The sequence below is a fragment of the Asticcacaulis sp. EMRT-3 genome (assembly GCF_030027245.1).
GTDB lineage: Bacteria > Pseudomonadota > Alphaproteobacteria > Caulobacterales > Caulobacteraceae > Asticcacaulis.
The window spans coordinates 56,584-111,004 of record NZ_JASERT010000001.1; the positions used below are offsets into that span (position 1 = coordinate 56,584).

Consider the following 54,421-nt stretch of genomic DNA (forward strand, 5'->3'; position numbering starts at 1 on the left):
CACATGAAATGGCCTTCAGAACCACCGCTGAGCTTGCTGGCCAGATCGTGGCCGACCGCCCCCACCCAGAACTGGCCATCGGTGGCCACCGTAATGGCCACGAACCACGGGCCGCATATCAGCAGCACCAGAATCAGTCCCCAGCCCCAGTTGAGGCTGCCCGCCCACCTTATCTTGCGGTCCCAGCCCCACAGGGTGAAGATCGTCGTGGCCAGGATCATCGGCCCGATCGGCCCCTTGATCAGGATGGTGCCCGCCAGGGCCAGCCAGAAAAACAGCTTCGTCCAGAACATTTTCGGTCTGGGCTCGCCGCGCGCCAGATCGCGGTTACGCAGATAGACCTGCGCCAGACAGGCCATCATCAGGGTGGTCAGACCGCATAAAACGGCGTCGGTCTTGGCGATGAAGGCTTCGGTGGACAGCATGAAACTGACGGCGAACAACAGCCCGGCCTTGGTGCCGGCGCGGGTGCCGAAGGCGCGCGAAGCCCCCCAGGCGCAGGCAAAGGCTGCCAGCGCCGCGCCCAGCATGGACGGCCAGCGATAGGGGAAGATCTGGCGTTTTTCGACCTTGGAGGTCAGCTTGACGGCCAGAACCTGCAACCAGTGGATACCCACGGGCTTCTTGTAGCGCGGCACCTGCTGCACATTGATATCGATATAGTCGTGCGATTCCAGCATCTGCGACGAGGCCTGCACGAAGCGCGATTCGTCGCGGTCGAGCGGCGGCACCATCAGGGCGCAGGGCAGGGCCACGATCACGGCCAGCAGGGCGGCAATCAGCGGGCCGCGACGGCCACGCCCCACCAGTTGCGGCAAAAAAGCCTGAAATTTGCGGAGCATGTCGGCGGTGGTCGTCGCGGTCATGTGGCCTCTTGATAGCCTGCCGAGCCCTTAAGCGGGGCCTGCGGGTGATAATGATTTACGCCTGATGGCAAAGAAGGTAAGAGGCTGAAACCTAATATGACCAAGCACTTAAGAGCGTGATCTTAAAGGCAGGGTCTTCGATACGCTTCGTGAGCCTGATATGTCCCAGTCTGATAGCCTGCCCCAAAGCCCGGTCGTCTCCGCTATTGTGCCCGTCTATAACGAAGAAGGCGCGTGCGTTCAAGTCGCGCAGGAGATCGCTCAGGCATTTTCCGAAGCCTTCGGCGCGGGCGGATTTGAGATCATCATGGTCGATGATTGCAGTCGTGACGCCACGCTCGAACGCCTGAAGCAAGCCTTGCCCGACGTGGCGAATTTGCGCGTGTTGCACCACGAAAAGAATGTCGGCAAGAGCGGTGCCATGCGCACCGGCATTTTTGCGGCGCGTAGCCCCCTGGTGGTGACGCTCGATGGCGACGGGCAGAATCCGGCGGTCGATGCGGCGCGCCTGGCGCAAAGCCTCGCCGCTGCCGGGCCGGAGATCGGCATGGTGGCCGGTCAGCGCCGCAACCGCCAGGATAAGGCCTCGAAAAAGTGGGCCTCGCGCATGGCCAATTCGATCCGCAAATCCCTGCTGAAAGACGGCTCCGACGATACGGGCTGCGGTCTGAAAGCCTTGCGCCGCGAGGTTTTCCTGCGCCTGCCCTATTTCGATCAGATGCACCGTTACCTGCCGTCACTGGTGACGCGCGAAGGCTTCGGCATCCTGTTTGAAAGCGTCGATGATCGCCTGCGTACCACAGGTCAGTCGAAATATACCAATATCGGGCGTTTAGCCGTAGCGCTGACCGACCTGCCGGGTGTAATATGGTTAAACAGCCGTTTGCGGCAGCCGGGGCGCATCAGCGAACTGGGTTGAAGCATGAGGGAGAGGCTATGGCGGTCGATCGTGATCTGATTGCGAAAGAAGCGGCGATAGGGCTTTTAGACCCGCAGGCGCCGGTCGATAACAGGAGGGGGTCTTTCTTGATTACAGCGTTTCCTTTGCTGCTGATTCCGGTAGCCATCTATAATCTGCTGGCCATCATCGCCATGCTGGGCGGCTCTGATGCAGGCGCGGCCTATAACGCCACCACCCAGGTTCTGTTTCACCTGCCCATGCCGTCACCCGGCACCAGATGGGAGGTCAGTATCGGCGACATCATTCTGTTCGGCTCGCTGATCTGCCTGTTTTTCGAACTGCTCAAATCGACCAAGTCGGACAAGGTGGCCATCGTCAACCATTCGCTGTCGATGGTGTTGTTCATCGTCTGTCTGGTCGAATTCCTGCTGCTGCGTCCGTTTGCCACCTCCACCTTCTTTCTGGTGACCAGCATGACGCTGATGGATGTGCTGGCGGGCTTTATCGTTACGGCGATCTCGGCGCGCAAGGACATCGACTTCGGTCATTAGCCTCATCCTGACGCGAATTTCCGGATTATCCGAAGACCGCGAAGATCAGAGTCACCATCAGCGTATCGAGGGCGAAGGTCATCAGGCGGCGCGAATTAAGCGAACGGTTTGGGGAAGAACGGGACAACAGCGCCATGAAAAGCTCCTTGCAAGAGGTGCTTTAAGCCTTGCAAGGATTGTGCCGCCATGCGGCGCTTTAAATATCCGTGCGGGTAACGCGGCCCGGCCTGGGGCGGCGGTCATTGGGGCCGGAATATTCTGCTTTCAGATAGGTTGTTTTTGCCCGGCCAAGCGTTTCGCTGCCGCCCTTGAGGCCGCGCTTTTCGCCACCGCTCAGCAATTGCGCCGCATAGGTGATGTCATCCGGGGGCACATTAACCTTTTTGCCGCGCCCGCCCGGCTTGCCGCCGACACGATCCGAGCGTCCGTGATCGATCACGGGGCCTGCGGGCACGGGCAGTTGCGGGGATTTATCGCTCATGGAGCTATAGTCCCCGCCGCCGTGAAAGAGTCAATATCGCTCTTGAGCGTTAACCCTTTTTCGCCAGAAGGTCGATCTGCGCCTTCATGGCTTCCATCTGCTGGCGCAGTTCGCGCACCTGATCGGTTTCTCCGCTGGCGGGTGCTGGTTCGGGCGCAGCCGCAGGGGCGGCAGGCGCGGCCGTCTGCGCCGCATTGGCGAAGGAAAAGGGCGAGAACATGCGCATGGCGCGGTCGAACATGGCCAGATTCTGCGCCACCTGCTCATCGAACATGCCAAGCCCCGGCTTGCCACCGAAGGCCTGCGGGAACTGGGTGCGGAAGCGCTCCTGCTGCTTGGAAAAGCCGTCGAGCGACATTTCGAGATAGGTCGGCAGCAGGTTTTGCATCGAGTCGCCGTAAAAACCGATCAACTGGCGCAAAAACTGGATCGGCAGCAGATTATGGCCGCGGCCTTCTTCTTCGAAAATGATCTGCGCCAGAACCGAGCGGGTGATGTCATCGCCGGTCTTGGCGTCGAAAACCACGAAATCTATGCCTTCGCGCACCATGTCGGACAGGTTGTCGAGCGTGACGTAAGAACTTGTGGCGGTGTTGTAGAGGCGGCGGTTGGCGTATTTCTTGATGATGACGCGCTCACCTTCGCCGCGTTTAGCTCGTGTTTTTGTTTCGCTCATGCCTGTATGTCCTAGATCTCAAGTCCGGTTGGCGGCTGCTTTCAACGCTTATTTCGCGCTGCAACCGAGAGTCAGACTAAACCCTTTTGTGCTTGTGCGTAAAGAGGGAAGGTGATCAGGTGAAATGGTTTGTAAAATCAATTGACTATGCAAATTCGCGCTTGCGATCACATCAAATGTGATATTGCGCAGCATAATTGCACAATAAATAAGGGCGCGGCACAGGCCCTGTATGGGGTTTGCGCAAACGAGCCCGCAAAAAACATCGCCGACAGGGCCTGTCTATCAAGCTTATGTCATCGGCTTGATTTAAAAGAGCAGGTGCCTTAACCCGAAAACCGGATTATCTCAATTTTGCTCTCGCTTTGAAGAGTGAACCCAGCGCGAACTTAAGCCGAATTAAAGGAAGCCTGCCCATGTCCACTGACGTCGTTATCGTTTCCGCCGCCCGCACCCCGGTGGGCTCCTTTCTGGGCGCGCTGGCCAGCCTGCCCGGTCATGATCTGGGTGCCCATGCCATCAAGGCGGCGGTGATGCGCGCTGGATTGCAGCCTTCTGATGTTAACGAAGTCATTCTCGGCCAGGTGCTGCAAGCGGCGCAGGGCCAAGGCCCGGCCCGACAGGCCTCGGTGAAGGCCGGCATTCCGTATGACGCCCCGGCCTGGTCGATCAACCAGATCTGCGGTTCGGGCCTGCGCGCCGTGGCGCTGGGTGCGCAGCAGGTGGCGCTGGGCGAAAGCGCAATCGTCGTGGCGGGCGGTCAGGAAAGCATGTCGCTGGCCACGCACGCCGCCTATATCCGCACCGGCCAGAAGATGGGCGACCTGTCGCTGGTCGATACCATGATCAAGGACGGCCTGTGGGACGCCTTCAACAATTATCACATGGGCACCACGGCGGAAAACATCGCCACCAAATGGAATATCTCGCGCCAGGAACAGGACGAATTCGCCACCGCTTCGCAAAATAAGGCCGAAGCGGCGCAAAAGGCGGGCAAGTTCGATGACGAAATCGCCCCCGTCACCATCAAGGGCCGCAAGGGCGATACGGTGGTCGATAAGGACGAATTCATCCGCCACGGCGTGACGGTCGAAGCTCTTGCCAGCTTGCGTCCAGCCTTCTCGAAGGACGGCACGGTGACAGCGGGCAATGCGTCGGGCCTCAATGACGGCGCGGCGGCTCTGGTGCTGATGTCGAAGGCCGAGGCCGACAAGCGCGGCCTGACGCCGCTGGCGCGCATCGTATCGGGCGGTATTGCCGGGGTCGATCCGGCCATCATGGGCACCGGCCCGATTCAGGCGACGCAAAAGGCGCTCAAAAAAGCGGGCTGGAGCATCGGCGATCTCGACCTGATCGAAGCCAATGAAGCCTTCGCCGCTCAGGCCATCAGCGTCAACCGCGAACTGGGCTGGGATCTGGCCAAGGTCAATGTCAATGGCGGCGCCATCTCTATCGGCCACCCGATCGGCGCGTCCGGCGCGCGCATCCTGACCACGCTTCTGTTTGAGCTGAAGCGTCGCGGCGGCGGCAAGGGGCTGGCGACTTTGTGCATCGGTGGTGGCATGGGCGTTGCTCTCTGCGTCGAGGCTTAACGCGCCGCCCTGATGGGCTGCAAATCATCATCTCTTTGCGCGCCCTGGCTCGTGTACCCAATGTACACGTCGCGGCGGGTGCTCAAGAGCTAATCATTTTCGCCTCATCATGACGACGCTTCTGTCGTGGGTGAGAAGACAAAAAAGGGAGTGGATTTATGGGTAGAGTAGCACTGGTCACCGGCGGCACGCGCGGTATCGGCAAGGCCATCGTCAAGCGTTTGAAAGAAGCCGGGCTGACGGTCGCCGCCGGTTATGCCGGTAACGAAGAAAACGCCAAAAAGGTCGCCGAGGAACTGGACGTTTTTATCGTCAAGGGCAGCGTCGATAACTTCTATGACTGCAAGCGCGCCGTGCATGAGGTCGAGGCGGCGCTGGGCCCCATCGAGGTGCTGGTCAATAATGCCGGTATCACGCGCGACGGCTTCTTCCATAAGATGTCGCTCGAACAGTGGCAGGACGTGATCCACACCAATATGGACAGCGTCTTCAACATGACCCGTCAGGTGATCGAAGGGATGCGCGAACGCAATTATGGCCGCATCATCAACATCTCCTCGATCAACGGCCAGAAGGGTCAGGCGGGCCAGAGCAACTATTCGGCGGCCAAGGCGGGCATGATCGGCTTCACCAAGGCCCTGGCGCTCGAATCGGCTTCCAAGGGCATCACGGTCAACTGCGTGGCCCCCGGCTATACCGGCACCGAAATGGTGTCGGCCATCGCCCCGGCGGTGCTGGAAAAGATCGTGGCGGGCATTCCGGTCGGGCGTCTCGGCACACCCGAAGAAGTGGCCGAAATCTGCGCCTTCCTGGCCTCCGACATGGCCTCGTTCATTACGGGTGCGACCATCGCCGTCAATGGCGGCCAACACATGCTTTAAGGGTTCTAAGCGCGTCCGGCTGGCCTGCAAAGCCACGTCTTTCAAGCTTCCGCTGCTCACGTACCCAATGTACGCTGCGCTGCGGGTCTTGAAAGCCATGCCTTTTCGCCTCAGCCGGACGGCTTATAACACCTTAAAGTCATGAATCCCACACGCCTCAGACGTTCGGGGCAAGAGCGCGGAACTTTCGGGTTCCGCGCTTTTTCATGGTGAAATGCCACCTTTGAACTGGCCTTAAAGCGCCTTGGAAATACCTTAACATCGTCCGGGCTTGTCTTAAATCCGCCCAAGTCAGACCCTACCACTCAAGGCGTGATGACCAAGAAGCTGGTACATAGTCTGATAAGAATGGCGGGCGTCCTGCTGCTGGTCGCCTGCGCCGTCGAATCCGGCGTGGCGCAGGCCCAGATCGTCAATTCCCTGCGTGAGGCCATGTTCGGCAGCAAGGGAGCCGATTCGCAAAAGCAGACCCTGCCCAAGGTCGGTCATTTCGTCTCGGAAGACGGCGACGCCTTCGTCTTCGATCAGTCGCATTCTCAGGCCCTGATCCGCTTCGATGGCGACGATGAGACCTGGACGCTCACCCCTACGCCCGGCCCCAAGGGCGACATCATCTATAAAAACGATATTGGCGAACCGGTGCTGAAGGCCACGCGCTGGGGCGGCATGATCCTGTTTACCGATTCGCGCCCGATGGGTGATCCGGTATCCGTCACCGGCAAGGCCGATGCTTTTACGCCCGGCCACATATCGCCGGGCCTGCTGTTTCAAACGCTTGTTCATGCCAGCCACCGCGTCAGCCTGGCCCTGGGCCGCAATTTCGGCTTCGATGCGCCCGATGTGACCCCCGGTGCCGATTATCTCTATGCCGACGCCGCGCAGGTGACTGCCGATGCGCTGGTGCGCGTGGCCCTTCAGGCGCGTGGCCGCAAGGCGCTCGATCCCGTCCATTCGGTGCAGTTTATCGAAGGCCGTCCCCCCAGCGCCACGCTCGATGACGGCGTGCTCGTACTTAAGCTCGATATAGCGCGTGGCCTGTGGGGCGGCCATGTCTCGTCAAAACGCATCAGCCATGTGGTGATGGCCAGCTACAGTCTGGATGATGCGCACGCTGACAGGCGCTAGAGCAACGAGCGTTTAATTTGACTTACAAATTGAATGCGAGATGCGGAAAAACGTAAAATGGAGAGCGGGTTGCATTCCTTTGACCGATTCAATCAGAATGCAGACCGCTCTAAAAACGATCCTTGGCGCGGCGGAGTTCGCCGAATTTCGCCGCCTGCGCCGCGAAACCGTCTTCCCGCAACGGATAAACCAGAAACGGATTGGTGGCTTTTTCCTCGGCCACGCTCGAAGGCACGGTCGGTTCGCCGCGCGCCCGCAGGCCCCGCATCCGCATCGCCCGCGCCACCAGTTCGGGAAAATCCCCCAAACTTTCGGCAAATTTCAGATTGGCCAGCGTATATTCATGGGCGCTGTACAGCACTGTCTCTTCGGGTAGGGCGCATAGCCGCGCAAGGCTGGCCCACATCTGTTCAGGCGTGCCCTCGAACAGGCGTCCGCAGCCGAGTGGAAACAGGGTATCGGCCACGAAGGCCACGCCGTCGCCTTGCGCATAATAGCCGATATGGCCAAGCGTGTGGCCGCCGAGATCGAGGACATCGAGCCGGGTTTCGCCCAGCATGACATGCTCACCCGGCTTCAGTTCGTGATCGAGCGGGGCTAAGCGCCGTACCTCAGGCGGCCCGTAAATCTGACAACCGGTGCGCGCCTGTACCAGCGCATTGCCGCCGGCATGATCGGGATGCCAGTGGGTATTGAGGATAAAATTAAGCCTGCGTCCGCCCAGTTGGCGCAAAATGGCCGCCGGTTCCGGCGCGTCGATGGCCGCTGTCAGGCCGGTAGCTTCGTCCGTGATCAGAAAGCCGTAATTGTCCTGAAGGCAGGGGAAGATGTCGATTTTTAGCGGCATATACAGATTCCACCCTGATAGTTTTACGAAATGCCCCTATATCCTTATAGGATGCTCCACCTGCGAAAGACAGCCCTTGCGCCGCACCGTTGAAGATCTCAATCGTTTTTACGCCTCGCCGGAAGGGGCGATTGTCAAGCGCCTGATCGGCAACAAGCTGGCCGAAGCCTGGCCCGATGTGCGCGGCCTCGACCTGCTCGGTATCGGTTACTGCACCCCCTATCTGGAATCCTGCGTCGAGGCGCGCCGCGTTCTCTCGGCCATGCCGGGCGGGCAGGGCGCGGAAATCTGGCCGACGGGGCTGAAGGTGCGCACCACCCTGGTGGAAGAAGAGGCCCTGCCGTTTCCTTCGGCACTGTTTGATCGCATCGTCATGATGCATGTGCTGGAAGAATCGGCGACGCCGCAGGGGCTTTTGCTTGAGGCTTCAAGGCTTTTATCGCCCAGTGGCAAGCTGATCATCGGCGTGGCGGCGCGCGGCGGTTTCTGGGCCCATGCCGAACAGACGCCGTTTGGCTACGGCCAGCCCTATAGCCGGATGCAGCTCGAAGCCGCCCTGCGCGACGCCGAACTGGAACCTCTGGCCTGGTCCTATGCCCTGTATGCCCCGCCGTGGCGCATCACCCGGCGCTGGGCGGGGCCGCTCGAAACCATCCTGCCTGCCATCTGGCCGATGAGCGGCGGCCTGATCCTGATGGAGGCCGGGCGCAGGCCCTTCGTGGCCCAGAAGCGGGCGGCGCAAAAATCGTTGCTGCGTGAGTTGCGCGGCGCCCTGACTCCGGCTTCCGCACCTGTGCCCACCCCCAGTTCACGTGAGCTTGAAAACGCATAAAGTCTTTGCCCGCATGGCGATTCTGCGCCATAGGTCAGGATGATAAGAAACGATTACGCCCCGCAGGGAAGATTATGAAACAGCTCATTCTCATGCGCCATGCCCAGGCAGAAAAGAAGGCGAAAAGCGGCGAGGATTTCGACCGCAACCTGTCGGCGCATGGCCGCGAGGAAGCCGCCAGCGTAGCGCGCGCTCTGAAGGCTTACGGCGTGAAGCCCGATTTCGCGCTTGTTTCTGCTGCGCAGCGTACGCAAGACACTTTCCGCGAGATCGAGGCCGTGCTCGGTGAAATTCCGGCCCTGATCTCGAAGGATTTCTACAATGCCGGGGCGGAATCCTTGCGCCGGGCCATTGAGCGCCACGAAAGCGATGGCCAGTGCCTGCTGGTGGTGGCGCATAATCCCGGCGTGCAATATCTGGTGGCCGACTATCTGTTTGAAGGGGCGGCGGGGCCGGAAATCGTCGGGCGCGTGCAGGGCAATTACCCGACCGCCACGGCGACGGTGTTCGAGGTCGATGTGGCCGGACGGCCTGTCTATGACGGCATCTACCTTGCCAAAGACGTGGCGGGGGCCTGATGTACAGGCTGGCGACCCGCGCCCTGCATAGTCTGGCGGCCGAAGATGCCCACAGCCTGACCATCGGACTGCTCAAGGCGGGGCTGGGGCCGGTATCAGGTCTGCACACCCCGCAACTGGCCGTCGATGTACCCTATGCGGGCGGAAGCCTGCACTTTCCCAACTGCGTCGGGTTGGCCGCCGGTTTTGACAAAAACGCCGATGTGCCGCTGGCCATGATCCGCGCCGGTTTCGGCTTTGCTGAATGCGGCACGGTGACGCCCCTGCCGCAGGAGGGCAATCCGAAGCCGCGCCTGTTCCGGCTGACCGAGGATCGCGCGGTCATCAACCGCATGGGCTTTAACAATAAGGGGCTGGAGGTTTTTCAGCGCCATCTCGAACATATCAATGCCCACAAAAAAGGCGCGGTGATCGGGCTGAATATCGGTGCCAATAAGGACGCCGCCGACCGCATGAACGACTACCTCACCGGCCTGAAGCGCTTGTGGGGGATGGGCAGCTATTTCACCATCAATATTTCCTCACCCAATACGCCGGGCCTGCGCGCTTTGCAGGGCAAATCACATCTCGATGACCTGCTGGGCCAGATTGCCGAAACGCGCGCGGCGCTGGTGCGGGTATCAGGTCAGAATTGCCCGATCTTCCTCAAGATTGCGCCTGACCTTGATGATGGCGAGATCGGGGATACGGTAGAGGCCACCCTGACGCATCAGCTTGACGGGCTGATCGTGTCCAACACCACCCTGTCACGCGAGGGCCTGACATCAAGGCTGGCGCGCGAAAGCGGCGGCATGTCGGGGGCACCTTTGTTCGCCAAATCGACGCAGGCCCTGCGCGTGGCGCGCGCGGCGAGCGGCGGCAGGCTTGTGCTGATCGGGGCGGGCGGCGTGGCGTCGGGGGCTGACGCCTATGCCAAGATTCGCGCCGGGGCGTCGCTGGTGCAGCTCTATTCGGCGATAGTCTATGAAGGGCCGGGACTGGCCGATGCCATCCGCCGTGATCTGGTGGCGCGCCTGAAGGCCGATGGCTTCCGCTCGGTCAGCGAAGCGGTGGGGACGTAAGTTTAAATCCACAGATGAACACAGATATTCAGAGCTATCCCACGCTACCGCTATCGGTATAGTCAGAGGTCTTGCTCACAGATAAGGCGATGGTGGTTGTCGTCTGCCCCTATTTTACCTAATGCCGCGAAGCGGCGACCTGTGTACAATCGGCTTCGTTCGGTAGCGGTAGCGTGAAGCCGTTACGAATATCTGTGTTCATCTGTGGATTCAAAACCTTACTCTTCCACCGCATTGGCGGTCAGCCGCGCCAGGGCGCAGACAAACAAGGCCCAGATCAGCGAATTCTGCGACAGGATAAAGCTTTCCGACAGGATCAGGAAGCTGAACAGAAGCAGGATCAGCACCGAAAAGAAGCCATCCCTGACGCGCGCAAAGCGGAACAGGGCGCAAAAATAGCCGATGGCGAGCACCGCGCCAAACAGGATGACGCCGATCCAGCCCACCTGAATCAGCAGGTCAAGCCAGCCATTATGCGCCGAGGGCACATCCCAGTGGGTTTCCTGTCGCACCACGGCGGCGGGGATGGAGGTCGGCGTCCAGAAGGCTTTGTAGCCATAGCCGAGCCACGGATGCTTGTCGGACAGGCGCATCAGCGAGGCCCAGATTTCGGTGCGGCCGGTAAGCGTTGGGTCTTTGCCCAGCGCCTTGAAGATCAGGTCGGGCGCAGCATAAAAGAGCGTGCCGCCCAGAAGCGCCATCGTGGCCGCCAGCCAGACGAAGATGATCGACAACACGCCGCCACGTTGCAGGGCCAGCAGCACCGGATAGGCCACAGCCGCGACGAGGCAGCATAGAAGCGAGGTTTTCGAGCGCGACATCACCACCAGAATGAAGATGGCGACGGCCAGCCCGATCCAGTATCTGCGGCGCTCGGGTGCGACATAGGCCGAGGCGCAAGCTGCGATGAAGCCCAGCACCATCATGGCCGCCATCTGGTTTTTCTCGTACCACAAGCCCTTCCAGTCACCGGCATTGATGTCGTGATGGATGCCGAGCGAAGGGACGCAGATGCAGACGAAATAGGTACCGAAAGCCAGGATGGCAAAGGCCAGGCCGATGATCTGGACAAGATCGCGGCCTTGCCAGCGCGCCGCCAGATACAGGCCGAACAGGGTGGTCATGGCCACGGCAATGGTGCGCCTTGTGGTGGTGGCCGGGTCGATCGACCAGAAGCTGGAGGCATAGCACAGCCCGATCAGCAGGCCGGTCATGAAGACGGCGGGCAGGATGCGCAAAAAACGATTGAGGCGCAAACCGACCAGCGCCAGAGTCGCGGCATAGACCGGCAGCCACATCAGGCGCAGCACCGCTGAATCGCTTTCGGCGGCGGCCAGATCGGTGGTTTGCGGGGCGAATAGCGGCCCGATCAGGGCGTTGGAAAAGAGCAGGAGGCAAAACAGGGACAGCGCCACCTCGGCGCGGACAATCCAGCGCGTCCGTCCGGAGGGCGCGCTGGATGAGTCCGGGATGGCAGGAGCGGCGGCGGGCATGGCGGCGGGTGCGGACGCCCATTCCGGGCAGGATGGGTGCAAGTTATGCGAGAATTCTCAAAATATGGTTAGAACGGCGAGAATTTTTCCATCAGGGCCTGCGAGGCAGGCGGCTTTTGCATATTGGTGATGTCGCCGCGTCCGCCATAGGAGATGCGCGCCTCGGCCAGTTGCGAGGAGTTGATGGTGTTGGTTGAGGTAATATCTTCCGGCCGGGCTATGCCCGAAACGGTCAGGACGCGCACTTCGCGGTCGGTGCGTACCTCCTGCGTGCCCTGGATGATCAGATTGCCATTGGGCAGGACGCCGCTGACGACGGCAGACATCGTGATCGAAATCTTCTCGGCGCGCTTGATCGTGCCGTCGCCCGCATCGCTGGCCGATGAGGTGTTGCCGAGCGCACTGGCGGGATTATAGCCGCTGGGCAGAATTTTCCCCAGGCTCGATTCCAGCCCGAAAAAGGTCGGTGTGGCGGCATTATAGCTGTTGGAACGTGAACGGGCCGTCGAATTGCTGGTCTGGGCGCTGTCATTGATCTCGACCATCACCGTCAGGATGTCGCCGACCGAACGGGCGCGCTGGTCGTTGAAGAAGGTGCGCGCGCCGACGCGCCACAGTGAATTGGCAGAGGCCGGCGTCGGTGCCGCTGTCGGGGTGAGCAGGGCCTGCTGCTGCGGCACCAGCGCTGCCGGATAGCCCATCGGCGACAATTCCGGCCCGTTGATTGCCTCATGCACCGAGGCGCAGCCGCCGAGGGCGGAAAATGCGGTGAGGGCGGTCAGGCCGATAAGGGCGGGCAGCGAAATGGGGCGGAACATGAACAACCTTCCTTAACGCGAAGACAGAAGCATATGCGAACGGAGCGTATCGGCGGCCGGTCCCGCCACGGCTGTGCCGGGGCCGGTGATGACGGCGTCGATGGATTTTTTGGAGCTGGTATTCTGGATCTGGATCAGGTCACCGACGGCACCGTCTTTTTCGGCCTGACCGCTCATGGTCAGGCTGAGGCCGTTGGCGCTCCAGGTGACGGCCACGCTGTCGTCGCGCTTGACGACCACGGGGCCGGAAGCCGGACCATAGGCGGCGGATGCGGTTTGCGGCCAGCCGCTGGGGGAAGACGCAGCGGCTGAAGCCCCGATATTGGCGCTTTGCGGCAGGGCCTGTCCGGCACCGCCGTCCGGGCCTGCCGTCACGATGATGCGGCGCAGGCCGCGCGGATTATCCCAGTAAACCCCGGCGCGCGCCGCCATAGCCTGCACGATACCGGCGTCGAGCACGGCGGTCGGGCCGCTGCGCGTGCCGACCTGCACATTGCTGGCAGCGCCGGCATTGGCGAACAGGTCGCCGAGCGTGATACGGCCATCGCCGTCGCTGGTGGTGCCGCGCAAAACCAGCAGGCCGGCGGCGTTTGCCGTCGCAGCGGCGGACACCGGTGCCAGTAGCGCCGCACCAAGCATCAGGGCGAGCAGGGCTTTCATGACCTAGCCCCTCGCCAGTTGGCTGGTGGTTTGCAGCATGGAATCGGCGGTGGTGATGACCTTGGAATTCATCTCATAGGCCCGCTGCGCCACGATCAGGGCGGTGATTTCCGACACGGCGTCCACGTTCGACGATTCGGTATAGTGCTGCAAAAGCGTGCCATAACCGACATCGCCGGGGGTCGAGACATTGGGTGCGCCCGAAGCGGCGCTTTCCATGAACAGGTTGTCGCCCTGGGCGTCGAGCCCCGCTTCATTGGCGAAGGTGGCGATCTGGAGCTGGCCGACCGTGGTGGTGGCGGTCGAGCCCTGCGTCGTGACCTGCACCTGGCCGTCCTTGGAAATGGTCGTGCTGGTGGTGCCCTGCGGGATGGTGATGCTGGGCTGAACCAGATAGCCGTCCTGCGTCACCAGCCGACCCTGATCGTCGAGCGAAAAATTGCCGGCGCGGGTATAGGCGGTTTCACCCGAAGGCAACTGGATCTGGAAATAGCCCTTGCCCTCGATGGCGATGTCGTAATCATTGCCGGTCTGGGTGTCTGAACCCTGTTCCATGATGCGGTACACGCTGCCGGTCTTGACGCCGGAACCGATCTGGATGCCGGTGGGCACCACGGTGCCGGAATCGGAGGATTGCGCCCCCATGCGTTCGACATTCTGATACAGCAGATCCTGGAATTCGGCGCGCTGTTTCTTGAAGCCGATGGTGTTCATGTTGGCGATGTTGTTCGAGATGACCTCGACATTCATCTGCTGCGCTTCCATGCCGGTCGTGGCAGTGTGCAAAGCTCTCATGGTCTTTTACTCCCTACGCTACCTTGCCGAGCCGCTCGATAGCGGATTTCGACAGGGAGGCATTTTGTTCGATGATATTGGCCAGACTCTCGTAAGCGCGGTTGATCTGCACCAGATGGGTGATTTCCTTCATCGGATTGACATTGGAGGCTTCCAGATAGCCCTGTTCCACATTGGCGTCGGTGGCGGGCAGGGCCTGGGCATTGCTGACCAGACTGTAGGTGCTGTCGCCGTTTTTCGACAGGTCGCTCATATTGGCGATGCGCACGATATTGAGCTTGCCGACACGTTCGGCCTGGCCCTGATACATCTGGGTGATGATGCCGTCCTTGGAGATGGTCGGCTCGCCTTTTTTCGGATCGAGCACGATCGGGCCGCCATCGCCCTGCACCGGATAGCCGTCCTGTGTCACCAGGGTGCCGGTCGAATCGAGGCTGAAGGCCCCGTCGCGCGTATAGGCGTTGCCCTTGGGGCCGCCGACCACGAAGAAGGTGCCTTCACCGCTTAAGGCCAGATCGAGAGGCGCGCCGGTCTGGTTGAGCGCGCCTTGTGAAAAGTCGCGGCCGACGCCGCTGTCATAGGCAAAATTGGCCGGGGTGCGGATCGGCGAATCATAGGCGGGCGCACCGGCCTGGGTATTGACCAGCAGTTCCTCGAACTTGTAGCCGGTCGTGTTCATATTGGCCAGGTTGTTGGCGCTGATGTCCAGTTCCCGTTGCAGGGTCATCTGACGCGACAGGGCGATGTAGCTGGTATTGTCCATGTCGGCTCCTCTGGTTTGGGTGCGGGTCAGGGCCGAAACTTGGCCGTTAACCATGATTATTTGGGTATGCAAGCGCCGTGCCAGACAGGGTTAAGGACGGCAAGGGGCTGATACACAAGGAAAAGATGGTCACGCTGCGCGAATCTGCCCATGAAGAGCAGGGGCAAAAATTGCCGCCTTATCGCCGCCATCCCAACGGATCGTTAACCATGTTGGGCGAAGATCAGCGATATGCGCGCTAAAGGCGCGCGGCTTAAGGTTTGTTGAAGTTTTGGGTTCAGGCTGACGCCTGGATGTATTTGCAGGATTTTTCCTACAGGGGCGTGGGCGTATTGGCCAAGAAAGAGAAAAAACCAAAGGACGCCGAAGCGCCGCCCGTTGATGGCGAAGACGGCGAGGGCGCGCAGGCGCCAGCCAAAAAGAAATTCCCGCTGCTGATCGTCATCATCGCGGCGGCGGTCTTGCTGCTGGGTGGTGGCGGGGCGGCAGCCTATTTTCTGTTTCTGGCACCCAAGCACCCGCCGGCAGCGGCAGGTGCCAAGGACGCGCACGGCGACAAGAAGGCGGAAAAAAAGAAAGACGACAAGAAGGGTGGTCATGGCGCCAAGGACGGGGCGGCGGCCAAGGTCGATCCGGCCACCCAGCCCGTACGCTCGGACGGCCCCAATGGCACCGTCTATTACACCTTGCCCGACACGGTGGCCAATATTCAGTCGCCGGACGGTACGGCCTCCTATCTGAAGCTCAAGCTGACCTTTGAATGCGCCGATGACAGCGTGGCCGATGCGCTTGACGCCGATCTGCCGCGCATCAATGACGTGCTGCAAGGCTTCATGCGCGAGCTGCGCCCGGAAGATTTGAGCGGTTCGCAAGGCAATTATCAGCTCCGGCTCGAAATTCTGCGCCGCGTCAATCTCGTCCTGGCACCGCAAAAGATCAATGCCGTGCTGATCGAACAGATGCTGGTGACCTGATGAGTGATGAGGTCGATCAGGAAGCCATGATGGCCGCCTGGGAGGCGGAACTCGCCGCTGAGGCGGGGGCTGCTACAGGTGGTGGAGGTGGTGGCGGTGGCGGCGTAGTTGACGGCGGCGATCTGGCCGCCGAATGGGAGGCGATGGTCGGTGGCGCAGGCGGTGGCAGCGACCATTTCAATGTGCCCGCCGGTGCCGAACGCATCCTCAATCAGGATGAAATCGACAGCCTGCTCGGCTTTGACCTGTCGGAAGACGACTATAATGAGCGCTCCGGTATCCGGGCGATCATCAATTCGGCGATGGTGTCGTATGAACGCCTGCCGATGCTCGAAATCGTCTTCGACCGGCTGGTGCGCCTGATGACGACCAGTTTGCGTAATTTCACCTCTGACAATGTGGAAGTGTCGCTCGACAATATCTCGTCGATCCGGTTTGGCGACTATCTCAACTCGATCCCCTTGCCCGCCATTCTGGCCGTGTTCCGCGCCGAGGAACTGGACAATTACGGCCTGCTGACGGTCGATTCCAACCTGATCTATTCGATTGTCGATGTGCTGCTGGGCGGGCGGCGCGGCACGGCGGCCCTGCGCATCGAAGGCCGTCCCTATACCACGATCGAGCGCGTTCTGGTGCAGCGCATGGTGGAAGTGATCCTCAATGACGCCAAGGCGGCCTTTGAGCCGCTGACGCCGGTGACGTTCAATCTCGACCGGCTGGAAACCAATCCGCGCTTCGCCGCCATTGCGCGTCCGGCCAATGCGGCGATTCTGGTCAAGCTGCGCATCGACATGGAAGACCGTGGCGGACGGGTTGAGCTTCTACTGCCCTATGCCACGCTGGAGCCGATCCGCAAGATGCTGTTGCAGCAGTTCATGGGTGAAAAATTCGGCCGTGACAATATCTGGGAAAGCCATCTGGCCACTGAATTATGGACAACGCAGATGGAGGTGCGCGCCGTGCTCGATGAGCAGCAGATGCCCCTGTCGCAGGTCTTGAATTTCAAGGTTGGAGAGACGATCATCCTCAATGCGAACGCCGATTCTCCGGTGCAGTTGCGCTGCGGGGCCATTCCCCTGACCACCGGGCGCATGGGGCGCAAGGGACACAATATTGCCGTTCGTGTCGATACGCCGCTGGCCTCGTCGGCCAAGCGACGGCTGATGCAGTTCAAGAAGAAGTAAGGCGAGAAGAAGTAAGGAATGTGTTGAGTTTATCAGGGTGCTTTCAGGCATGAGTCTGACCAACGCCATTATGGATCTGATCCTCATGGGGCTGCTTGTGGCGGCCCTGTGGTTTGGCGTGCGCCTCGATAAACGCCTGAAAGCCCTGCGCGCCGCCCATGAAGGCTTTGCCCGCGCCGTTGGTGAGCTGGATGACGCCGCCATCCGCGCCCATAACAGCCTGAAAGAACTGCGTGCCCATGCCGATGAGTCGCAGGATCTGTTGCATGGCCGGGTGCTGGCGGCGCGCGAGGTGCTGAACAAGCTCGATGCGCAGGTGAGTCGCGCCGAGCGGGCGCAGCGCGATCTCGACAAGGGCATGGTCAGTTACGAGGCGATGGCCGCCGTGCGCATGGCGCCTGTCAGCGCCCCGCAGGATAAAAGACCCGACATACGCCTTACCCCCGAAACCTCTCGTCAGCCCGTGGCCGACCCGGTCGTGCGCGACCTGGCAAGGCCCTTTGCGCGTGATGCGGTCAGGCCTGCCGCCGCCGCGCCGCGTCGCTCGCTTCTGCCCGAACAGACGCCGCCGGATGAGCGCGAAGTGCTCGACAAGGTGCAGATGTCGGAACTGGTGGTGGCCAATCTCAACGAGATGATACGTTCGCTGAACATGCCCAGACGCCAGCCGGAATCGGTCGAGGACGACCTGTTCGGCAAGACTTCAAAGAGATAATGTAAATGGCGAATATGCCGCGACTTCTCCCCCTCCTTTTCGTTGCCGTGGGCGGGGTGCTGGCCATGAAGGCCATCACCAGCCTCGATCTGGTGCCCGGAGCGTTTCATGCTGCGGAGGCCTTCGCTGCCGATGCGAAAAAGGCCCCGGCCAAACCTGCGCGCGCCAAGGCCCCGGCCAGGGCGGAGGGGGCGGGCGATGCGGCGGATGATCCGACCGAAAGCTATGCCGTCAATCCAGCCCTGATGGCCGCCGACGCCAATTCCAGCGCGTCCGATGCTGCCGCCAGCGCGCCGATGGCACCGATCTGCGCCACCTCGGTCGATGATCTGGCCAAGCAGGCGGGCATTTCGCCCAATGAGCTGCAAATCCTGCAAAATCTCGGTCAGCGCCGGCAGCAGCTTGACCAGCGCGAGCAATCACTTAACTCACGTCAGGCGCTGATCGATGTCGCCGACAGCAAACTCGACACGCGCATCCAGCAGCTTTCCAATCTGAAAACCCAGATTCAGGCCCTGCTCGATCAGGCCAACAAGACGCAGGATGACGACACCAATCGACTGGTGGCCGTCTATTCGGCGATGAAGCCCAAGGACGCCGCAGCGGTTCTCAGCACCATGAAGGACGATGTGCGCCTGCCCATCGCCGCCAAGATGAAGGATCGCAATCTGGCGGCTATTCTGGGCGCTATGGATCCATCGGCGGCGCGGGATCTGACCGAAAAGCTGGCCACGCGGATGCAGGACGCCAACGGGCTGCAACAGCAGCTTGACAAGGCCGCAACGGGCGGAACGGCAGCGGCACCCGTCAAGCCTGCCGCCAAACCCGCTCCGGTCAAAAAGAGCTAATTGGCCAGGCTTTGGGCCGGGGTGCGATCCTGACGATAAGCGGCGGCCTCGGCAGGATTCGTGGCCTGTGCCTGCACCGGATAGGGATCAATCGATACGGGCGCGGTGGGGGCCAGATCGATACCTTCCGGGCCATTATCCAAAGCGAGAACCTGCAAGGCGCCAATCCGGGCCGGGGGCGGGGTGGTCTGGACGAGCCTCGGCTGGAACAGGCTGTCTGTATCCGGCAGGTGCGCCAGATGGTCGCCGATCACCGTCCCGCTGACGCACAGGGTCATGACGGCGGCGACGAGGCTGAGAAAAAGGATGTCGGGCCCACGCCGATCGTCGGGGCGAGGCGCATTCCAGGCGAGGGAATAGTCTTGCGGTTCCGCGCTTATCTCGTTCATCTGCCAAAGTCTCCTGAACAGAAGGCCAATGTAGAAAAACGACTGCAAATTCGCAGCAGGGGAGACGGGGTGCGGGTATAAGCGCGCCATAGCGCGCAAACAGGCGCGTACAGACATTATTAAGCTGTTTGCTACACTTCATTAACCTCGATTAAACGCCCGACAGGCGAAATAAACAGGCAATGATTCGTGTTCCGCAGCCTTCGTCCGACGAGGCGCCCGGTCCGGCCGACAAGGCTGCGCGGGAGAGCGAGGCCGCGCCCGCAGCGACAGAGCCAAAAACCGATCCGCGCCTCGTCCGGGCGCGCCTGCACCTGAAAGCTCCGCCCGCCGCGCCACGTTCGCGCAACGCGCTGCGCACCACGGCCTTCGTCGTCGCCACGGTGGGCTTAGGGATGGCGCAGATGGCGCTGGGTGATTCGATGGCCCTGCCGCAGGTGGCATCGCGTTCCGACATCGATATTCGCATCGGTCGCAACCACCAGTCGGGCCGCATCGAAATCTACGGTGCCATCGGCAGCCGCGCTTCGGTGCGCCGCGAACAGGATGAGGTGATCATCCGCCTGCCCGGCCAGCAAAAGCCCGATCTCGGCGACATCCGTTCCAACCCTCCGCTCGGCGTGGCCGGGGTTGATCTGAAATCCGACAGCCGCGCCAGCGAACTGTGGCTGAAGGTCAAGCCCGGTTATGACAGCCATTTCGGGCGCGCCGATGGGGCGGTCTTCGTGCAGATCGATCCGAAAAGCGAAGATGGTGACAGCAACAGCAATGCTAAGGATGGCAAGCCGCTGGCGGTCAATCTTCAGGATCTGCTGCATGGCCAGCCGGCGCAGACGCCCCAGAATGGCGAGCACGTCAATCGCGCCGTCCATGTGCCGGTGGTGGCGCTACAGGTCGATGATGTCGGCGGTGGTCGCCAGATTTCCTTTCCGTTCGACGGCCCGGTGGCGGCGGCGGTCTTCCGGCGCGGCGATTCGGTGTGGGTCGTCTTCGATCAGGAGGTCGATCTGCGCCTGCCGCCCGATCTGAAGGACGGCATGATCATTCAGGACGCCCAGTGGACGCATAATGACGGCTTCACGGCGCTGCGCCTGCGCGCCCCCACGGCGGGCAGTCTGTCGGCGGTCAATGACGGGCTGGTGTGGCGCGTGCGGCTGGGCGGGCAGGGGCTGGACAACCATGCCAGCCAGGTCAGCCTGATCCGCGATGATTCCGCCGGTGTGCCGGGGCTGAACATCAATCTGGCCGGGGCCACGCGCGTGGCGTGGATCCGCGACCCCTCGGTCGGCGACCGCATGGCCGTCATCCCGGCGCGCGGCCCGGTCAAGCTGGTGCCCGTGGCGCGCACCCTGCTGGAAGCCACGATTGGCTCAACGGCGCAGGGCGCGGTGGTCATGCGCATGACGCCGGATGTAAAAGTGAAGGTGGATGGCGATCTGGTCGAGGTGTCGCGTCCCGATGGCCTGACCCTGTCCAATACCGATCCAAACGCCAATGGCAGCGACGCCCGCCTGGACTATAAAAACGCCCTCTATCCCAGCCTGGCCAATGCCGACTGGTCGGCCGTGCCGCCCGAAGGTTTTCTGGCGCGCTATAATGCCCTGCAAGCGGCGGCGGCTGATGAAATTACCGGCGGCCCCACCGGCCCGACCAAGGCGCGGTTGTCGCTGGCGCGTTTTCTGGTCGGTCAGGGCATGACCTATGAGGCGCAGGGCGTGCTCGACCTGCTGACCAAGGAAAGCCCCAATGCGCTCAATGACCCGCAGGTGGTGGGCTTGCGCGTGGTGGCCAAGATGCTGTCGGGCCGCTATGCCGACGCGACGGGCGATCTGGCCTCGCCGGAACTGGCCTCCGATCCGGCGGCACATCTGTGGGCGGGCTATGCCGAAACCAAGGCCGGAAATTATGCCGATGCGGTCAAGGATTTCAAGGCGGGGCTGAAGGCGCTCGACCAGTTTCCGGTGGCGTGGCGCATGAAGATGGGCGCGGCCTATGCCTATGCGGCGCTGCAAACCAAGGACATGACCACGGCTCAGGCCATGATCGGCTATGCCGTGTCGCAGGACGGCACACCGCTCGACAAGCTGGGCGCCTATCTGATTGACGCCCGGATCATCGAGGCAACGGGTGATAAGGCGCGCGCGCTTGCCGTCTATCAGGCGGTCGGCAAGGCATCGGATGATTCTCTGGCCACTCCGGCCCTGATGCACGCCGCCATGCTCAACTACCAGCTTGGCAAGGCCAATGCCGACCAGACCCTGAATGCGCTCGACGCCCTGCGCTTCCGCTGGCGCGGCGACGATACCGAATTGCAGCTCATCAGCGATATGGGCCAGATTTACCTGAGCGAAGGCCGCTACCGCGAGGCGCTGATGGTGCTGAAAAGCGGCGGCCAGTCCTTTATGAACGACCCGCGCTCCAGCCAGATTCAGGCCTCGCTCCATCAGGCATTCCGCGCTCTTTTCTTAGGTGGCATGGCCGATGGTCTGCAACCGGTTGAGGCGCTCGGCCTGTTCAATGATTTCCGCGACCTGACCCCGATTGGCCCCGATGGCGACGAAATGGTGCGCCGCATCGTGCGCCGCCTCGTCGATGTCGATCTGCTCGATCAGGCGGCCAGCCTGTTGCAATATCAGGTCGATAACCGCTTGCACGGCGTCGCCAAATCGTCGGTGGCCGCTGATCTCGCCGCCATCTATCTGATGAACCACGATCCGCAAAACGCGCTGCAAACCTTGTGGAACACGCGCACTACGCTTTTGCCGAAATCGATCATGGCCGAGCGCCAGGTGCTGGAGGCGCGGGCACTCAGCCAGCTTAATGAGCCGGACAAGGCGCTGGACGTGCTGGGCAATACCGTCTCGCCCGATGCTGATGATGTGCGCGCCGATGTCTATTGGCAGCAGCAGGACTGGGCGAAGGCCGCCATCGTGCTGGAGCGCCGCCTTGGCGACCGCTATAAATCGGATACGCCGCTGACCCAGGCCGAAGAGGGCCGCCTGATCCGCGCCGGCATCGCCTATAGTCAGATCAAGGATCAGAAATCGCTGACGCGCCTGTCGAATCGCTTTGGCAAGTTCATCGCCACCGCGTCTTCGCCCGACGCCCTGCGCGTGGCATTGGCCCCGCTCGATGGCGGCACGCTGTCGGCGCGCAATTTCGCCGCCGCCGCCGCCGATACCGACAGCTTCGCGGGCTGGGTGACCGGCATGAAACAGAAGTTCCGGGCGCGGGACGATGCGGCGGCCAAGGCGGCGGGCGCGACGCCGCAGCCAAAAGCCTGAGGGCCTACCCGCCGCCGGTCAGGGCCGGATGGAAGCTCTGCACCAGCGATCCGGCGACCAGATTCCACCCGTCAACCAGCACGAAGAAGATCAGTTTGAACGGCAGACTGACCACCACGGGCGGCAGCATCATCATCCCCATACTCATCAGCACGCTGGCCACCACCAGATCGATGACCAGAAACGGCACGAACAGGAAAAAGCCGATTTCAAACGCCTTTTTCAGTTCGGAAATCATGAAGGCGGGTGTCACCACGCGCACCGGCAGGTCCATCTTGTCCTTCGGCATCTGCATCTTCGACAGATTGACGAACAGGCCTAAGTCCTTGGCGTCCACCTGGGCCAGCATGAAGGCTTTCAGCGGCTGCGAGGCGGCGTCGAAGGCTTGTGGCAGTTCTATTTCCTGATCCATCAGCGGGCGGATACCGTCCTGATAGGCCGCCTGCCAGGTCGGGGCCATGACGACCGCCGACAGAAAAAGCGCCAGCGAGATCAGCACGGCATTGGGCGGGCTTTGTTGCAGGCCCATAGCCGTGCGCAGCAAAGACAAAACCACCACAATGCGCACGAAGGAGGTGGTCATGATGACGATGGACGGCGCCAGAGACAGAACCGTCATCAGGGCGATGAGCTGGATCACGCGGGCGCTTAAGGTGCCGCCCTTGCCGAGATCGAGATTCACCGATTGCGCCATCGCGTGAAACGGCATGATCATCAGGGTGAAGGCGATGATGAAGGTGAAGAGGACGATGAAATTCATCATCTTCGGCCCGATGCGTTTTTTCGCAGCCGTCTTTGGCGCGTCGTCTTCCGGCACTATGGCTTCGGCGGATGCTGTTGACATTCAGAACAACTCTTCGGCGGGGTCGGCACCGGAACCAGTACCGGAGCGTTTGGGGGGGCGGGCAGGGCTATTGAGGGCGTTCAGTTCACGGCCTTCGCCGAGCAGCAGCAGCCTTTCTTCGTCATCGACGCGCACCAGCACCAGCCGACGCGCCGGATCGAGCACCAGAGTCTCGACCACGGACAGCCGCCTTGGCTTGCCGCGCGTGGCCTGCAACTGGGCCATCAGTTGCGGCGCATAGCGGCGCACAAGATAGGCAAGGCCTAAGATCAGCCCCAGCACGATGGCGAGGGCGAACACCGCCTTGAGGGTTTGCGTCCAGTCCATGCGTGTCCTTACACCTACCCCGATCCATAACCGCCCGATGGTTAACGCGGCGTTTACTTAAAGCCTTCATTAACCATTGGGTGGGCATAATTTGCCCCATCACCCGTGCGACGATTCTCCTGATAGGGCGAGTCGCGGCGTGTCGTTAAGCAGAAAGGCGAGCGAATGGAGTCGCAGGGCATATCCTTATTGTCAGCATTGCAATCGCGCATGGGCTGGCTGACCGACCGGCAGAAGGTGGTGGCTGAAAACGTCGCCAATGCCTCGACGCCCGGTTTCAAGCCCAAGGATCTGAAAGCGCAGGATTTCGCCGCCCTGGTGCAGGGGCAGTCACCGCAAACCCAACTGGGCCTGACCCTGACCCATGCGATGGACATTGCCCAGCCTGATCCGCAGGGGCTCAGCCATTCCCAGGCCGTGACCTCGCCCGATTCGGAAACGACGATGGACGGCAACAGCGTCGTTCTGGAGGAGCAGATGATGAAGATGTCGGAAAGCCGCATCCAGTTTCAGGCGGCGGTGTCCTTTTATGAAAAATCGCTCGACATGATCCGCATGGCGTCAAAAGTGCCGGGTAAATAAGGAGCTATTTAGATGGTAGATTCGATCAACAGTGACCAGACAATGGCCCCGCGCTCAAGAAGCGAAGCGGTAGCGCAAAGGAAAATGTGATGGTTGATATGATCAACAGCGACCAGACGATGGCTGTAGCCGCCAGCGCGCTCAAGGCGCAGCAGGCCAGAATGCGCATTATCGCCGAAAACATCGCCAATGCCGATTCGACCGGCAAGACGCCCGGTTCCGATCCCTACCGCCGACAGGTACCGGTTTTCACCTCTGCGCCGATCGATGGGGCCACGGGCGTTGAACTGGCGCGCGTGGCACCCGATACGAGCGCCTTCACGATGGAATATGATCCGTCGCATCCGGCGGCCAATGCCAATGGTTATGTCAAAAAACCCAATGTCAATCCGCTGATCGAAACCATGGATATGCGCGAAGCGCAGCGGGCCTATGAAGCCAATATGAATGTGATCGAAACCAGCCGCGACATGACCGAGAAGGTGCTCGATATTTTGCAGAAATAACGCCTCTGCAAGCCTGACAGCGCTCTAGAGCAACGCGCGTTTAATTTGACTTACAAATTGAATGCGAGATGCGGAAAAACGTAAAATGTAGAGCGGGTTGCATGCCTTTGACCGATTCCATCAGAATGCAAACCGCTCTAAAAGCAAGGACTTAACCGATGACACCACTGGTAGCGGCACGCGCCTATGGCGCCGCCATCAAACAGGCCCAGGGCCTCTCCGGCAGTGATACGCCCGATGGCCTGGACGCGCCCGCCAAGGCCGATTTCGGCCAGATGCTGAAAACCGCCATGACCCAGACGGTGCAATCGACGCAAAACGCAGAGCACCTGATGGTGCAGCAGCAGGCTGGCAAGGCCGAACTGATCGACGCCGTCACCGCCGTCGCCAATGCCCAGACGAGCCTGCAAAGCGTCATCGCCATCCGCGATCAGGTGATCAGTGCTTACCAGCAGGTCATGCAAATGCCCATTTAGAAAATCGCGGTCTTTGGTCATCTGGTGCGTTGGCGTCGCTTGCGGGTACTTTAGTACCCGCGTCGCTCGCCGCCTGCCATAGGACTCAAATCTCACGATTTTCACGCCGGTGAACAGGAAGAAAATTTTCTTAGCCTGCTCTCTCCTCCCCATTTATGGGGAGGGGGACCACAAGCGCAGCGCAGTGGTGGTGGGGTATGGAAAGGGTGGCATTTTCGCAGCCGATGAAGGAAGGGGCCTGTCTTTAATAGCCTCTGCCTCTGCGGTGTTCACATCATTTTCGCAAGATCCAAAAATTCCCCTTACCTGCGGCATAGAATCCCGGCAAAGCTTAATTGGCCATTAACCTAATGCAGGGCAATTTCGACCGGTCGGCATCGGCAATTTCTGCCGGGCCCCTGTCAAAATTAACCTTTAAGAGTCTCATATGAACGGTGCGGATTTCCTGAGTTTCGGACGCGACGCCATCTGGCTGACCCTGCAATTGTGCACGCCGATTCTGCTGGTCGGCCTTGTCATCGGCGTGGCCATCGGCCTGTTTCAGGCCCTGACGCAGATTCAGGAAGCCACCTTGATCTACGCTCCCAAGATCATCGGCATTTTTCTGGCCCTGCTATTGTTTCTGCCGCTGATGGGTGCGCTGCTGGCCGGCTTCATGCACGAAGTCGCGGGCAAGATTGCGGGCATGTAGATGTTTCTGGCGGCGTTACCCCTGCGCAGCGCGCTCGGCGACGCCGCCGATCTCAACACCCAGATCGTTTCGGCCCTGGGCAATTCGCAACAGCTCTGGCATATCGGGCTGATCTTTCTGCGCCTGACCAGTCTGGTCATGCTGGTGCCGGGGCTGGGCGATCAGGCCGTGCCTGCCCGTGTGCGCTTAAGTTTCGCCCTGTTATTGTCGATCGCCATTTCGCCGATGGTAGGGAGCAGTCTGCCGCCCCTGCCGCCGGGGCTGGGCGGCATGACCGGCGATGTGCTGCATGAGGTGCTGATCGGCCTGATGCTCGGCACCTTGATGCGCGTCTTGCTCTATACCCTGACCACCAGTGGTGAAATCATCTCGCTGCACAGCGGCCTGTCCTTCGCCCAGACCGCCAATCCGGCGGAGGCCCAGCCCTCATCGAGCATCGGCACCTTTCTAGCCATGCTGGGCCTTGTGCTGATCTGGTCCACCAACCTGCATCACCTGTTCATCCGCGCCATGGTCGATTCCTACACGGTCTTTCCGGCCACGCGGCCCGTCATGATCAATGACGGGGCCACCCTGATGGTGCGCACGGTCGGCGACAGCTTTGTGCTGGCCATGCAGATGTCGGCACCGATCATCGTCTTTTCGCTCGTCTTCAATATCGCCACGGGCTTTGTGGCGCGCATCATGCCCAACTTCCCGGTCTTTTTCGCCGCCACGCCGCTGAGTCTGCTGCTCAGTATGGCTTTGCTGGCTATGGGGCTGGGCGGCATGGGCATGGCCTTCCTCGACCACTACCAGGACATGCTGGGTATTTTTATCCGGAGCGGTCATGGCTGAGGGCAGCGAAGGCGAAGACAAAACAGAACAGGCCTCCGGCCGGAAGCTCGAACAGGCCAGAGCTTCCGGTGATGTTGCCAAATCCTCCGATGTGCCGAGCGCCCTGTCGCTGATCGGCGTGTGCGGGCTGCTGGCCTTTCAGGGCCCGGCCATCTGTCGCCATCTGCTCAACGATCTTCTGCCGTTTGTGGCCCATCCCGAAGAGTTTCTCGACTCGCTGCAAGGCGATGGCGGCCTGACCATCGCTCATGAGGTGGTCATGGCCATCCTGCCGATCCTGCTGATGATCCTCGGCACGGCCACCTTCTTCGGCGTGGCGGGCAATGTGCTGCAAACCGGGCTGATCTTCGCGCCCGACAAGCTCAAGCCGAAATTCGACAAGCTGAACATTCTGGAATCGTTCAAGCGTATGTTCGGCGTCGATTCGCTCGTGCAGTTCCTGAAAACGGTGCTGAAGCTGATCGCCACGGGGATCGTGGTGTGGATGGTGCTGAAAAACCGCACCGGCGATCTGCTGGCCCTGACCGGTGCCTCGCCCGCCCTGATCATGCCCTATGCCGCGGAGGCGCTGAAGGCGCTGGCTATGGCCGTTTGCATCTTCCTTTTCGTCAGCGCCGCCGCCGACTATATGTGGCAGCGTTTCCGCTTCATGGAACGGATGAAGATGTCGAAGCAGGAGGTCAAGGACGAATACAAGCAGACCGAAGGCGATCCGCACGTCAAGGCCAAGCTGCGTTCGCTGCGCATCCAGAAATCGCGTCAGCGCATGATGGCCAATGTCGCCAAGGCGACCGTGGTGGTCACCAACCCGACCCACTATGCCGTCGCCCTGCATTACGAGATGGGCCATACGATGGCACCGGTCTGCGTGGCCAAGGGGATGGACGATGTGGCCCTGCGCATCCGCGCCGAAGCGGGCAAGCATGATGTGCCGGTGATCGAGGATCCACCGCTGGCACGCGCCCTCTATGCCAGCATGGAGATCGACGACGTGATCCCCGAAGCGCACTTTGCTGCCGTGGCCAAGCTGATCAGCTTCGTGCTGACGCGCAAGCGGCGCGGGTTTTAAGATGTTTTTTTCCCTCTCCCCTTGATGAGGGGAGAGGGAAGATATAGGCGGGCCAAGCGAATATCATCACGTTTTCCATGACAAATACCTGAATCCGAAAAGGTTTTTGAATCGGGACGCCACGACAGCAAATGCGCTACACTCACAGAAGTGATTCGCGCAGCGTACCACGGCTGCGCGCGCCCCTTGCCATGAGGTGTTTTTCGCGTGTCTGCTCCTTCAAGCGCCAGCCCAACCGCCGCACTCGCCGCTCCCCGTCCTGCCGGGAAGGACGGCCTGCTTGGCCGGTTACGCGGAATCGCCAGTCCGTGGAGTTTCGGTCTGGTGGCGATCATCGTTGTCTGCGCCTGCCTGGCCTCATGGCTGGTGGCGGGGCGCGTGCCGCCGGGTGTTCTGCTGGCCGCTATCGTCATGGCCTTTGCGGTGGTGGTGTTCATGGGCATGTTCGCCTTTGCCGGTGACAGCGAAGCGCTGAGCAGCGAAGGTTTCAAGGCCGCAGATATTGTCGGCGCCCTGTCCGAACCGGCGGCCGTGGCGGCCTATGACGGCCATGTGCTGGCGGTCAATACGGCCTGGCGGGATGCCGGTGGTGAGGCGCGCCGGTTGCCGCAGGGCGAGGCCGCGCCGGCCCTGTTCGTGGCCCTGCGTGAAGCGCGGGCGCAAGGGGCTGGCCGGGCTCTGGTGCGGCTGGGCGGCTTTGATTATGAAATGGTGGTGTCGCGGCTTGGCGAAGATCTGGTGCTGGTGCGCGCCGCTTCGCAAGGCGTGCTGGGCACCGGACTGATGCTTAAGCACGAGAGCCGCGATGCGCTGGAGGCCCCGGCCTTTCTCAGCGAACCGGTCGCGGCGGCCGCTGCGTCCCTGCCGGACGCCCATCTCGACGCCTTCGCCGAGGCTGCGCCCTTCGGGGCGGCGCTGGTGCTGGGCGAGGATCTGTTTTCGGCGGCGGTCAGCGATTTCAACACCGTCTTCGCCGCCCTCGTCGAAAAGGTGCCCGACGCCTTGACCGGCATGGCGTTTGGCGATCTGGTCACCGATAATTCGCGCGCCGACCTGAAGGAAAAGCTGGCGGGCCACAACAAGGCCGGGCCGTTCGACATCCATCTCAAGGTCAAGTCCGAACGCGCGCTTCAGGTCTATGTCACCCAGGTGACGGGGGGGTACAGCCTCTATCTGTTCGATGTGTCCGACCAGAAGAAGCTTGAGCAAAATCTGGTGCAGGCGCAAAAGATGCAGGCCATCGGTCAGGTGGCGGGCGGCATGGCGCACGATTTCAACAATCTGCTCACCGGCTTCAAGTTCCGCAATGATCAGTTGCTGCTCAATCACCCGCTTGGCGACCCGTCTTACGACGATCTGAACGGCATCCGCCAGATTATCGCCCGCGCCGAGGATCTGGTGCGCAATCTGCTGGCTTTCGCGCGCAAGCAGACCGTCAAGCGCGTTACCATGAATGTCGGCGAAATGGTGTCGGAGGCCGAGGTTCTGCTGCGCCGTCTGGTGCGCGAAGACGTCAAGCTCGAAACCGAATATGGCCGCAACCTGCCCAATGTCCACGTCGATAAGGGGCAGATGGAAATGGTCATGATGAACCTCGTCGTCAATGCGCGCGACGCCATGCGCGCCCAGGGCGGCGGTAAGGTGTCGATCCGCACCGCCCCTCTGACCCAGGCCGAGGCGAAGGCGCGCGGCTGGGGCGAAGCCCCTGAGCAGGGCGCGGCCCTGATCGAGGTCAGCGATACCGGCCCCGGCATCCCGCCGGAGATCGTGGCCCAGGTGTTCGAGCCGTTTTTCACCACCAAGCCGCTCGGCGAAGGCACGGGCCTTGGCCTGTCCACCGTCCACGGCATTATCAATCAGGCGGGCGGCCATATCGTCATCGATTCCCAGCCGGGGCAGGGCGCTACCTTCCGCATCTTCCTGCCGGTATGGATCGAAACGGAAAAAGAGGCCGAAGCGCCCAAGCCCGTCGCCGCCAAGCCCGTGCCTAAGGATCTGTCGGGCGTGGGCCGCATCCTGTTCGTCGAGGACGAACAGATCGTGCGCGGCATTGCCGCCCAGCTTTTGCGTCAGCGCGGCTACGAGGTGCTGGAAGCCTGCGACGGCGAAGAGGCGCTCGAAATCATCGAAGCCGAAAACGGCAAGTTCGACCTGTTGATCTCAGACGTCATCATGCCTGGGCTCGATGGGCCATCGATGCTGAAAAAGGCGCGGCCCATGCTGGGCGATGTGCCGGTCATGTTCATATCCGGCTATGCCGAATCGGAATTTTCCGACCTGCTCGAAGAAGAAAAGAACATCTCCTTCCTGCCCAAGCCGCTCGACATCAAGACTTTGGCTGAGAAGGTCAAACAACAACTGGCGGCATAAAAAATCGCGGTCTTTGGACTGCTGGTGCGTTGGCGTCGCTTGCAGGTACTTTAGTACCTGCGTCGCTAGCCGCCTGCCATCAGTCTCAAATCTCACGATTTTTCCGTCGCAGCGAAGTACGGAACGCTTCACGAATCAGGCAATAAAAAATCCGGCCCGCATATGCGAGCCGGATTTTTTATGAGGTTCAACTGTCTGCGTTTTACTTCTTGAGGAAGCCGCCGAACTTGTTGTTGAAGCGCGAAACGCGGCCAGCGCGGTCGAGCATCGTGCCGGTGCCGCCGGTCCAGGCCGGGTGGGTGCGCGGATCGATGTCGAGGTTCAGCACAGCGCCTTCCTTGCCATAGGTCGAGCGCGTCTGATAGGTGGTGCCGTCGGTCAGCGTTACCGTGATCCAGTGATAATCGGGGTGGCCGTCTTTTTTCATCGTTTTAGTCCTTGAAACGTCCGGCCAGCATGTTTGCGGACGCCGAAAAGAGGGATGTGCCCAGGCATGTGTCCTGGGCACGCAAAGAACAGAAGCGGCGCTATTACAGGAAGCTTTCTTGCCGTGCAAGCCTCTATTGGCTAAGAGCTTGTCTCAGCATGGCAGATTCTCAACAAAACCGCTCCGAGGCCGCTACAGGCCGCCTTTCCACTGGCCGCCCGTCCACAGGCGCCGAACTGGCCGCCAGCATCCGTCAGGCAGCGGGCGCACGCGGCAAGACGCGCAATATGCGCCCGCTGGCCCGACTATGGCCCTATCTGCTGCGGCAAAAGCGCAATCTGGTGCTGATGGTCGTGTTTCTGGTGCTGTCGTCGGCGGCCACCCTAAGCCTGACCGGCGCGGCGCGTTACCTGATCGACAAGGGGTTCGGCTCTGAGAATGTCTCCGTGCTCGACCTGTGGTTCCTGATCATGGGCGGGGTGGCCTTGCTGCTCGGCGTCGCCACCGCCTTTCGTTATTACTACATTACCCGGCTGGGTGAGCGCGTGGTGGCCGATGTGCGTGAGGATGTGTTCGGTCACATATTGCGCCTCGATCCCGGCTTTTTTCTCAATATCCGCACCGGCGAGGTGATTTCGCGCCTGACCAGCGACATCCAGATCATCGAAACCCTTGTCTCCAGCTCGATTTCGATTGCCCTGCGCAACCTTTTGACCTTTGTGGGCGGCATGGTGCTTTTGATGATCGTCAGCCCCAAGCTGACCCTGATCGTGCTGGCGCTTTTTCCGATCATCCTTGTGCCGCTGATCACCTTTGGCCGCGCCGTCGGCAAGCTGACGCGCCAGACGCAGGACAATTTCGCCCAGGCCGTCGGGTTCGCCACCGAATCGCTGGGAGCGCTCGAAACCGTCCAGGCCTTTGTGCGCGAAGCCTTCACCCGTTTGTGCTTCGATGCGGCGGTGGAGGATGCCTACCATATCTCACTGAAGCGTATCCGGGCGCGCGCCATCATGACGGCTCTGGTCATTTCGCTGGTGTTTGGCGGCATAGCGGTGGTTTTGTGGCTGGGGGCGCAGGATGTCTTCCATCACCGCATGACCACCGGCGCCCTGATTCAGTTCGTCATGCTGTCGGTGCTGACCGCCGGTTCGGTGGCCAATCTCAACGAAACCTGGGGCGATCTGCAAAAAGCGGCGGGTGCCATGATGCGCATTGATGAATTGCTGCGCTCCGAACCGAATATCAAGGCTCCGGCCCATCCGGCGCAAATGCCACCTCCGCGCGGCGAAATTCGCTTCGATGATGTCAGTTTCGCCTATCCGGCCCGCCCGGAAGCGGGCGTTTTGGATGGCTTTTCGCTGCATGTCAGGCCGGGCGAAACCGTAGCTTTGGTCGGGCCTTCGGGGGCGGGCAAATCGACCGTGTTCAAGCTTTTGCTGCGCTATTACGATTTCGATCAGGGCGCGATCCAGATCGACGGCATCGATATTCGCACCGCCGATCCGCAAGATGTGCGCGCGCGGCTATCGCTGGTGGCGCAGGATACGGCGCTGTTTTCAGGCTCGGCGGCCGATAATATCCGCTTTGGCCGCGAAGACGCTTCGGAGGCCGACATCCGGCTGGCGGCGGAAAAAGCGCAGGCGCTTGATTTCATCGAGGCCCTGCCGGAAGGGTTCAATCAGCCCCTGGGCGAGCGCGCCAAATCGCTGTCGGGCGGGCAAAAACAACGGCTCTCCATCGCCCGCGCTCTGGTGCGTGATGCGCCGATCCTGCTGCTGGATGAGGCGACCTCGGCGCTCGACGCCGAAAACGAACAGCTTGTGCAGGCGGCGCTCAATGCCGCCATGCGCGAACGTACTACTTTAGTGATCGCCCACCGTCTCGCCACCGTGCTGAAGGCCGACCGCATCGTGGTGATGGAGGCGGGCCGCGTGGTCGATACCGGCACGCATGACGAGCTGGTATCGCGCGGCGGCCTTTATCGGCGGCTGGCCAGTTTGCAATTTGGGGTGTAAGGAATAGGTGCTTAAACGGAGGTGCCCATGTCCGATGATACTCAGATTTTGACGCCTATCCTGCCCTGCAATGATGTGCAGGTCAGCAAGGCGTTCTACCTGAAGCTCGGCTTCACCGTCCATTGGGAGGACGCGGCCGATCCGCAGGGCTATGTCATCCTCGGTCATCCGAGCGGCGCGGCCCTGCATCTCAACAAGGCGGTGGAGGGCTGGCTGGTGCCGGGCCGCAATCCGTTCGGGCTTTATCTCTATGTCGAGACGGTTGATGAAATCGCGGCCATCGTCGGGTGCGAGGCGAAGAACCGCGAGTGGGGCATGTATGAGGCGGCCTTCTCCGATCCCGACCAGACGCTGGTGCGCGTCGGCTGGCCGATCTCGAAGCGTCAGGCCTAACCGGCGAAAATCCCCATCGGCAGGCCCTTATGGCCGCGGATGCTCGATGACGGAATCTCGAACAGGGTGCCGGCCAGCTTGTCATCGGCATCGACCGGTGGCTGGGCGGCGGTGGTGACGAACAGGCGGTCGAGGTTCGGCCCGGCAAAGCTCAGGCTGGTCGATTGTTTGGCGGGCACCATCACATCGAAATCGAGCACGCCGTCGGGACGGTAGCGGCTGACGCGACCACCGCCATAGTGCGACACCCAAAGCCCGTCATCGGCGTCGGTGGTGCAGCCATCCGGCAGGCCGACACCATCGGGGAATTTGGCGAAGATGCGCTTATGGCTGATGGAGCCATCGGCGGCCAGATCATAGGCATAGACAATGCCGTCATGGGTTTCGTTGTGGTACATGATGCGGCCATCACGCGAAAAAGCCGGGCCATTGGTGCAGATATAGCCGGTGTCCATCTGGTGCACGCTCAGGTCAGGATCGATGCGGTACAGCGCCGCTATACGGTTTTTGAACGCCAGATCCATCGTACCGGTCCATAAACGTCCCGCCGGATCGACCTTGGCGTCATTGAGGCGCACCGTGGTCAGATCGCCGTCGATGCTGAACAACGGCGTCAGGGTGAAGGGATCGAGCGTCAGGGCGTGCACCGTACGCAGGATGGCGACCAGAAAGCCGCCCGACTTGCGCTCAACGATCCACGGGATGATGCCGGGCGTGTCCCAGCTTTGCTGGCTGTTATCCTTGAAATTAAGGCGGTGCAGTTTCTGGCCGCGAATATCGACCCAGTAGAGCGCATTGTCGCGCGCCGACCAGATGGGGCCTTCGCCCAGGATCATGCCGGGCGGGGTGACGGCGCGCGGGGTTTCGTCGGCGAAGCTTGGCGAAGCGGCGAGGGCGCTGGCGGCGAGGCCCGTCAGAAGGGCGGAGCGGCGGGTGATATGACGCATGGGGAATCCTCTCTTTTTTGCGCAACATAAAGCGCCGGGAGAGCCCATGCGTCAAGCCGCCTTTGTCCTACTTCCCTGCCGCATTCGGCAACAGCTTTTCCAGTGCCGCGAGGTAGGCGACAAAGGCTTCGCGCCCGCTGCCGGTCATCGCCACGCGGGTCAGGGGTTTGCGCGCCTGAAACGTCTTGTCGATGGCAATAAAGCCTGCCTCTTCCAGCTTGCGCAGGTGCGTGGACAGATTGCCGTCGCTGGTCTGGAGCTGGGCCTTCAACTGGTTGAAATCAGCCGATCCGGCGGTCGAGAGATAGGCCATGATACCGAGCCGCAACCGGCCATGAATCACTTCGTCGATCTGGTGAATATCAAAATCATCCATCGCGCTGCCCCTTCAGTTACGGGTGCCGCGCATCATGATCAGACCGGGCAGGAAGATGGTGGCGAACAGCCCCGCCCCCATAACGATCAGCAGACTGGCATCGGACATAGCCGCCAATATCAAGGCAAGGGCGAAGGCGCAGAGGCTGACCAGCACCATCCAGCCGCGCCGGGCCAGCGCCCCGCTCACCAGCCAGGCTGCGCCATAAAAGGCGAAGGCGATCATAGGCATCAGACTCAACAGCTCGGGATTGCCCAGCCGGTTACTGGTGATAAAGACGGCGATCAGCATCACGATGGTGCCAAGCCCGCAGGCGGCCCATGCCGATCCAAAGGCGGTCTGGCCGTTGCCGGGTATGGCCTTGCAGTTTTTGCGCAGATTGAAGAACAGGATTAGCCACACCACCAGCCACAGCGCGGTGGCGCCGCCCCACAGTCCGGCGATGCGCGCGCCGGTGGGCTCTGGCAGGTGGCCGGTCTGCATGGCCCATTGCACAAAGCAGGCGGCGCCAAAGATGAGGCCCGCCCCGGTCAGAAACGCGCCGCCCATGATAGGGCCGCGCTGGCCCCGTTCGGCCATCTGGCGCATAAAGGCAATATCGTCGTGTACAGTATGGGTTTGCTCGGTCATGGCGTGAAATCCCTGTTGGAAGACGGCATGATGGCTTTATAGCAGAGTGCACTTTTAAATGCAAAGTACTTTTTCTATCATCTGTGAATTACATGACAGATGGCTTCCGATCCCTGCCCATCCTGCTTAAACTGACGAGTCTGACCCTCTGGAAAATGCCCCATGCCGAACCCTGATCGCCGCAAGATCATCCCGCGCCGCACGCCCGAATCGGCAGCCATGACGGCCAGCGTGCGGCGCGCCATGTTACTGACGGCCCGGCTCAACCGCCTGACCTATGATGATGCCGCCGAGGTGCGGGCGCTGTTTGGCGAACTGACCGGCCGGGCGGTCGATGACAGTTTTTTTCTGATCCCGCCCTTTTATGCGACGGGCGGGGCTGATACGCGCGTCGGGCGCAATGTCTTTATCAACCAGAACTGCACCTTCTATGATCTGGGTGGAATCGATATTGGCGACGATGTGATGATCGGGCCGAATGTCAGCCTGATCACCTCCAGCCACCCGATAACGCCCTCTGAACGCCGCAATGGCGTCATCGCCAGCCCCATCGTGATCGGCCGGAATGTCTGGATCGCCGCGGGCGTCACGGTCATCGGCGGCGTGACGATTGGCGATAATGCGGTCGTGGCGGCGGGGTCTGTCGTCACGCAGGATGTGCCGCCGGACAGTCTTGTCGGCGGCAATCCGGCGCGAGTCATCCGTTCGATTGCGGAATAGGAAAGGCTGGAGCTTTGTGAAAAGCAAGAACCCCCACCACCGCATCTCAGCCGCTACGCGCCCTCGTGCGGTCCCCCTCCCCAGTAAAACTGGGGAGGTATAAGAAAGAGAGCCAAGCTTTACCTCCCCAACTTTGGTTGGGTTTGGCGTCGGCGAAGGCATGTCTTTCGCCAGCCAAGGGACCACAAGCGCAGCGAAGTGGTGGTGGGGGTTCTTACTTAAAAGCCCCCACCGCTTAAGCCTCCACAGCCAGTTCAGCGCGCAGGCGTTTCGCCGCCGCCACCATGCGCTCAAGGGCCGGGCGGGTTTCGTCCCAGCCGCGCGTCTTCAGGCCGCAATCGGGATTAACCCAGAGCTGCCGGGCTTTAAGGCTTTTCAGCGCCGCACGCAGCAGACCGGCCATTTCGGCCTCACTTGGCACCCGTGGGCTATGGATGTCATAGACACCGGGCCCGATCTGGTTGGGATAGGCGAAGCTGACAAAGGCATCGAGCAGCGCCATCTGCGAACGCGAGGTTTCAATCGAAATCACATCGGCATCCATGTCGGCAATGGCCTCGATGATGTCGTTGAACTCCGAATAGCACATGTGGCTGTGTATTTGGGTTTCGTCGGCTGCGCCCGCCGAGGCCAGCCGGAAGCCTTCGACCGCCCAGCGCAGATAATCGGCCGCGTCCTGCGCATCGAGCGGCATACCCTCGCGGAAGGCCGCCTCGTCGATCTGGATAATGCGGATGCCGGCGGCTTCGAGATCGAGCACCTCGTCGCGGATGGCCAAAGCCACCTGACGGCACACGGTTTCGCGCGGGATGTCGTCACGCACAAAGGCCCATTGCAGCATGGTCACCGGCCCGGTCAACATGCCCTTGACCGGCTTATCGGTCAGGGACTGCGCATAGCTGGCCCAGCCGACCGTCATGGCTTTGGGCCGTGACACATCGCCATACAGCACGGGCGGGCGCACATAGCGCGAGCCATAGGACTGCACCCAGCCGTGCTGCGTAAAGGCATAGCCATCAAGCTGTTCGGCGAAATACTGTACCATGTCGTTGCGCTCGAACTCGCCATGCACCAGCACGTCGAGGTCGATCTCTTCCTGCCAGCGGATCGCCTTTTCGGTTTCGGTTTTCAGGAAGGCCTCATAGGCTGTGGCGTCCAGTTCGCCACGGCCATGTTGCAGCCGGGCGCGCCGTACCTCAGCGGTTTGCGGAAACGAGCCGATGGTGGTGGTGGGCAAAAGCGGCAGGTTGAGGCGCGCCGCCTGCTTTTGCTGACGCTCGGTAAACGGGCTTTGCCGCTCCAGCAAGGGCGCGCTGATCGCCGCCACACGCGCCGCTACCTGACGGTTATGGATGCGCGCTGAGGTGCGCCGCGCGGCCAGGGCCGCCGCATTATCGGCCAGCTCAGTGGCCACATGATCGCGGCCCTCGCTTAAGGCGCGTTTGAGGACGTTCAGTTCCACCAGTTTTTGCGCAGCAAAACTGAGCCATTGGCGCAGATCGCCGTCGAGTTTCTCTTCGGCCTCAAGGTCAATCGGCACATGCAGCAGCGAACATGACGGGGCCAGGATCACCTGATCAAGCTGGGCCACCACGGGTTCCAGCCGGTCGAGCAGGGCGGTCAGGTCGGTCTTCCAGATATTGCGGCCATCAATGATGCCGAGCGACAAAAGCTTGCCTTTCGCCAGTTCGGGCAGGCGCGGCAACAGCTCAGGGCGGCTGACCAGATCGACATGGACGCCGGCCACAGGCAGGTCGAAGGCGGCGCGCAAATTCGGCAGGCGGGTGTCGAAATAGCTGGTCAGCATCAGCTTCACGTCGGGCACATCGCGCGCAAAGGTCTTGCAGGCCAGATCGAGCGCCCAGCGCTTGCGACCATCCAGTTCGAGCGCCAGCACCGGCTCGTCGAGCTGCACCCAGTCGGCACCCGCTGCCGCCAGGGCACGCAAGGCCTCGACATAGACGGGCAGCAGTTTCGGCAGCAGGCTCAAGGCATCGAAACCGTCTTCGGTTCTGGCCAGACTGAGCAGGGTGACCGGCCCGACCAGCACCGGGCGGGTATGGAGGCCCAAGGCTTTGGCTTCGATGAAATCGGCCAGCGGCTTGTTATGGCGCAGCGTGAAAACCTGATCAGGGCCGATTTCGGGCAGCAGCACATGATAATTGGTGTTGAACCATTTGGTCATTTCCAGCGCGGTGGTTTCGCCGTGGTCATGGCCGCATTCGCCCCGCTCAGCCCCCTTGCCGCGCGCCATGCGGAAATAGGTGGCCAGATGGGCGTCTTCGCCAAAGCGCGCCGGTATCGCCCCCACCATGAAGGCGGCGTCGAGCAGGTGGTCGTACAGCGAGAAATCACCGGATGGAATCACGTCGATTCCGGCGGTGGCCTGTCTTTGCCAGTTAGCGGCCCGCAAAGCCGAGGCGCTTCTCAGCAGGGCGGCTTCGTCGCTCTTGCCCGACCAGAAGGATTCGAGCGCGGTTTTCAGTTCGCGCCTTTGGCCAATCCTCGGAAAGCCGAGATTGGCGGTTTGGATATGTGTCATGTCAGACCCCAAAAAGTTGGGGGTCAGGTCTTCGAAACGCCTGTCACGCGTTTTCCTGGGAAGTCCCGCCCGTGGAAAATCGGCACGCCCGGAATGGATGTACCGGAACAGGGCAGGTCTCCTGGCTTGCGTATCACGGCCTCAAAGCGCCTTCCCAGGCTGTCACCCAGTGGAGATATGCTTTGCGGCTCCTCGCCTACAGTTGCGGGAACAGCTCCGGCTTCAGACCGGATTCCCTCTTAGCCGACCCATGCGTTGCCGCCGCGCCGGAACCCTTGTTCGACGTGCAGGCTATCATATCGCGCCGACGAGTCAATAAAGATATAAACATATCTTTATATGATTATATGTATGGGGGGGTGTGTAATTCCAATTTGCGATGTGAATCATCGCAAATTGGCAAGGCCGACTGGCCGCCCGAGCGTATGCGAGGAGCCATGCGGCGCTTGAGCTGATAGAGTAGCCTTGCCTTTGCGCCCCAATCCGCGTAGGAACGCCCGCAAGATTATTCCCTCTTTGACAAGTTGTATCTCATGAAAATCAACGCCAACACGATCAAACCCGGCATGGTGCTAGAATATCAGAAGGGCCTTTGGACCGTGGTGAAGACCGAGCACGTCAAGCCCGGCAAGGGCGGCGCCTTCGCTCAGGTCGAAATGAAGAACCTGATCACCGGCACCAAGCTCAATGAGCGCTTGCGCTCCGAAGAAACGGTCGAGCGCGTCGTGCTGGAGCAGCGCGATCACAGCTATCTGTATGAAGATGGCGACATGCTGGTTTTCATGGATCAGGAAAATTACGAGCAGATCAGTCTGAGCAAGGAATGGGTCGGCGAAGATCAGGTGCAGTATCTGCACGACGGCATGGTGGTGATCATCGAATTCCACGACGAGCGCGCCATCGGCATGACCCTGCCCGACACGGTGATTCTGGAAGTGATGGAAACCGAGCCGACCATCAAGGGCCAGACCGCGTCCTCTTCCTACAAGCCCGCCAAGGCATCGAATGGTATGCGCATCATGATCCCGCCCTTCATGGGCACGGGTGAGCGCATCGTCGTCTCCACCGAGACGGGCGAATATATGAAGCGCGCGGATTAACCGGTCTGGCGTCTCCCGCCCACCCCGCTTGCGGGGAGGGGGAACCATCCGCAGGATGGTGGGAGGGGCTCTTTTCAGCCCCCCTTCGTCATCTCGCTAAAGCTCAATGCCACCTCCCCCATGTATGGGGGAGGCGAATTATTTTACAGGACCAGGTTTCATGACCGTTCTTCAATCCTCCCTCATTCAGGTCATGGTCGGCGCGGTGCGCAAGGCCTGCAAGGGCGTGGCCCGCGATTTCGGCGAGATCACCGAACTGCAAGTGTCGAAAAAAGGCCCCGGCGATTTCGTCACCGCCGCCGACAAGCGCGTTGAAGCCGCCCTGTTCGAGGAATTGCTGCGGGTGCGCCCCGGTTATGGCTTCCTGGGCGAAGAGCAGGGCGAGGTGTTCGGCACCGACAAGACCCACCGCTGGATCGTTGATCCGATCGACGGCACCACCAATTTCATGCACGGTATTCCGCACTTCGCCTGTACGGTGGCGCTGGAGCGTGACAATGAAATCGTGGCGGGTGTCACCTATAATCCGGTCACCAGCGATCTGTACTGGGCCGAAAAAGGCAAGGGCGCCTACCATAATGACCGCCGCCTGCGCGTTTCGTCACGCAAGACGCTCGACGATTCGCTGATCGGCACGGGCCTGCCCTTTATCGGCAAGCCCGGTCATGCTCAGGCGCTGAAGGAACTGCACCAGATGATGCAGCGCACAGTGGGCATCCGCCGCAATGGCGCGTGCTCGCTCGATCTGGCCTATGTCGCCGCCGGTCAGTTCGATGGCTATTGGGAACGCGGGCTGAAGGCGTGGGATATGGCGGCGGGTTTGCTGCTGGTCACGGAGGCGGGCGGCAAATATGCCTCGATGGATTCCGACGAAAGCCCGCTGAATACCGGCACGCTGATCTGCGCCAATCAGGAACTGTACGCCGAATTCCACGAAAAGCTGCAACTGGCGAAATAGGCTCTGCCGGATGAAGGGTTTGGCCGGGACGACGCAAGTACCCCTCACCCGGTCGCTTTCGCTACGCTTAAGCTCCCGTCCTCTCCCCACATGTGGGGAGAGGGGAGGACAGCGATGCCCTTCATATCAATCCGCTCTAACCGGCGTTTAGCGCGCCATCCATCGCCGCCTTCAGCGCGTCCACGCCCGCCGCCGCGCCTTGCGGATGATTCCATACGGCAGCGGAGACGGCCAGAAAATCGGCCCCGGCGCGCACCACTTCGGCGGCATTGTCAGCCGTGATGCCGCCAATGGCCACGCACGGCACCTCCATGACTTCCTGCCAGATGCTGAGCGTTTCCAGCTCGGCCATATGCTCGACCGTCTTGGTGGTGGTCGGGTAAAAAGCGCCGAAGGCCACATAATCCGCGCCGTTTTCCGCCGCCTCCATCGCCAGATGGCGGCTGTTGTGGCAGGTGACGCCGATCATGGCATTGGGCCCCAGGATGCGCCGTGCATCGCGCAAAGGCGTGTCGGACTGACCGAGATGGACGCCATCAAGGCCCAGCTCTTTCGCCAGCATGACATGATCATTCATCAGGACGGCCACATGATGGGCGTGGGCGATGGGCATCAGGGCGCGCGCGGCGGCGCGAATCTCGTCGTTGCTGACATCCTTCAGCCGGATTTGCAGGGCGGCCACCAGCGGCCCGCCCGCGTCAAGCGCCGCTTCGAGCGCACGGCCAAAGGCGGGCAGGTGGTCGAGGCGCGGCGGGGTGATCAGATAAAGGTGGCTGGCATGTTCGGTCATGCGCCTGCTTTGCCTCAACTGGCCGCGAACAGCAAGGAAAGCTTACCTATTGAGAATGACTTGCAATATGACCTGGCTTCGTCTATATGAGAAGGGTTCTCATTATCAGGATAAATACCGCGTGTACGTCTGTAACTGTAATGCCATCCGCGAACGTCAGGCTATGGCCGCCATCGAGGCGGGCGCGGGTACGGTCAAGGCCGTTTTCGCGCACTGTCAGGCGCGTCCGCAATGCGCCAAATGTGTCTGTGACATCCGCGAGATGATCGGCGATGCCTGTCAGGCCTTGGCCATAGCGGCGGAATAAGCGATAATTTAACTTTCCACTCCGGCGCGGCGGCTCTAAGCTGGCCGCCTGAAGCCATTTGCGCGGAGAACGACCATGAAGGGCCAGCCCGAAATCCTCAAGCTGCTCAATAAGGTGCTGACCAACGAGCTGACCTCGGTGAACCAGTATTTCCTGCACGCCCGCATGATCGAAAACTGGGGCCTCTATCATCTCGGCCGCATCGTCTATCAGGAATCGATCGAGGAGATGAAGCACGCCGACCTGCTCATCAAACGCATCCTGTTTCTCGACGGCCTGCCCAATCTTCAGGATCTGCACAAGCTGCGCATTGGTGAAACCATCACCGAATGTATGGAATCCGATCTCAAGGTCGAAACCGGCGGCCACGCCACCCTGGTCAGCGGCGTTGCGCTTTGCGAAGACCATAAGGACTATGTCAGCCGCGATCTGCTGGCGAAAATCCTGTCCGACACCGAGCATCATATCGATTTCCTCGAAACACAGCTCAATCTGATCCGGCTGATGGGTGAGGCCAATTATCTGCAAAGCGCCATGAAGGACATCGAAGGCGAGGGATGATTCCCGATTCCCCGAAAAAGTGTGCAAAGCGCTTTGACCTTTTCTGGCACAACGCCTAACCTCGCACGGCTTCCCGCAATGTCCGGGCAGGATTGACCACAGGCAGGGCTACAGGTTTGCAAGGTTTCAGTCGCAGAACGCTTATCGGCCTGATGGGGGCCACGGCCCTGAGCGGGCTGGCCGCCTGTGGTCGTAAACCGGCTGATGCGCCGCCGCCTGATGATGATGGCGATGCGACTGAGGTGGTCGATCCGAAACTGGCCCAGCAGGAAGGCACGCTGCAATGGGCTGTGGCCGGAAACTGGCGCAATGCGGTTGATAAGGCGCGCGACAAATATCAACACCCCATTGAAACCCTGCAATTTTTCGAGATCGAAGCGAAAGACACCGTGGTCGATATGTGGCCGGGGGCGGGCTATATCACCGAGATTCTGGCCCCTTATCTGGCACACGGCAAGGGCGACTATGTGGCCGCCATGTTTGAAAGCGGCGGTGCGGGTGATCAGGCCATCGCTAAGCTGGATGCACAGTTTCATCAGCATTTCGATGCCAACCATAAGCTCTATGGCGACATCACCTACAGCGTTTTCGGCCCGGCCAGTGGCCCGCTTGTGGCGGCGGGCACAGCCGATTGCGTGCTGATGTTGCTGGTGATCCAGGACTGGATGGCGGCGGGCATTGCTGAGAAAGCCTTTGCCGACGCCTATGCCGCCCTGCGTCCCGGCGGCGTGCTGGGCATCGAGCAGCACCGCGCTGACATTGGCAATGTGCAGGATCCGGCAGCCACCAATGGCTATGTGCAGGAACCCTTTGTGCGCCAACTGGCCGCCGAGGCCGGTTTCAGCTTTGTGGCGGAATCGGAGATCAATGCCAATCCGAAGGATGACAAGGATCACCCTTTCGGCGTATGGACATTGCCGCCGCAACGCCTGACCGCGCCGCGCGGCCAGCCGCCCAACCCGGAATTTGACGGCACGCTTTACGAATCAATTGGGGAAAGCGATCGTATGACTCTGAAGTTCAGGAAGCCTTTATGAGCCGCATCGCCGCCTTATCGACCAGCGCCCCGCTGATGTTCACGCCCGAATCGCGGATGCCCGAAGGGGGTGTCGGCGAATGGTTTCGCGGCGCAGGGGGCTTGCGCCTGCGGCTGGGTTACTGGCCGGCGCCACGCGCTGAGCGCGCTTCGCGCGGCACGGTTTTTGTGTCGCCGGGGCGATCAGAACCGATTGAAAAATATTACGAAGTTGTGCGCGACTTACTGGCGCGAGATTTCGACGTGGTGGTGCATGACTGGCGCGGCCAGGGGCTTTCCGCCCGCCTGCTGCCCGACCGGTTGAAATGCCATGCCCGTTCGGCGGATGAATTTCTCGATGATTACCAGCGCCTGCTCGATACGTTTGAGGAGCGCGCGCCTAAGCCCTGGATCATGCTCGGCCATTCGATGGGGGCGGCGCTCAATCTGGCCACCCTCGTCAAGGGCGAGCCGCGCATCAGCGCTGCCTTTCTCGTCAATCCGATGCTGCGCGTCAAAACCGGCAATCATTCGCTGTGGGCGGTCAATTTTCAGGTCAATTGGCAGGTCAATCACGGGCGCGGCAGCGATTATGTACCTGATCTGTTTGAAGACCCGTTTGAAAACACCTTTGAAAACGACGCCCTGACCCACGACCGGGCGCGTTATGAGCGCTGGCGCGAACAATTATTCGCCTGCCCGCATCTGGCCGTCGGCTCGCCCACCTGGGGCTGGTTGCAGTTTGCGCTGCGCATCGGCGAAAAATTGCTGCGCGACAAGGACAAGGCGCTGAAAAAGGTCGGAACGCCGATCACCCTATTATGTTCGGGCGATGATCATGTCGTCAACCGTCAGCCGGTCAGGGCGTTTGCCCGCAAACTGGGCAAGGCGCACTATGCCGAAGTGGCCGGGGCCGAGCATGAAATTCTGATCGAGGCCGATGAATACCGCGATCAGGCGTGGCAGGCATTCGACGCCCTGATGGATTCTGTGGCGTCGGCGGATGGAGTGGCGGAGAGCATGGATGCGCCGGATGCGGATGAGGCGGCATTCGCCGCATGGCCGCAAGCCGAAGCGCGTCTGGCCGCTGCCGCCATGCCCTTGCCGGATGAGGTTTTGCCTGAAACGACGCCCGTGTCCGGCGATCAGGCCTGATCGGCGGCACCGCGTAAGTGGATGAGTGCCTCGTCGAGCAGGGCTTGCGAAGCGGCGGCCACCACCTGACCGGCCTGCGGGCCTATGGCTGCGCCCGTCCAGTCGCTCACCACGCCGCCGGCATTTTCAATCACCGGAATAATGGCTTCGATGTCCCAGGGTTTCAGGCCGGTTTCCAGCGCCAGATCCATCGTGCCCTGCGCCACCATAGCGAAGGCATAGGCATCGCAGCCATAGCGCGCCAGCCGCGCCGCCTGACGCAGGCTGGCATAGGCTTCGGCCTCAAGGCCCTGAAACAGGAAGGGGTCGGTAGTGCCGATCACGGCCTCGGCCAGCTTGGTGTTGGCGCGCACATGCAGCGGCGCTGAACCTGCGGGCGTGACCCGGCGCGAGCCGAGCGGCGAGCCCAAAAAGACTTCCTGCAAAACCGGCTGGGCGATCAGGCCCAGCACGGGGCGGCCTTCGTGGCGCAGGCCGATCAGGGTCGTCCATACGGGCAGGCCGGAAATAAAGGCGCGCGTGCCATCGACCGGATCCAGCACCCAGACATGCTCGGCATTCGCGTTTTCCTCGCCATATTCCTCGCCGATAATGCCGTGATCGGGAAAATGCCGGTTGATCAGGGTACGGATGGCGCGCTCTGCCCCCCTGTCGGCCTCGGTGACGGGATCGAACTGCGCCTGATGGGCCAGCTTATTGTCGGTGTCCAGCCCGCCCAGCCGGAACAGGGGCAGGGCGGCGGCCGCGGCGGCGGCGGCCAGATCGAGCGCGAAGGCTTCAAGGCGGGCATAATCAGGTGTGGACATGCCCCCCGCATAGCCGGATTGGCGATGCGGGTCTAGTGGGGGATTGCGCGCAAAGCTCTGGCCTCTCCAAAGCCCTCAGGCTCAGGCGGCTTGCTCATTATCGCCGTTCAGCGACTTGGCCAGGTCGAGCAGGCGGCGGCGCGGACGCTCCGACAGCCGGTAATAGGCCTGGATCAGGTCGAGCGTTTCCTTGCGCGAAAACACTTCGATGCCTTCGTTGTTGACGGCGGCCACATCGGTCGTGTCGTCGCTCAGGCCGTCATAAAAATAGTTGATCGGCGTTTCCAGCGCCTTGGCGAGCTGGAACAGGCGCGCCGCCGAGATACGGTTGGCGCCGCACTCGTATTTCTGGATTTGCTGGAAGCGGATACCCACGGCCAGCGCCAGTTGCTGCTGCGTCAGGCCGAGCAGGCGGCGGCGGCGACGCAGGCGCTTGCCGAGGTGCAGATCTATGTCGGTGGCCATATGTAAAACCCCTTATTGGCGATTTGTCGCTGTCCCAAACCGGGACGGCTCGCCTTATGGGTTTCAAAGGTCGTGCCACAAGGGAGGCTGTGGAGACTCGCCTCGCCGCAGAGGCGAAACGGCCGCACCTCAGATGCGGCCGCTCACGCAAAACGGAGGTGGTGATCTCAGGCTTCGCTGGCGGCGCCGAAAGCCGTTTGCAGCCTCTGCATCTGGCTCATGACCTGATTGACGCTGACCTCTTCGCTGTCGCCATCGACGAACATGCGGCGATCCATGTGCGAAATGCGCTCATAAAGCCGGTTGGAGCGATCCAGCAGACTAAGCAGGCCGCCGGGCAGGCTGTTGGCCTGATCACCCGCCTCGCCGCGCACCGGGGCCAGACGGTATTTATCGTCGCAGGCGTCCTGCGCTTCCATGTCGCCTTCGCGCACCGCGCGCTGCACCAGAAGCCATGAGGCGATCTGCATCAGGCGCGTGGTCAGGCGCATACTTTCGCCAGCATAGAGCAGCGCATCCTCGCGGGCCAGCAGACGTGAATCGCGCCGTCCGTCGCCATCGAGATAGGCCGCCGTTTCTTCCACCATCGCCATACCTTCCTTGAAGGTGCGGTCAAACAGGTCTGAGGAGGCGAAGTCGCGCACCAGATGGACGCGGGCAACGGGCGAGGAAACGGTACTATCGGACATCAATCGAGCCTTGTGCTAAATCCTGGCGGTCTTGTTTCGACCCGCACCCGATAAAACATATCCGGGCAAAGCGCGTGTCATCATGAAAACCTCTCGCCGGTAACTGCAACGCTTGTGCCAGAGACAGGGTGGCCAGAGACAAAGAGCCGGTGAGGGGCATAAAGACTTAACCTTTAAAAGAGAATAAAGCCTCAGCCGCCGAGCGGCGGTTTTTTTTGCTATCCAGCGCCACGCGCACCCGCGCGATCTCGCCTTCCAGCCGGTCGATGCGCAGGCTCAGTTCCTCGACGCTATAAGGGTCAAGATCCTCGCGTTCCAGACTGGACAAGGCCGAAGCGCCCGCGCCGGAGCGCAGCATGTCCGGTAATTCGTCGTCCCGCATCGCGCTGCCTTTCGTTTCCGGTCTGGACAATGAAGCCCATCCCGGCCCATGCTTGTGTCAGCGATGAAACGCCGTTTACGCGAAAAAATCAAGGAAAACGAATCACCATGAAAGCCATAGCGATCCGTGGCGATGGCCAGAACCCTGACGATCTGTATGTGGCCGACTGTGCCGAACCGGTGCCCGGATCAGGCCAGGTGCTGATCAGAACCCGTTTTGCCGGAGTCAATCGTCCCGATATATTGCAAAGGCGCGGACACTATCCACCGCCGCCCGGCGCCGCACCCGGTCTGGGGCTGGAGGTTTCCGGCCTGTTGGCAAGCGCTGTTCCCGGCTGGTCGGCGGGGGCTGAGGTCTGCGCCCTGGTCAATGGCGGCGGTTATGCCGAATCTGTGGCGGTCGATGCGCGCCATCTGCTGCCTGTGCCTAGGGGCTTAAGCCTCGCCGAAGCGGCCTCCCTGCCGGAAAATATCCTGACCGTCTATGCCAATCTGATGGAGGCGGGCGGCCTGCAAGCGGGCGAAACCGTGCTGGTGCATGGCGGCAATTCGGGCATTGGCGCCATGACGATCCAGATGGGTAAGGCTTTCGGCGCGCAGGTCATCGCTACGGCGCGCGGCGCGGAAAAATGCGCTTTTGCGCGCCGCATGGGGGCCGATCTGGTGATCGATAGTGAGCTTGATGACTATGTGACGGCGGTGAAAGACTTTGGCGGGGCTGATGTGGTGCTCGATATTGTCGGCGGCGATTTCTTCGCGCGCAATCTGGCCTGTCTCAACATGAAGGGCCGGCTGGTGCAGGTCGGTTTCGGCAAGGCCTCGACGGTCGAGCTTGACCTGCGGCGCATCATGCAGAAGCAGGCGATCCTGACCGGTTCGATGCTGCGTCCGCGCTCTGCCGATGAAAAGGCGCGCCTGACAGCCTGCGTGCGCCAGCGGGTGTGGCCGCTGATCGAAGCGGGACAGATCAGGCCGATTCTGGCCCTGACCGTACCGTTTACTGGGGCGGCGAGTGCCCATGCCTGGCTGGAGGCCGGTGATCATTGCGGCAAGGTGGTGCTGGATTTCACAGACGCGCCAGCAGGATGAAATTGCGCAAGGCGTAGGTGCGGCCATCATCGGGCCAGACCAGACCGCGCAGGGTTTCGGCCAGAGCGGGCTGGTCGATATTATCGAGCTGTGCCCCGGCATGGACGCGCCCGTCGGCCATGCTGATCGCCAGCGACAGCCAGTGCATGTCCTGATCGAGCGGGGCCTGACGCACAAAGGCTTCAAGCGCGCCAAACAAAGGATAGGGTACGGGCAGGCGTTCGCCGGAACTGACTTCGCGCATGTACGGCCCGATCAGGGCCAGCCACGGCCCGTCATCGCGTTTCCAGACTTCGCGCACCACCTTGCCCGCATCATGCCGTGCCCAGAAGGTGCTGAGAAAAACCCGCAGCGGCCCTTCGCCGAACATGCGCAGGCCTTCGGACAATGGATAGGTTTCCGCGATGATGCGCCCGTCATAAAGCGACAGCTCGACATGCAGTTGCGTAGCGGTGGCGCGGGCGCGCAAGGCCGGAAAGGCGTCATCATGCACCACCCAGCTTCCGCGCACCTCAGGCGCCAGGCCCTCGGCCTTGAGCAGGGCTGTCAGTGCGTCTTGCAGGGCGTGATCATCGGACATGCTATAAATATGGGGACTTGCGCGCAGGCGGACAAGCGGCTCTTAGCGGCAAACGAGAGCGGGGTCGAATCCGGTCTTTTCTTTCATGTAAAATCGCTCTATAGCTTGTCCGAACCCCCGCGCCCGGCTGCAAAAGCCGGGCGTAGCCATTTCTGGACGGTCGAACCGTCCGCATACGAGGTCCACACCATGTCCATCCTCATGCCCAAAGCCACGGCGGTCTGGCTGGTTGACAACACATCGCTGAGCTTCGAGCAGATCGCCGATTTCTGCGGCCTGCACCTGCTGGAAGTCAAAGGCATTGCCGATGGCGAAGTCGCGCGCGATATTCGCGGCGCCGACCCCATCGCCAACGGCCAGTTGACCCGCACCGAACTCGACAAGGCCGAGGCCAGCAAGACCTATATGATGAAGCCGCTGGTGTCGCGCCATGCCGAGCTGTTAAAGCCGGTGCGCAAGGCCCCGCGCTATACGCCCGTGTCGCGCCGTCAGGATCGCCCCGACGCCATCAAGTGGTTCACCAAGAATCACCCCGAAATCACCGATGCCCAGATTTCCAAGCTGCTCGGCACCACCAAATCGACCATCGAGCAGGTGCGCAACAATACCCACTGGAATTCAGCCAATATCAAGCCGGTCGATCCGGTGACACTGGGCCTGATCGGCCAGATCGAACTCGACGCCGCCGTGCGCAAGGCCGCCGACGCCAAGCGCAAATATGCCGAGAAGATGGGCCTGCCGATCGAGGAAGATCCGGTGCTCAAGCCCGCCCAGACTGTGCAGCCCGCCTTCGACGAGGAAGAAGACAGCCCCTATCGCAAGAGCGATCTGTCGGTCGAGGATGTGTTCGGCGCCAGTTCGCACAACGCCCATGATGACGACGACGAGGATTAAGACGGCTCAATATTCAGATACCCCTCCGTCATCTTCGCCCTGACGGGCTCGTTGCAACTCCATTGCTACGCCAACAAGAAGGGAGATGGCCGGTCGGCGGGAAAGTCAAACACCCACCTCCCCCTTGGGGGAGGTGGAGGCGCAGCCGACGGTGGGGGTCACTTTCTTCAGCAAGGGGCCGAATGTCGATCCGGCCAAAGCCCGGTCTGCATCACGATAAGCCTGCATCACGATAATAAGAAGCCCGTCGGATCAACCGGCGGGCTTTTCAGTTTGGGCAGACAGGGAAGGAAGAGAAAGATCAGGCCTTGATGTCGAGCAGGCTTCCGGTCATCTGATCCGCCGTCTTGACCACGCTCAGACTGGCCTGGAAAGCGGTACGCGACTGAATCTGATCGACGAGGTCGCTGAGAATATCGCCGCCGCCGCTGGAATCGCGAACAGTGTTTTGCGCCGCCTGATCTAAGCGCTGACTGGCCGAGATGGCACCTGCGGAGGCGATGTTGAAAGCGTCCATAGCGCCATGATGCGCGCAGAAGTTTAAAGCCGCGTCTAGAAAACCGGTTAAGCCGGGTTAAGCCTGATTGCGCAAAATCGCGCCCACCTTTTGCGCTGCCGCCACGATTTTGGCGCTTAAGGCCTCGATCTCCGGCTCGGTCAGGGTCTTGTCGGTGGGCGCAATGGTCACTTCCAGCGCCAGCGATACCTGACCTTCGGGCACGCCCGCGCCACTATAGACATCGAACACATGGGCGTCGCCGATCAATGCCTTGTCGGCGCCCCTGATGGCGCGCACCAGATCGCCCGCCGGGGTTCTGGCGTCGATCAGGAAGGCAAAATCGCGCGTCAGCGGCATCAAATTGGAGAGGGGTAGCGCGCCCTTCGATTTGCTTTTGGCCTTACTGGCGGGCAGGGCGTCGAGGCGGATTTCAAAGCCGACATAGGCCCCGTCGAGATCGAGCGCCTTGAGTATCGCCGGATGCAGTTCGCCGAATTCAGTGATGACGGTCTTCGGCCCCAGTTGCAGGCGCGCCGAGCGGCCCGGATGCCAGTGGGCGGCGTTCTGGCCCTGCACCAGTTGCAGCGAGGCGACCGGCGCGCCCATATCTTCGAGCACGGCCATCAGGTCGCTTTTGAGAGCGAACAGCGCGTCTTCGCCCGCCGGTTGCCAGTTGCGTGACTTGTCCGGCGCGCGCACGGCGGCGATCACCGTCGTCTGGTCGGCGGGTTCGAGCCCGGCATAGACCGGCCCGATCTCGAAAAGCTGCGCGCCTGCAAAGCCGCGCGCCACATTGCGCCCGCAGGCCTCCAGCAGATTGGGCAGGGCCGAAGGGCGCATACAGTTCAGCTCAGACGCAATCGGATTGGCCAGAACCAGACTGTCATCGCCGCCGCCGAAAAGTTTGGCGCGGCCCTGCGGCATGAATGACCAGGTGACGGCCTCGGCATAGCCATAGGCGGCCAGGGCGCGACGGGCGATGCGGGCGCGCGCCTGTTTGCCGGTCAGCACGCCGCCCGATTGGGGCGCCACCACGGGCAGGGGCGTGGCGGGGATCGTGTTGAAACCGTGGATGCGCGCCACTTCTTCTACCAGATCGGCGCGGCCTTCGACATCGCACCGCCATGATGGCACCGAGACGGTCCACGGCACATCGCCGCTGACGCCAAAGCCGAGCGCGCTCAGGATGCGGCGCGACTCGTCCGGTGTGATCGTCATGCCGGTCAGCCTGGTCACATAGGCCGGATCGAAGCTGACATCGGCGCGGCGGGCGGGCGGCGCACCGGCGATGACGACCTCGGAGGCCTCACCGCCACACAGATCGAGGATCAGCCGGGTGGCGCGTTCCAGCCCCGGCAGGGTCGATTCGGGATCGACCCCGCGCGCGAAGCGGTATTGCGCATCGGAAGTAATGCCGGTGGCGCGGCCCGTCTGGGCGGTGCGGATCGGATCAAACCACGCCGATTCGAGGAAAACCTCGGTGGTGGTATCAGACACGCCGGTCGATTCACCGCCCATGACGCCGCCTAAACCGATCACGCCGGAGGAGTCGCTGATCGTGCACATTTCCTGCGTTACAGAATAGTTTTTCCCGTCCAGGGCTAAAAATTCTGCTTTTTCTGAAATAATTCCCGCTAAGAGGGAAATTCCGCTCAGCTTCGCCACATCATAGACGTGTAGCGGGCGCGCGCGATCATAGGTCAGGTAGTTGGTAATATCGACGAGGGCCGAAATCGGTTTCAGGCCGATAGCGGTCAGCTTCTGTTGCAGCCAGGCCGGTGACGGGCCGTTTTTGACGCCGCGAATGACCCGGCCTGTGAAATAGGGGCAGGCCTCGCCATCCACCGATACGCTGATCGGGCAGGGGAAGGTGGCTTGCACGACGGGGGCGGGCGCGTCTTCAAACGTCCCCAGCCCGGTGGCGGCCAGATCGCGGGCAATGCCGGTGACGCCCAGCCAGTCGGGGCGGTTGGGGGTGACTTCGAAATCAATCACCGGTTCTGCACCGAACACCTGCGCGGCGGGGGTGCCGACGGCCAGATCATCGGGCAGGTCGAGAATACCGTCGCTGTCACCGGCCAGTTCCAGTTCAGCCGCCGAACACATCATGCCGTTCGACACCACGCCGCGCACCGGCTTTTCGACCAGTGTGACGCCCAGACCCGGCACATAGGCCCCGATGGGGGCATAGATGGTGGTCATGCCCGCCCGCGCATTGGGCGCGCCGCACACAATCTCCTTGCGGCCATCGACCGTATCGACCTGCAAGACCTGCAACTTGTCGGCATTGGGGTGGCGCGCGGCCTCGATGACCTTGGCTACCGTAAAGGGCTTGAGCGCCCTGGCGGGGTCGTGGATGTCCTCGACCTCAAGCCCGGCCAGAGTCATGCTGGCGGCCACCTCATCGATGGTGGCCTCTGTTTTCAGGTGATCTTTAAGCCAGGAGAGGGAGAATTTCATGGTGTCTTTGACTTTGTATTGAGGTCAAGGAGGCTGTGCCTCCTTGTCTTGAATCTTACGACAGGCCGCTGGCCGAATTGGGCGCGGCGAAGCCTGAGAAGCCATAATGGGCCAGCCAGCGCGTATCGGCGGCGAACATGTCGCGCAGGTCGGGCACGCCGTATTTCAGCATGGCCAGACGATCGACGCCCATGCCCCAGGCAAAGCCCTGATATTCATCCGGGTCGATGCCGCAAGCCTTCAGCACATTGGGATGCACCATGCCGCAGCCGAGGATTTCGAGCCACGAACTGCCTTGCCCCACCTTCAGTTCGCCCTTTTCCCACGAGCAGCGCACATCCATTTCGGCGGACGGCTCGGTGAAGGGGAAGTGGTGCGGGCGGAACTGGGTGACCACCTCATCCGTCTCGAAAAAGCGCGAGATGAAGGTTTCCAGCACCCATTTCAGATGACCCATATGGGCGCTTTTGTCGATGACCAGACCTTCGATCTGGTGAAACATCGGCGTGTGGGTCTGGTCGGAATCGCAGCGAAAAACCCGGCCCGGCGCGATCAGCCGAAACGGCGGCTGGCCCGACACCATCGTCCTGATCTGCACCGGCGAGGTGTGGGTGCGCAACAGCTTGCGCACGCCGTTCTCATTTTCAGTTGCGCTAACGCTTTGCTCCTTGAGCGCGGCGGGCTTGAAAAAGAAAGTATCGTGCATTTCACGCGCCGGATGCTTTTCCGGGAAGTTGAGCGCGGTGAAATTGTGGAAATCGTCCTCGATGTCGGGCCCTTCGGCCACCGCGAAGCCCATGTCGGCAAAGATGGCGATCATCTCGTCCATCACCTGCATGGTGGGGTGAACCCCGCCTCTGGCGCGTCTGGCCGAAGGCAGGCTGAGATCGACGCGCTCTTGCTCAAGCCTCTGGGCCAGATGGGCGGCTTCCAGTTCGGCCTTGCGCGCTTCCAGCACGGAGATGACCGCATCGCGCACGGCATTGATGGCCGCGCCCGTGGTTTTGCGCTCTTCCGGCGGCAGGCTGCCGAGGGTTTTCAGCAGGCCGGAAATGCGACCGGTCTTGCCGAGCGCCGACACGCGCACGGCGTCGAGCGCGGCCAGATCGGCGGCGGCCTTGATCTCGGTTTCGATTTCGCTTTGCAGATCGGTATAGGCGGTCATGGTGTCATCACAGAAGGAAAGGTTCGCCCGTGTTTAGGCGAAAGAGCAAGCGGACGCAATTGACCGGAAAAGAAAGATACCCCACCCCCACATCTCGCTTCGCTCGTGCGGCCCCCCTCCCCGAAATCAAAGGTTTCAGGGAGGAATAAGAAAATGCGCTTCCATGCGGGGGTGGGGTTTCTTACTTTCCTGCGCAAAAAGAAAAACCCCGCGGCCATCAAGGCGCGGGGTTTTCCAGGCATAGTCTCTGATCTTAAAATATCAGCCGATTGCCGTGCGCACCTTGTCGGCAATCACCTTGAAGCCGTCCATGTCGTGCATGGCGATGTCGGACAGAACCTTGCGGTCCATCTCGATGCCAGCCAGGTTCAGGCCGTGGATGAATTGCGAATAGGTGAAGCCTTCCATACGCGCCGCGGCGTTGATGCGCTGAATCCACAGGCTGCGGAAATTGCGCTTCTTGGTGCGACGGTCACGATAGGCATATTGCCCGGCGCGATCGACAGCCGCCTTGGCGGTGCGGATGGTGTTTTTGCGGCGGCCATAGAAACCCTTGGCGAGTTTCAGAACCTTCTTGTGCTTGGCGTGTGATGTGACGCCTCTTTTAACGCGAGCCATTGTTCAATGCTCCCCTTTAGGCGTAAGGCATGTAGGATTTGATCTTCACCGTGTCAGCGTCCGACATCACGGAGGTGCCGCGATTTTGACGGATGTACTTGCTGTTGTGCGAGATCAAACGGTGACGCTTGCCGGCGACGCCGGCCTTCACCTTGCCAGAGGCAGTAAAGCGGAAGCGCTTCTTCGCGCCCGACTTGGTCTTCAGCTTGGGCATTTTCTGTACGACCGGATTAGGGCCGCCCTCTTCACGAGTTAAAATCCTCGCCAAGGCATGCCTTTTGGCCCGGCGAAGAACAAGAAGGCGTGCTGTTACAGGAAAAGAACCGTCAGCGCAAGCCCGCCGCAAGCCCTCTTGCTAAATGTGTCGTCCTCAGTCCAATATAGCCGTAATGAATTGTCGTCGCGCCGTATCTTACCTGCTGCCGCTCCTGCTGGCGATGAGCCTGAACGCCTGCGTGTCGATTCCAAAAATCCTCTATGACACATCGCAAACCAGACCCCTGTCCCTGACCCTGAAGGACGGCACGGTGCAGCGCTATATGGAATATGTGCCGCCGAGTGCCAGACCGGGCAAGAAGCTGCCGCTGATCGTGTTTCTGCACGGCTCAGGCGAGGCGGGTGACGACACCTATGCCGTGCTGGCCAATGGGCCGTGGCACTATGCCGATAGCCACCCCGATTTTCCCTTCATTATCCTGGCCCCGCAGGAAGATCATGACGCAGAATGGTCGCCCGAAGAGTTGAATGACTGGCTCGTTCAGGCGGAAAAGACCGTGCCCGTGGATCGCCGCCGGGTCTATCTGACCGGCCTGTCGCGCGGCGG

The 54,421-nt window shown here is 61.3% G+C and carries 60 protein-coding genes and 1 riboswitch (2 of these 61 running past the window's edge); of the genes, 32 read left to right on the top strand and 28 right to left on the bottom strand.

All coding sequences use genetic code 11. The features are described from left to right. Window positions 1-866, bottom strand: partial view of an ArnT family glycosyltransferase gene (locus tag QB905_RS00295; protein ID WP_349252551.1) — the 5' portion only. 853 nt of this gene lie to the left of the window's left edge; only the first 866 of its 1,719 coding nucleotides appear in the window; its start codon is at window positions 864-866; its stop codon lies beyond the left edge, outside the window. Window positions 867-1,026: 160 nt separating this feature from the next. Here QB905_RS00295 and QB905_RS00300 point away from each other — a divergent pair, with 160 nt between their 5' ends. Next, on the top strand, window positions 1,027-1,785 hold the full coding sequence (locus QB905_RS00300) for a glycosyltransferase family 2 protein (protein ID WP_282972579.1): 759 nt from the start codon (window positions 1,027-1,029) through the stop codon (window positions 1,783-1,785). Between the two features lie 107 nt (window positions 1,786-1,892). Further along, entirely contained in the window at window positions 1,893-2,318 is a 426-nt protein-coding gene (locus tag QB905_RS00305; protein WP_282972580.1) for a hypothetical protein, read from the top strand. 196 nt (window positions 2,319-2,514) lie between these two features. Here QB905_RS00305 and QB905_RS00310 read toward each other — a convergent pair whose 3' ends face one another. Beyond that, window positions 2,515-2,799: a hypothetical protein gene (locus QB905_RS00310; protein ID WP_282972581.1), complete on the bottom strand. Its 285-nt coding sequence runs from the start codon at window positions 2,797-2,799 to the stop codon at window positions 2,515-2,517. A gap of 49 nt (window positions 2,800-2,848) precedes the next feature. Further along, complete coding sequence (gene phaR, locus QB905_RS00315; protein WP_282972582.1) at window positions 2,849-3,475, bottom strand: polyhydroxyalkanoate synthesis repressor PhaR; 627 nt, start codon at window positions 3,473-3,475, stop codon at window positions 2,849-2,851. Window positions 3,476-3,891: 416 nt separating this feature from the next. On the opposite strand from phaR, the gene QB905_RS00320 reads away from it, so the two are divergent. The 3 genes from QB905_RS00320 to QB905_RS00330 all read left to right on the top strand — a co-directional run bounded on the left by QB905_RS00320 (window position 3,892) and on the right by QB905_RS00330 (window position 7,073). Next, complete coding sequence (locus tag QB905_RS00320; protein ID WP_282972583.1) at window positions 3,892-5,067, top strand: acetyl-CoA C-acetyltransferase; 1,176 nt, start codon at window positions 3,892-3,894, stop codon at window positions 5,065-5,067. A gap of 158 nt (window positions 5,068-5,225) precedes the next feature. Continuing rightward, window positions 5,226-5,948 (top strand): acetoacetyl-CoA reductase, encoded by a 723-nt coding sequence (gene phbB, locus QB905_RS00325; RefSeq protein ID WP_282972584.1) that lies wholly within the window; start codon window positions 5,226-5,228, stop codon window positions 5,946-5,948. A 315-nt stretch (window positions 5,949-6,263) separates the two neighbouring features. After that, entirely contained in the window at window positions 6,264-7,073 is an 810-nt protein-coding gene (locus QB905_RS00330) for a DUF4908 domain-containing protein (protein ID WP_282972585.1), read from the top strand. Window positions 7,074-7,182: 109 nt separating this feature from the next. On the opposite strand, the gene gloB is transcribed toward QB905_RS00330, so the two are convergent. Continuing rightward, window positions 7,183-7,920 (bottom strand): hydroxyacylglutathione hydrolase, encoded by a 738-nt coding sequence (gene gloB / locus QB905_RS00335; RefSeq protein ID WP_282972586.1) that lies wholly within the window; start codon window positions 7,918-7,920, stop codon window positions 7,183-7,185. A gap of 76 nt (window positions 7,921-7,996) precedes the next feature. Between gloB and QB905_RS00340 the strand changes: the two genes are divergently transcribed. From QB905_RS00340 to QB905_RS00350, 3 genes are all read left to right on the top strand, one after another. Further along, window positions 7,997-8,752, top strand: a complete 756-nt coding sequence (locus QB905_RS00340; protein WP_282972587.1) for a methyltransferase domain-containing protein — start codon at window positions 7,997-7,999, stop codon at window positions 8,750-8,752. A 74-nt stretch (window positions 8,753-8,826) separates the two neighbouring features. Beyond that, on the top strand, window positions 8,827-9,330 hold the full coding sequence (locus tag QB905_RS00345) for a SixA phosphatase family protein (RefSeq protein ID WP_282972588.1): 504 nt from the start codon (window positions 8,827-8,829) through the stop codon (window positions 9,328-9,330). Further along, window positions 9,330-10,391, top strand: a complete 1,062-nt coding sequence (locus tag QB905_RS00350) for a quinone-dependent dihydroorotate dehydrogenase (protein ID WP_282972589.1) — start codon at window positions 9,330-9,332, stop codon at window positions 10,389-10,391. Before QB905_RS00345 ends, QB905_RS00350 begins: the two co-directional genes overlap by 1 nt. 218 nt (window positions 10,392-10,609) lie before the next feature. Here QB905_RS00350 and QB905_RS00355 read toward each other — a convergent pair whose 3' ends face one another. Genes QB905_RS00355 through flgF form a run of 5 tightly spaced genes read right to left on the bottom strand, consistent with a single transcriptional unit; the run spans window position 10,610 to window position 14,920 of the window. Further along, a complete protein-coding gene (locus tag QB905_RS00355) occupies window positions 10,610-11,926 on the bottom strand; it encodes an O-antigen ligase family protein (protein ID WP_282972590.1) in 1,317 nt (438 codons plus the stop codon). A gap of 26 nt (window positions 11,927-11,952) precedes the next feature. After that, complete coding sequence (flgH, locus tag QB905_RS00360) at window positions 11,953-12,690, bottom strand: flagellar basal body L-ring protein FlgH (RefSeq protein ID WP_461781789.1); 738 nt, start codon at window positions 12,688-12,690, stop codon at window positions 11,953-11,955. Between the two features lie 24 nt (window positions 12,691-12,714). After that, window positions 12,715-13,362 (bottom strand): flagellar basal body P-ring formation chaperone FlgA, encoded by a 648-nt coding sequence (gene flgA, locus QB905_RS00365; RefSeq protein WP_282972592.1) that lies wholly within the window; start codon window positions 13,360-13,362, stop codon window positions 12,715-12,717. A gap of 3 nt (window positions 13,363-13,365) precedes the next feature. Continuing rightward, window positions 13,366-14,157 (bottom strand): flagellar basal-body rod protein FlgG, encoded by a 792-nt coding sequence (gene flgG / locus QB905_RS00370; RefSeq protein WP_282972593.1) that lies wholly within the window; start codon window positions 14,155-14,157, stop codon window positions 13,366-13,368. A gap of 13 nt (window positions 14,158-14,170) precedes the next feature. Then, a complete protein-coding gene (gene flgF / locus QB905_RS00375; protein ID WP_282972594.1) occupies window positions 14,171-14,920 on the bottom strand; it encodes a flagellar basal-body rod protein FlgF in 750 nt (249 codons plus the stop codon). Between the two features lie 332 nt (window positions 14,921-15,252). On the opposite strand from flgF, the gene QB905_RS00380 reads away from it, so the two are divergent. From QB905_RS00380 to QB905_RS00395, 4 genes are read left to right on the top strand one after another with little or no spacing between them, the layout of a single operon-like run. Beyond that, the gene (locus QB905_RS00380; RefSeq protein WP_282975537.1) at window positions 15,253-15,894 is read left to right on the top strand and encodes a flagellar basal body-associated FliL family protein; all 642 of its coding nucleotides are present in this window, start codon (window positions 15,253-15,255) and stop codon (window positions 15,892-15,894) included. Further along, window positions 15,894-17,078: a flagellar motor switch protein FliM gene (fliM, locus tag QB905_RS00385; RefSeq protein ID WP_282972595.1), complete on the top strand. Its 1,185-nt coding sequence runs from the start codon at window positions 15,894-15,896 to the stop codon at window positions 17,076-17,078. The genes QB905_RS00380 and fliM overlap by 1 nt, the downstream gene beginning before the upstream one ends. Before the next feature lie 49 nt (window positions 17,079-17,127). Further along, window positions 17,128-17,793: a DUF6468 domain-containing protein gene (locus QB905_RS00390; protein WP_282972596.1), complete on the top strand. Its 666-nt coding sequence runs from the start codon at window positions 17,128-17,130 to the stop codon at window positions 17,791-17,793. A gap of 14 nt (window positions 17,794-17,807) precedes the next feature. After that, entirely contained in the window at window positions 17,808-18,641 is an 834-nt protein-coding gene (locus tag QB905_RS00395; RefSeq protein ID WP_282972597.1) for a MotE family protein, read from the top strand. Here QB905_RS00395 and QB905_RS00400 read toward each other — a convergent pair. Beyond that, window positions 18,638-19,030 (bottom strand): hypothetical protein, encoded by a 393-nt coding sequence (locus QB905_RS00400; protein ID WP_282972598.1) that lies wholly within the window; start codon window positions 19,028-19,030, stop codon window positions 18,638-18,640. The two genes, QB905_RS00395 and QB905_RS00400, sit on opposite strands and share 4 nt — an antisense overlap. Before the next feature lie 182 nt (window positions 19,031-19,212). Here QB905_RS00400 and QB905_RS00405 point away from each other — a divergent pair, with 182 nt between their 5' ends. Further along, window positions 19,213-22,314: a tetratricopeptide repeat protein gene (locus QB905_RS00405; RefSeq protein WP_282972599.1), complete on the top strand. Its 3,102-nt coding sequence runs from the start codon at window positions 19,213-19,215 to the stop codon at window positions 22,312-22,314. A 4-nt stretch (window positions 22,315-22,318) separates the two neighbouring features. Here the strand turns inward: QB905_RS00405 and fliP are convergent, their stop codons facing one another. Further along, window positions 22,319-23,074 carry a flagellar type III secretion system pore protein FliP gene (gene fliP / locus QB905_RS00410; protein WP_461781790.1) on the bottom strand — a complete coding sequence of 252 codons (756 nt, stop codon included), beginning with the start codon at window positions 23,072-23,074 and terminating at the stop codon, window positions 22,319-22,321. A gap of 84 nt (window positions 23,075-23,158) precedes the next feature. Then, a complete protein-coding gene (locus QB905_RS00415; RefSeq protein WP_282972600.1) occupies window positions 23,159-23,485 on the bottom strand; it encodes a FliO/MopB family protein in 327 nt (108 codons plus the stop codon). A gap of 165 nt (window positions 23,486-23,650) precedes the next feature. Here QB905_RS00415 and flgB point away from each other — a divergent pair, with 165 nt between their 5' ends. From flgB to cckA, 7 genes are all read left to right on the top strand, one after another. Next, the gene (gene flgB, locus QB905_RS00420; protein ID WP_282972601.1) at window positions 23,651-24,067 is read left to right on the top strand and encodes a flagellar basal body rod protein FlgB; all 417 of its coding nucleotides are present in this window, start codon (window positions 23,651-23,653) and stop codon (window positions 24,065-24,067) included. Between the two features lie 89 nt (window positions 24,068-24,156). After that, window positions 24,157-24,573: a flagellar basal body rod protein FlgC gene (gene flgC, locus QB905_RS00425; RefSeq protein WP_282972602.1), complete on the top strand. Its 417-nt coding sequence runs from the start codon at window positions 24,157-24,159 to the stop codon at window positions 24,571-24,573. Window positions 24,574-24,731: 158 nt separating this feature from the next. Then, the gene (locus QB905_RS00430) at window positions 24,732-25,049 is read left to right on the top strand and encodes a flagellar hook-basal body complex protein FliE (protein ID WP_282972603.1); all 318 of its coding nucleotides are present in this window, start codon (window positions 24,732-24,734) and stop codon (window positions 25,047-25,049) included. A gap of 427 nt (window positions 25,050-25,476) precedes the next feature. Continuing rightward, window positions 25,477-25,740 carry a flagellar biosynthesis protein FliQ gene (gene fliQ, locus QB905_RS00435; RefSeq protein WP_282972604.1) on the top strand — a complete coding sequence of 88 codons (264 nt, stop codon included), beginning with the start codon at window positions 25,477-25,479 and terminating at the stop codon, window positions 25,738-25,740. After that, window positions 25,741-26,577: a flagellar biosynthetic protein FliR gene (gene fliR / locus QB905_RS00440; RefSeq protein ID WP_282972605.1), complete on the top strand. Its 837-nt coding sequence runs from the start codon at window positions 25,741-25,743 to the stop codon at window positions 26,575-26,577. Then, window positions 26,570-27,646, top strand: coding sequence for a flagellar biosynthesis protein FlhB (flhB, locus tag QB905_RS00445; protein ID WP_282972606.1), 1,077 nt, complete (start codon window positions 26,570-26,572; stop codon window positions 27,644-27,646). Before fliR ends, flhB begins: the two co-directional genes overlap by 8 nt. A 207-nt stretch (window positions 27,647-27,853) precedes the next feature. Next, window positions 27,854-30,016, top strand: a complete 2,163-nt coding sequence (gene cckA / locus QB905_RS00450) for a cell cycle histidine kinase CckA (RefSeq protein ID WP_282972607.1) — start codon at window positions 27,854-27,856, stop codon at window positions 30,014-30,016. 202 nt (window positions 30,017-30,218) lie between these two features. Here the strand turns inward: cckA and rpmE are convergent, their stop codons facing one another. Then, a complete protein-coding gene (gene rpmE, locus QB905_RS00455; RefSeq protein ID WP_282972608.1) occupies window positions 30,219-30,443 on the bottom strand; it encodes a 50S ribosomal protein L31 in 225 nt (74 codons plus the stop codon). 158 nt (window positions 30,444-30,601) lie between these two features. Here rpmE and QB905_RS00460 point away from each other — a divergent pair, with 158 nt between their 5' ends. Together QB905_RS00460 and QB905_RS00465 are read left to right on the top strand one after the other, a co-directional pair. Then, on the top strand, window positions 30,602-32,458 hold the full coding sequence (locus QB905_RS00460; RefSeq protein WP_282972609.1) for an ABC transporter transmembrane domain-containing protein: 1,857 nt from the start codon (window positions 30,602-30,604) through the stop codon (window positions 32,456-32,458). A 27-nt stretch (window positions 32,459-32,485) separates the two neighbouring features. After that, entirely contained in the window at window positions 32,486-32,851 is a 366-nt protein-coding gene (locus QB905_RS00465; RefSeq protein ID WP_282972610.1) for a VOC family protein, read from the top strand. Here the strand turns inward: QB905_RS00465 and QB905_RS00470 are convergent. The 3 genes from QB905_RS00470 to QB905_RS00480 all read right to left on the bottom strand — a co-directional run bounded on the left by QB905_RS00470 (window position 32,848) and on the right by QB905_RS00480 (window position 34,804). Further along, entirely contained in the window at window positions 32,848-33,798 is a 951-nt protein-coding gene (locus tag QB905_RS00470; RefSeq protein WP_282972611.1) for an SMP-30/gluconolactonase/LRE family protein, read from the bottom strand. The two genes, QB905_RS00465 and QB905_RS00470, sit on opposite strands and share 4 nt — an antisense overlap. A 67-nt stretch (window positions 33,799-33,865) precedes the next feature. After that, window positions 33,866-34,174, bottom strand: coding sequence for a winged helix-turn-helix domain-containing protein (locus QB905_RS00475; protein ID WP_282972612.1), 309 nt, complete (start codon window positions 34,172-34,174; stop codon window positions 33,866-33,868). A 12-nt stretch (window positions 34,175-34,186) separates the two neighbouring features. Beyond that, the gene (locus QB905_RS00480) at window positions 34,187-34,804 is read right to left on the bottom strand and encodes a hypothetical protein (protein ID WP_282972613.1); all 618 of its coding nucleotides are present in this window, start codon (window positions 34,802-34,804) and stop codon (window positions 34,187-34,189) included. Window positions 34,805-34,966: 162 nt separating this feature from the next. Here QB905_RS00480 and QB905_RS00485 point away from each other — a divergent pair, with 162 nt between their 5' ends. Beyond that, on the top strand, window positions 34,967-35,524 hold the full coding sequence (locus QB905_RS00485; RefSeq protein ID WP_282972614.1) for a sugar O-acetyltransferase: 558 nt from the start codon (window positions 34,967-34,969) through the stop codon (window positions 35,522-35,524). Between the two features lie 235 nt (window positions 35,525-35,759). Here QB905_RS00485 and metE read toward each other — a convergent pair whose 3' ends face one another. Continuing rightward, a complete protein-coding gene (gene metE / locus QB905_RS00490; protein WP_282972615.1) occupies window positions 35,760-38,066 on the bottom strand; it encodes a 5-methyltetrahydropteroyltriglutamate--homocysteine S-methyltransferase in 2,307 nt (768 codons plus the stop codon). 94 nt (window positions 38,067-38,160) lie between these two features. After that, window positions 38,161-38,358, bottom strand: a riboswitch (cobalamin riboswitch). A 241-nt stretch (window positions 38,359-38,599) separates the two neighbouring features. Here metE and efp point away from each other — a divergent pair. Then, window positions 38,600-39,166 carry an elongation factor P gene (efp, locus tag QB905_RS00495; RefSeq protein WP_282972616.1) on the top strand — a complete coding sequence of 189 codons (567 nt, stop codon included), beginning with the start codon at window positions 38,600-38,602 and terminating at the stop codon, window positions 39,164-39,166. Window positions 39,167-39,326: 160 nt separating this feature from the next. Beyond that, complete coding sequence (locus QB905_RS00500; protein ID WP_282972617.1) at window positions 39,327-40,124, top strand: inositol monophosphatase family protein; 798 nt, start codon at window positions 39,327-39,329, stop codon at window positions 40,122-40,124. Window positions 40,125-40,260: 136 nt separating this feature from the next. Here the strand turns inward: QB905_RS00500 and thiE are convergent, their stop codons facing one another. Beyond that, the gene (gene thiE, locus QB905_RS00505) at window positions 40,261-40,914 is read right to left on the bottom strand and encodes a thiamine phosphate synthase (protein WP_282972618.1); all 654 of its coding nucleotides are present in this window, start codon (window positions 40,912-40,914) and stop codon (window positions 40,261-40,263) included. A 121-nt stretch (window positions 40,915-41,035) separates the two neighbouring features. Between thiE and QB905_RS00510 the strand changes: the two genes are divergently transcribed. The 4 genes from QB905_RS00510 (at window position 41,036) to QB905_RS00525 (ending at window position 43,952) form a co-directional block, all read left to right on the top strand. Then, window positions 41,036-41,221 carry a (2Fe-2S)-binding protein gene (locus tag QB905_RS00510; protein WP_282975539.1) on the top strand — a complete coding sequence of 62 codons (186 nt, stop codon included), beginning with the start codon at window positions 41,036-41,038 and terminating at the stop codon, window positions 41,219-41,221. 75 nt (window positions 41,222-41,296) lie between these two features. Next, window positions 41,297-41,782, top strand: coding sequence for a bacterioferritin (gene bfr, locus QB905_RS00515; protein WP_282972619.1), 486 nt, complete (start codon window positions 41,297-41,299; stop codon window positions 41,780-41,782). A gap of 152 nt (window positions 41,783-41,934) precedes the next feature. Then, window positions 41,935-42,819, top strand: a complete 885-nt coding sequence (locus QB905_RS00520; RefSeq protein ID WP_282975540.1) for a class I SAM-dependent methyltransferase — start codon at window positions 41,935-41,937, stop codon at window positions 42,817-42,819. Further along, the gene (locus QB905_RS00525) at window positions 42,816-43,952 is read left to right on the top strand and encodes an alpha/beta hydrolase (RefSeq protein ID WP_282972620.1); all 1,137 of its coding nucleotides are present in this window, start codon (window positions 42,816-42,818) and stop codon (window positions 43,950-43,952) included. Before QB905_RS00520 ends, QB905_RS00525 begins: the two co-directional genes overlap by 4 nt. Here QB905_RS00525 and hisN read toward each other — a convergent pair. From hisN to QB905_RS00545, 4 genes are all read right to left on the bottom strand, one after another. Then, window positions 43,943-44,758 (bottom strand): histidinol-phosphatase, encoded by an 816-nt coding sequence (gene hisN, locus QB905_RS00530; protein WP_282972621.1) that lies wholly within the window; start codon window positions 44,756-44,758, stop codon window positions 43,943-43,945. The two genes, QB905_RS00525 and hisN, sit on opposite strands and share 10 nt — an antisense overlap. A gap of 81 nt (window positions 44,759-44,839) precedes the next feature. Next, window positions 44,840-45,223, bottom strand: coding sequence for a helix-turn-helix domain-containing protein (locus QB905_RS00535; protein WP_282972622.1), 384 nt, complete (start codon window positions 45,221-45,223; stop codon window positions 44,840-44,842). 167 nt (window positions 45,224-45,390) lie between these two features. Next, window positions 45,391-45,912, bottom strand: coding sequence for a protease adaptor protein RcdA (gene rcdA, locus QB905_RS00540; protein ID WP_282972623.1), 522 nt, complete (start codon window positions 45,910-45,912; stop codon window positions 45,391-45,393). Window positions 45,913-46,078: 166 nt separating this feature from the next. After that, window positions 46,079-46,294 carry a DUF1192 domain-containing protein gene (locus tag QB905_RS00545; protein WP_282972624.1) on the bottom strand — a complete coding sequence of 72 codons (216 nt, stop codon included), beginning with the start codon at window positions 46,292-46,294 and terminating at the stop codon, window positions 46,079-46,081. A 107-nt stretch (window positions 46,295-46,401) separates the two neighbouring features. On the opposite strand from QB905_RS00545, the gene QB905_RS00550 reads away from it, so the two are divergent. Next, a complete protein-coding gene (locus QB905_RS00550; RefSeq protein ID WP_282972625.1) occupies window positions 46,402-47,382 on the top strand; it encodes an NAD(P)H-quinone oxidoreductase in 981 nt (326 codons plus the stop codon). Here the strand turns inward: QB905_RS00550 and QB905_RS00555 are convergent. Then, on the bottom strand, window positions 47,360-47,962 hold the full coding sequence (locus QB905_RS00555; protein WP_282972626.1) for a DUF6348 family protein: 603 nt from the start codon (window positions 47,960-47,962) through the stop codon (window positions 47,360-47,362). The two genes, QB905_RS00550 and QB905_RS00555, sit on opposite strands and share 23 nt — an antisense overlap. 189 nt (window positions 47,963-48,151) lie before the next feature. On the opposite strand from QB905_RS00555, the gene QB905_RS00560 reads away from it, so the two are divergent. After that, on the top strand, window positions 48,152-48,856 hold the full coding sequence (locus QB905_RS00560) for a DUF1013 domain-containing protein (protein WP_282972627.1): 705 nt from the start codon (window positions 48,152-48,154) through the stop codon (window positions 48,854-48,856). Between the two features lie 301 nt (window positions 48,857-49,157). Here the strand turns inward: QB905_RS00560 and QB905_RS00565 are convergent, their stop codons facing one another. The 5 genes from QB905_RS00565 to rpmI all read right to left on the bottom strand — a co-directional run bounded on the left by QB905_RS00565 (window position 49,158) and on the right by rpmI (window position 53,812). Continuing rightward, on the bottom strand, window positions 49,158-49,373 hold the full coding sequence (locus QB905_RS00565) for a flagellar basal body rod C-terminal domain-containing protein (RefSeq protein ID WP_282972628.1): 216 nt from the start codon (window positions 49,371-49,373) through the stop codon (window positions 49,158-49,160). Between the two features lie 57 nt (window positions 49,374-49,430). Next, window positions 49,431-51,815: a phenylalanine--tRNA ligase subunit beta gene (pheT, locus tag QB905_RS00570; RefSeq protein WP_282972629.1), complete on the bottom strand. Its 2,385-nt coding sequence runs from the start codon at window positions 51,813-51,815 to the stop codon at window positions 49,431-49,433. 55 nt (window positions 51,816-51,870) lie between these two features. Then, window positions 51,871-52,980: a phenylalanine--tRNA ligase subunit alpha gene (gene pheS / locus QB905_RS00575; protein ID WP_282972630.1), complete on the bottom strand. Its 1,110-nt coding sequence runs from the start codon at window positions 52,978-52,980 to the stop codon at window positions 51,871-51,873. Window positions 52,981-53,241: 261 nt separating this feature from the next. Beyond that, entirely contained in the window at window positions 53,242-53,598 is a 357-nt protein-coding gene (rplT, locus tag QB905_RS00580) for a 50S ribosomal protein L20 (protein ID WP_282972631.1), read from the bottom strand. 16 nt (window positions 53,599-53,614) lie between these two features. After that, on the bottom strand, window positions 53,615-53,812 hold the full coding sequence (gene rpmI, locus QB905_RS00585) for a 50S ribosomal protein L35 (RefSeq protein ID WP_282972632.1): 198 nt from the start codon (window positions 53,810-53,812) through the stop codon (window positions 53,615-53,617). Between the two features lie 175 nt (window positions 53,813-53,987). Here rpmI and QB905_RS00590 point away from each other — a divergent pair, with 175 nt between their 5' ends. After that, window positions 53,988-54,421: the 5' portion of a carboxylesterase family protein gene (locus tag QB905_RS00590; protein WP_282972633.1), read on the top strand. The gene runs 379 nt beyond the window's last position; the window shows 434 of its 813 coding nt (coding positions 1-434); its start codon is at window positions 53,988-53,990; the stop codon falls past the right edge of the window.

Excerpts from the sequence above, each read along its gene's own strand:
- QB905_RS00500 (WP_282972617.1), top strand. The coding sequence starts at position 39,327 with ATGACCGTTCTTCAATCCTCCCTCATTCAGGTCATGGTCGGCGCGGTG.
- QB905_RS00405 (WP_282972599.1), top strand. The coding sequence starts at position 19,213 with ATGATTCGTGTTCCGCAGCCTTCGTCCGACGAGGCGCCCGGTCCGGCC.
- fliQ (WP_282972604.1), top strand. The coding sequence starts at position 25,477 with ATGAACGGTGCGGATTTCCTGAGTTTCGGACGCGACGCCATCTGGCTG.
- QB905_RS00330 (WP_282972585.1), top strand. The coding sequence starts at position 6,264 with ATGACCAAGAAGCTGGTACATAGTCTGATAAGAATGGCGGGCGTCCTG.
- QB905_RS00460 (WP_282972609.1), top strand. The coding sequence starts at position 30,602 with ATGGCAGATTCTCAACAAAACCGCTCCGAGGCCGCTACAGGCCGCCTT.
- gloB (WP_282972586.1), bottom strand. The coding sequence starts at position 7,920 with ATGCCGCTAAAAATCGACATCTTCCCCTGCCTTCAGGACAATTACGGC.
- QB905_RS00565 (WP_282972628.1), bottom strand. The coding sequence starts at position 49,373 with ATGGACGCTTTCAACATCGCCTCCGCAGGTGCCATCTCGGCCAGTCAG.
- flgB (WP_282972601.1), top strand. The coding sequence starts at position 23,651 with ATGGAGTCGCAGGGCATATCCTTATTGTCAGCATTGCAATCGCGCATG.
- QB905_RS00465 (WP_282972610.1), top strand. The coding sequence starts at position 32,486 with ATGTCCGATGATACTCAGATTTTGACGCCTATCCTGCCCTGCAATGAT.
- QB905_RS00475 (WP_282972612.1), bottom strand. The coding sequence starts at position 34,174 with ATGGATGATTTTGATATTCACCAGATCGACGAAGTGATTCATGGCCGG.
- thiE (WP_282972618.1), bottom strand. The coding sequence starts at position 40,914 with ATGACCGAACATGCCAGCCACCTTTATCTGATCACCCCGCCGCGCCTC.
- rcdA (WP_282972623.1), bottom strand. The coding sequence starts at position 45,912 with ATGTCCGATAGTACCGTTTCCTCGCCCGTTGCCCGCGTCCATCTGGTG.
- QB905_RS00415 (WP_282972600.1), bottom strand. The coding sequence starts at position 23,485 with ATGGACTGGACGCAAACCCTCAAGGCGGTGTTCGCCCTCGCCATCGTG.
- QB905_RS00555 (WP_282972626.1), bottom strand. The coding sequence starts at position 47,962 with ATGTCCGATGATCACGCCCTGCAAGACGCACTGACAGCCCTGCTCAAG.
- QB905_RS00520 (WP_282975540.1), top strand. The coding sequence starts at position 41,935 with ATGGGGGCCACGGCCCTGAGCGGGCTGGCCGCCTGTGGTCGTAAACCG.
- QB905_RS00480 (WP_282972613.1), bottom strand. The coding sequence starts at position 34,804 with ATGACCGAGCAAACCCATACTGTACACGACGATATTGCCTTTATGCGC.
- fliM (WP_282972595.1), top strand. The coding sequence starts at position 15,894 with ATGAGTGATGAGGTCGATCAGGAAGCCATGATGGCCGCCTGGGAGGCG.
- hisN (WP_282972621.1), bottom strand. The coding sequence starts at position 44,758 with ATGTCCACACCTGATTATGCCCGCCTTGAAGCCTTCGCGCTCGATCTG.
- QB905_RS00430 (WP_282972603.1), top strand. The coding sequence starts at position 24,732 with ATGACACCACTGGTAGCGGCACGCGCCTATGGCGCCGCCATCAAACAG.
- QB905_RS00485 (WP_282972614.1), top strand. The coding sequence starts at position 34,967 with ATGCCGAACCCTGATCGCCGCAAGATCATCCCGCGCCGCACGCCCGAA.
- QB905_RS00310 (WP_282972581.1), bottom strand. The coding sequence starts at position 2,799 with ATGAGCGATAAATCCCCGCAACTGCCCGTGCCCGCAGGCCCCGTGATC.
- rplT (WP_282972631.1), bottom strand. The coding sequence starts at position 53,598 with ATGGCTCGCGTTAAAAGAGGCGTCACATCACACGCCAAGCACAAGAAG.
- QB905_RS00560 (WP_282972627.1), top strand. The coding sequence starts at position 48,152 with ATGTCCATCCTCATGCCCAAAGCCACGGCGGTCTGGCTGGTTGACAAC.
- QB905_RS00470 (WP_282972611.1), bottom strand. The coding sequence starts at position 33,798 with ATGCGTCATATCACCCGCCGCTCCGCCCTTCTGACGGGCCTCGCCGCC.
- rpmI (WP_282972632.1), bottom strand. The coding sequence starts at position 53,812 with ATGCCCAAGCTGAAGACCAAGTCGGGCGCGAAGAAGCGCTTCCGCTTT.
- pheT (WP_282972629.1), bottom strand. The coding sequence starts at position 51,815 with ATGAAATTCTCCCTCTCCTGGCTTAAAGATCACCTGAAAACAGAGGCC.
- QB905_RS00320 (WP_282972583.1), top strand. The coding sequence starts at position 3,892 with ATGTCCACTGACGTCGTTATCGTTTCCGCCGCCCGCACCCCGGTGGGC.
- QB905_RS00390 (WP_282972596.1), top strand. The coding sequence starts at position 17,128 with ATGAGTCTGACCAACGCCATTATGGATCTGATCCTCATGGGGCTGCTT.
- fliP (WP_461781790.1), bottom strand. The coding sequence starts at position 23,074 with ATGAATTTCATCGTCCTCTTCACCTTCATCATCGCCTTCACCCTGATG.
- flgC (WP_282972602.1), top strand. The coding sequence starts at position 24,157 with ATGGTTGATATGATCAACAGCGACCAGACGATGGCTGTAGCCGCCAGC.
- flgF (WP_282972594.1), bottom strand. The coding sequence starts at position 14,920 with ATGGACAATACCAGCTACATCGCCCTGTCGCGTCAGATGACCCTGCAA.
- flgG (WP_282972593.1), bottom strand. The coding sequence starts at position 14,157 with ATGAGAGCTTTGCACACTGCCACGACCGGCATGGAAGCGCAGCAGATG.
- phbB (WP_282972584.1), top strand. The coding sequence starts at position 5,226 with ATGGGTAGAGTAGCACTGGTCACCGGCGGCACGCGCGGTATCGGCAAG.
- efp (WP_282972616.1), top strand. The coding sequence starts at position 38,600 with ATGAAAATCAACGCCAACACGATCAAACCCGGCATGGTGCTAGAATAT.
- QB905_RS00345 (WP_282972588.1), top strand. The coding sequence starts at position 8,827 with ATGAAACAGCTCATTCTCATGCGCCATGCCCAGGCAGAAAAGAAGGCG.
- QB905_RS00525 (WP_282972620.1), top strand. The coding sequence starts at position 42,816 with ATGAGCCGCATCGCCGCCTTATCGACCAGCGCCCCGCTGATGTTCACG.
- QB905_RS00300 (WP_282972579.1), top strand. The coding sequence starts at position 1,027 with ATGTCCCAGTCTGATAGCCTGCCCCAAAGCCCGGTCGTCTCCGCTATT.
- flgA (WP_282972592.1), bottom strand. The coding sequence starts at position 13,362 with ATGAAAGCCCTGCTCGCCCTGATGCTTGGTGCGGCGCTACTGGCACCG.
- QB905_RS00350 (WP_282972589.1), top strand. The coding sequence starts at position 9,330 with ATGTACAGGCTGGCGACCCGCGCCCTGCATAGTCTGGCGGCCGAAGAT.
- phaR (WP_282972582.1), bottom strand. The coding sequence starts at position 3,475 with ATGAGCGAAACAAAAACACGAGCTAAACGCGGCGAAGGTGAGCGCGTC.
- QB905_RS00545 (WP_282972624.1), bottom strand. The coding sequence starts at position 46,294 with ATGCGGGACGACGAATTACCGGACATGCTGCGCTCCGGCGCGGGCGCT.
- QB905_RS00400 (WP_282972598.1), bottom strand. The coding sequence starts at position 19,030 with ATGAACGAGATAAGCGCGGAACCGCAAGACTATTCCCTCGCCTGGAAT.
- QB905_RS00550 (WP_282972625.1), top strand. The coding sequence starts at position 46,402 with ATGAAAGCCATAGCGATCCGTGGCGATGGCCAGAACCCTGACGATCTG.
- QB905_RS00535 (WP_282972622.1), bottom strand. The coding sequence starts at position 45,223 with ATGGCCACCGACATAGATCTGCACCTCGGCAAGCGCCTGCGTCGCCGC.
- bfr (WP_282972619.1), top strand. The coding sequence starts at position 41,297 with ATGAAGGGCCAGCCCGAAATCCTCAAGCTGCTCAATAAGGTGCTGACC.
- pheS (WP_282972630.1), bottom strand. The coding sequence starts at position 52,980 with ATGACCGCCTATACCGATCTGCAAAGCGAAATCGAAACCGAGATCAAG.
- rpmE (WP_282972608.1), bottom strand. The coding sequence starts at position 30,443 with ATGAAAAAAGACGGCCACCCCGATTATCACTGGATCACGGTAACGCTG.
- QB905_RS00395 (WP_282972597.1), top strand. The coding sequence starts at position 17,808 with ATGCCGCGACTTCTCCCCCTCCTTTTCGTTGCCGTGGGCGGGGTGCTG.
- fliR (WP_282972605.1), top strand. The coding sequence starts at position 25,741 with ATGTTTCTGGCGGCGTTACCCCTGCGCAGCGCGCTCGGCGACGCCGCC.
- metE (WP_282972615.1), bottom strand. The coding sequence starts at position 38,066 with ATGACACATATCCAAACCGCCAATCTCGGCTTTCCGAGGATTGGCCAA.
- flhB (WP_282972606.1), top strand. The coding sequence starts at position 26,570 with ATGGCTGAGGGCAGCGAAGGCGAAGACAAAACAGAACAGGCCTCCGGC.